Annotated in this window: 50 protein-coding genes (1 of these 50 only partly in view); 24 read left to right on the plus strand and 26 right to left on the minus strand. The window is 65.0% G+C overall.

What is annotated here, in order from left to right:
• The 7 genes from ACWGXF_RS04710 to ACWGXF_RS04740 form a co-directional block, all read right to left on the minus strand.
• On the minus strand, positions 1-239 hold a 239-nt coding region (locus tag ACWGXF_RS04710; protein WP_452101713.1), incomplete at its 3' end, for an aldehyde dehydrogenase family protein.
• A 150-nt stretch (positions 240-389) separates the two neighbouring features.
• Positions 390-1,727: an enolase C-terminal domain-like protein gene (locus ACWGXF_RS04715; RefSeq protein ID WP_012836725.1), complete on the minus strand. Its 1,338-nt coding sequence runs from the start codon at positions 1,725-1,727 to the stop codon at positions 390-392.
• A 37-nt stretch (positions 1,728-1,764) separates the two neighbouring features.
• Positions 1,765-2,730 carry a 2-hydroxyacid dehydrogenase gene (locus ACWGXF_RS04720; protein WP_039049435.1) on the minus strand — a complete coding sequence of 322 codons (966 nt, stop codon included), beginning with the start codon at positions 2,728-2,730 and terminating at the stop codon, positions 1,765-1,767.
• A 107-nt stretch (positions 2,731-2,837) separates the two neighbouring features.
• Positions 2,838-3,797: a Bug family tripartite tricarboxylate transporter substrate binding protein gene (locus ACWGXF_RS04725; RefSeq protein ID WP_003070430.1), complete on the minus strand. Its 960-nt coding sequence runs from the start codon at positions 3,795-3,797 to the stop codon at positions 2,838-2,840.
• A gap of 56 nt (positions 3,798-3,853) precedes the next feature.
• Positions 3,854-4,765: a 5-dehydro-4-deoxyglucarate dehydratase gene (gene kdgD, locus ACWGXF_RS04730; protein ID WP_012836723.1), complete on the minus strand. Its 912-nt coding sequence runs from the start codon at positions 4,763-4,765 to the stop codon at positions 3,854-3,856.
• A gap of 42 nt (positions 4,766-4,807) precedes the next feature.
• Positions 4,808-5,785, minus strand: a complete 978-nt coding sequence (locus tag ACWGXF_RS04735) for a Bug family tripartite tricarboxylate transporter substrate binding protein (RefSeq protein WP_003070432.1) — start codon at positions 5,783-5,785, stop codon at positions 4,808-4,810.
• A gap of 303 nt (positions 5,786-6,088) precedes the next feature.
• On the minus strand, positions 6,089-6,886 hold the full coding sequence (locus tag ACWGXF_RS04740) for a FadR/GntR family transcriptional regulator (protein ID WP_041743873.1): 798 nt from the start codon (positions 6,884-6,886) through the stop codon (positions 6,089-6,091).
• 101 nt (positions 6,887-6,987) lie between these two features.
• On the opposite strand from ACWGXF_RS04740, the gene ACWGXF_RS04745 reads away from it, so the two are divergent.
• The 3 genes from ACWGXF_RS04745 (at position 6,988) to garD (ending at position 11,081) form a co-directional block, all read left to right on the plus strand.
• The gene (locus ACWGXF_RS04745; protein ID WP_256629582.1) at positions 6,988-8,283 is read left to right on the plus strand and encodes a glucarate dehydratase family protein; all 1,296 of its coding nucleotides are present in this window, start codon (positions 6,988-6,990) and stop codon (positions 8,281-8,283) included.
• Positions 8,284-8,333: 50 nt separating this feature from the next.
• The gene (locus ACWGXF_RS04750; RefSeq protein ID WP_012836720.1) at positions 8,334-9,332 is read left to right on the plus strand and encodes a Bug family tripartite tricarboxylate transporter substrate binding protein; all 999 of its coding nucleotides are present in this window, start codon (positions 8,334-8,336) and stop codon (positions 9,330-9,332) included.
• Positions 9,333-9,515: 183 nt separating this feature from the next.
• Positions 9,516-11,081, plus strand: a complete 1,566-nt coding sequence (garD, locus tag ACWGXF_RS04755) for a galactarate dehydratase (protein ID WP_054073312.1) — start codon at positions 9,516-9,518, stop codon at positions 11,079-11,081.
• A gap of 128 nt (positions 11,082-11,209) precedes the next feature.
• Here the strand turns inward: garD and ACWGXF_RS04760 are convergent, their stop codons facing one another.
• A complete protein-coding gene (locus ACWGXF_RS04760; protein WP_087866041.1) occupies positions 11,210-12,748 on the minus strand; it encodes an acetyl-CoA hydrolase/transferase family protein in 1,539 nt (512 codons plus the stop codon).
• Positions 12,749-13,113: 365 nt separating this feature from the next.
• Here ACWGXF_RS04760 and ACWGXF_RS04765 point away from each other — a divergent pair, with 365 nt between their 5' ends.
• Complete coding sequence (locus ACWGXF_RS04765; protein ID WP_202788065.1) at positions 13,114-14,094, plus strand: YihY/virulence factor BrkB family protein; 981 nt, start codon at positions 13,114-13,116, stop codon at positions 14,092-14,094.
• A gap of 105 nt (positions 14,095-14,199) precedes the next feature.
• Here ACWGXF_RS04765 and ACWGXF_RS04770 read toward each other — a convergent pair whose 3' ends face one another.
• Positions 14,200-14,973, minus strand: coding sequence for a ferredoxin--NADP reductase (locus ACWGXF_RS04770; protein ID WP_003059561.1), 774 nt, complete (start codon positions 14,971-14,973; stop codon positions 14,200-14,202).
• Between the two features lie 398 nt (positions 14,974-15,371).
• Between ACWGXF_RS04770 and ACWGXF_RS04775 the strand changes: the two genes are divergently transcribed.
• From ACWGXF_RS04775 to ACWGXF_RS04790, 4 genes are all read left to right on the plus strand, one after another.
• Positions 15,372-16,574, plus strand: coding sequence for an ABC transporter substrate-binding protein (locus ACWGXF_RS04775; protein WP_054073318.1), 1,203 nt, complete (start codon positions 15,372-15,374; stop codon positions 16,572-16,574).
• A 94-nt stretch (positions 16,575-16,668) separates the two neighbouring features.
• Complete coding sequence (locus ACWGXF_RS04780) at positions 16,669-18,594, plus strand: ABC transporter permease (protein ID WP_452101714.1); 1,926 nt, start codon at positions 16,669-16,671, stop codon at positions 18,592-18,594.
• Positions 18,591-19,352 carry an ABC transporter ATP-binding protein gene (locus ACWGXF_RS04785; RefSeq protein WP_202788062.1) on the plus strand — a complete coding sequence of 254 codons (762 nt, stop codon included), beginning with the start codon at positions 18,591-18,593 and terminating at the stop codon, positions 19,350-19,352. Before ACWGXF_RS04780 ends, ACWGXF_RS04785 begins: the two co-directional genes overlap by 4 nt.
• Positions 19,349-20,119: an ABC transporter ATP-binding protein gene (locus ACWGXF_RS04790; protein ID WP_012836713.1), complete on the plus strand. Its 771-nt coding sequence runs from the start codon at positions 19,349-19,351 to the stop codon at positions 20,117-20,119. Before ACWGXF_RS04785 ends, ACWGXF_RS04790 begins: the two co-directional genes overlap by 4 nt.
• A 9-nt stretch (positions 20,120-20,128) precedes the next feature.
• On the opposite strand, the gene ACWGXF_RS04795 is transcribed toward ACWGXF_RS04790, so the two are convergent.
• From ACWGXF_RS04795 to ACWGXF_RS04840, 10 genes are all read right to left on the minus strand, one after another.
• The gene (locus ACWGXF_RS04795; protein ID WP_452101715.1) at positions 20,129-20,686 is read right to left on the minus strand and encodes a YiiX/YebB-like N1pC/P60 family cysteine hydrolase; all 558 of its coding nucleotides are present in this window, start codon (positions 20,684-20,686) and stop codon (positions 20,129-20,131) included.
• Between the two features lie 29 nt (positions 20,687-20,715).
• Entirely contained in the window at positions 20,716-21,144 is a 429-nt protein-coding gene (locus ACWGXF_RS04800; RefSeq protein WP_087866137.1) for a DUF4878 domain-containing protein, read from the minus strand.
• Between the two features lie 82 nt (positions 21,145-21,226).
• Entirely contained in the window at positions 21,227-22,084 is an 858-nt protein-coding gene (locus tag ACWGXF_RS04805) for an SDR family NAD(P)-dependent oxidoreductase (protein ID WP_039049425.1), read from the minus strand.
• Between the two features lie 71 nt (positions 22,085-22,155).
• The gene (locus tag ACWGXF_RS04810; RefSeq protein ID WP_256629570.1) at positions 22,156-23,028 is read right to left on the minus strand and encodes an HpcH/HpaI aldolase/citrate lyase family protein; all 873 of its coding nucleotides are present in this window, start codon (positions 23,026-23,028) and stop codon (positions 22,156-22,158) included.
• 22 nt (positions 23,029-23,050) lie between these two features.
• Positions 23,051-24,049: a tripartite tricarboxylate transporter substrate binding protein BugD gene (locus tag ACWGXF_RS04815; protein ID WP_039049423.1), complete on the minus strand. Its 999-nt coding sequence runs from the start codon at positions 24,047-24,049 to the stop codon at positions 23,051-23,053.
• Positions 24,050-24,140: 91 nt separating this feature from the next.
• On the minus strand, positions 24,141-25,505 hold the full coding sequence (locus tag ACWGXF_RS04820; protein WP_256629567.1) for an MmgE/PrpD family protein: 1,365 nt from the start codon (positions 25,503-25,505) through the stop codon (positions 24,141-24,143).
• Positions 25,506-25,539: 34 nt separating this feature from the next.
• Entirely contained in the window at positions 25,540-26,736 is a 1,197-nt protein-coding gene (locus ACWGXF_RS04825; RefSeq protein WP_054073453.1) for a CaiB/BaiF CoA transferase family protein, read from the minus strand.
• Between the two features lie 164 nt (positions 26,737-26,900).
• The gene (locus ACWGXF_RS04830; RefSeq protein ID WP_452101716.1) at positions 26,901-28,067 is read right to left on the minus strand and encodes an acyl-CoA dehydrogenase family protein; all 1,167 of its coding nucleotides are present in this window, start codon (positions 28,065-28,067) and stop codon (positions 26,901-26,903) included.
• 61 nt (positions 28,068-28,128) lie between these two features.
• On the minus strand, positions 28,129-29,019 hold the full coding sequence (locus ACWGXF_RS04835) for an FAS1-like dehydratase domain-containing protein (protein ID WP_452101717.1): 891 nt from the start codon (positions 29,017-29,019) through the stop codon (positions 28,129-28,131).
• A 22-nt stretch (positions 29,020-29,041) separates the two neighbouring features.
• Entirely contained in the window at positions 29,042-30,055 is a 1,014-nt protein-coding gene (locus ACWGXF_RS04840) for a Bug family tripartite tricarboxylate transporter substrate binding protein (protein ID WP_452101718.1), read from the minus strand.
• A 134-nt stretch (positions 30,056-30,189) separates the two neighbouring features.
• On the opposite strand from ACWGXF_RS04840, the gene ACWGXF_RS04845 reads away from it, so the two are divergent.
• A complete protein-coding gene (locus ACWGXF_RS04845; protein ID WP_012836702.1) occupies positions 30,190-31,119 on the plus strand; it encodes a LysR substrate-binding domain-containing protein in 930 nt (309 codons plus the stop codon).
• On the opposite strand, the gene ACWGXF_RS04850 is transcribed toward ACWGXF_RS04845, so the two are convergent.
• Positions 31,116-31,760, minus strand: a complete 645-nt coding sequence (locus tag ACWGXF_RS04850) for a Crp/Fnr family transcriptional regulator (RefSeq protein WP_240487497.1) — start codon at positions 31,758-31,760, stop codon at positions 31,116-31,118. The two genes, ACWGXF_RS04845 and ACWGXF_RS04850, sit on opposite strands and share 4 nt — an antisense overlap.
• A 191-nt stretch (positions 31,761-31,951) precedes the next feature.
• Here ACWGXF_RS04850 and ACWGXF_RS04855 point away from each other — a divergent pair, with 191 nt between their 5' ends.
• Genes ACWGXF_RS04855 through ACWGXF_RS04870 form a run of 4 tightly spaced genes read left to right on the plus strand, consistent with a single transcriptional unit; the run spans position 31,952 to position 36,917 of the window.
• Positions 31,952-32,890: a BKACE family enzyme gene (locus ACWGXF_RS04855; RefSeq protein WP_054073327.1), complete on the plus strand. Its 939-nt coding sequence runs from the start codon at positions 31,952-31,954 to the stop codon at positions 32,888-32,890.
• A 48-nt stretch (positions 32,891-32,938) separates the two neighbouring features.
• Entirely contained in the window at positions 32,939-34,147 is a 1,209-nt protein-coding gene (locus tag ACWGXF_RS04860; protein ID WP_202788050.1) for an ABC transporter substrate-binding protein, read from the plus strand.
• On the plus strand, positions 34,144-35,091 hold the full coding sequence (locus ACWGXF_RS04865) for a 3-hydroxyacyl-CoA dehydrogenase NAD-binding domain-containing protein (RefSeq protein ID WP_452101719.1): 948 nt from the start codon (positions 34,144-34,146) through the stop codon (positions 35,089-35,091). Before ACWGXF_RS04860 ends, ACWGXF_RS04865 begins: the two co-directional genes overlap by 4 nt.
• 20 nt (positions 35,092-35,111) lie before the next feature.
• Positions 35,112-36,917, plus strand: a complete 1,806-nt coding sequence (locus ACWGXF_RS04870) for a feruloyl-CoA synthase (RefSeq protein WP_452101720.1) — start codon at positions 35,112-35,114, stop codon at positions 36,915-36,917.
• 131 nt (positions 36,918-37,048) lie between these two features.
• On the opposite strand, the gene ACWGXF_RS04875 is transcribed toward ACWGXF_RS04870, so the two are convergent.
• Positions 37,049-38,116: an NAD(P)H-dependent flavin oxidoreductase gene (locus ACWGXF_RS04875; protein ID WP_452101721.1), complete on the minus strand. Its 1,068-nt coding sequence runs from the start codon at positions 38,114-38,116 to the stop codon at positions 37,049-37,051.
• Positions 38,117-38,150: 34 nt separating this feature from the next.
• Positions 38,151-39,329: a YbfB/YjiJ family MFS transporter gene (locus tag ACWGXF_RS04880; RefSeq protein WP_256629546.1), complete on the minus strand. Its 1,179-nt coding sequence runs from the start codon at positions 39,327-39,329 to the stop codon at positions 38,151-38,153.
• Positions 39,330-39,440: 111 nt separating this feature from the next.
• On the opposite strand from ACWGXF_RS04880, the gene ACWGXF_RS04885 reads away from it, so the two are divergent.
• A complete protein-coding gene (locus ACWGXF_RS04885) occupies positions 39,441-40,370 on the plus strand; it encodes a LysR substrate-binding domain-containing protein (protein WP_256629544.1) in 930 nt (309 codons plus the stop codon).
• 13 nt (positions 40,371-40,383) lie between these two features.
• On the opposite strand, the gene ACWGXF_RS04890 is transcribed toward ACWGXF_RS04885, so the two are convergent.
• Complete coding sequence (locus ACWGXF_RS04890; protein WP_256629542.1) at positions 40,384-41,922, minus strand: YifB family Mg chelatase-like AAA ATPase; 1,539 nt, start codon at positions 41,920-41,922, stop codon at positions 40,384-40,386.
• Between the two features lie 84 nt (positions 41,923-42,006).
• A complete protein-coding gene (locus ACWGXF_RS04895) occupies positions 42,007-42,555 on the minus strand; it encodes a MarR family winged helix-turn-helix transcriptional regulator (protein ID WP_039049409.1) in 549 nt (182 codons plus the stop codon).
• Between the two features lie 92 nt (positions 42,556-42,647).
• On the opposite strand from ACWGXF_RS04895, the gene ACWGXF_RS04900 reads away from it, so the two are divergent.
• From ACWGXF_RS04900 to ACWGXF_RS04940, 9 genes are all read left to right on the plus strand, one after another.
• On the plus strand, positions 42,648-43,619 hold the full coding sequence (locus tag ACWGXF_RS04900) for a tripartite tricarboxylate transporter substrate binding protein (RefSeq protein WP_452101722.1): 972 nt from the start codon (positions 42,648-42,650) through the stop codon (positions 43,617-43,619).
• 140 nt (positions 43,620-43,759) lie between these two features.
• Positions 43,760-44,752 (plus strand): Bug family tripartite tricarboxylate transporter substrate binding protein, encoded by a 993-nt coding sequence (locus ACWGXF_RS04905; RefSeq protein WP_034382804.1) that lies wholly within the window; start codon positions 43,760-43,762, stop codon positions 44,750-44,752.
• A 113-nt stretch (positions 44,753-44,865) separates the two neighbouring features.
• Positions 44,866-46,194, plus strand: coding sequence for a sulfatase family protein (locus ACWGXF_RS04910; protein WP_034382803.1), 1,329 nt, complete (start codon positions 44,866-44,868; stop codon positions 46,192-46,194).
• 374 nt (positions 46,195-46,568) lie between these two features.
• Positions 46,569-47,321 carry a TorF family putative porin gene (locus ACWGXF_RS04915; protein ID WP_052088458.1) on the plus strand — a complete coding sequence of 251 codons (753 nt, stop codon included), beginning with the start codon at positions 46,569-46,571 and terminating at the stop codon, positions 47,319-47,321.
• A gap of 17 nt (positions 47,322-47,338) precedes the next feature.
• Positions 47,339-47,677: a P-II family nitrogen regulator gene (gene glnK, locus ACWGXF_RS04920; protein ID WP_003059648.1), complete on the plus strand. Its 339-nt coding sequence runs from the start codon at positions 47,339-47,341 to the stop codon at positions 47,675-47,677.
• 39 nt (positions 47,678-47,716) lie between these two features.
• Positions 47,717-49,069, plus strand: a complete 1,353-nt coding sequence (locus ACWGXF_RS04925) for an ammonium transporter (RefSeq protein ID WP_034351424.1) — start codon at positions 47,717-47,719, stop codon at positions 49,067-49,069.
• A 132-nt stretch (positions 49,070-49,201) separates the two neighbouring features.
• On the plus strand, positions 49,202-50,350 hold the full coding sequence (gene glcE, locus ACWGXF_RS04930; RefSeq protein WP_452101723.1) for a glycolate oxidase subunit GlcE: 1,149 nt from the start codon (positions 49,202-49,204) through the stop codon (positions 50,348-50,350).
• 18 nt (positions 50,351-50,368) lie between these two features.
• Complete coding sequence (gene glcF, locus ACWGXF_RS04935) at positions 50,369-51,622, plus strand: glycolate oxidase subunit GlcF (protein ID WP_012836685.1); 1,254 nt, start codon at positions 50,369-50,371, stop codon at positions 51,620-51,622.
• A 76-nt stretch (positions 51,623-51,698) separates the two neighbouring features.
• Complete coding sequence (locus ACWGXF_RS04940) at positions 51,699-52,451, plus strand: ProQ/FinO family protein (RefSeq protein ID WP_003070502.1); 753 nt, start codon at positions 51,699-51,701, stop codon at positions 52,449-52,451.
• A gap of 56 nt (positions 52,452-52,507) precedes the next feature.
• Here the strand turns inward: ACWGXF_RS04940 and ACWGXF_RS04945 are convergent, their stop codons facing one another.
• Together ACWGXF_RS04945 and ACWGXF_RS04950 are read right to left on the minus strand one after the other, a co-directional pair.
• Complete coding sequence (locus ACWGXF_RS04945; protein ID WP_003070504.1) at positions 52,508-53,938, minus strand: aldehyde dehydrogenase family protein; 1,431 nt, start codon at positions 53,936-53,938, stop codon at positions 52,508-52,510.
• Between the two features lie 96 nt (positions 53,939-54,034).
• Positions 54,035-56,161, minus strand: coding sequence for a PQQ-dependent dehydrogenase, methanol/ethanol family (locus ACWGXF_RS04950; RefSeq protein WP_039049405.1), 2,127 nt, complete (start codon positions 56,159-56,161; stop codon positions 54,035-54,037).
• A gap of 161 nt (positions 56,162-56,322) precedes the next feature.
• Between ACWGXF_RS04950 and ACWGXF_RS04955 the strand changes: the two genes are divergently transcribed.
• Positions 56,323-56,826 carry the 5' portion of a helix-turn-helix domain-containing protein gene (locus tag ACWGXF_RS04955; protein WP_452101756.1) on the plus strand. It continues 648 nt past the right edge of the window, so only the first 504 of its 1,152 coding nucleotides appear in the window; the start codon lies at positions 56,323-56,325; its stop codon lies off the right edge, out of view.

Here is a 56,826-nt window from a genome sequence, read left to right on the forward strand (position 1 = left end):
GCCTTGCGCGCCAGGATCTCCGTGCCTATCTTGTCCAGGGCGTCGGAGCGCGCCTGTATGCCCGAGGTGGACCAGGCCGGGAAGGCTGCAGCAGCGGCAGACACGGCGGCTTGCACATCGGATGCTCCGCCCTGGGCGTACGCGCCGATCACATCGGACAGATCGCTGGGATTGGTGTTGGGGCAATAACTGTCAGCAGCCGTCCACTGGCCGTTGATGAGGTTGTCGTAGCGGGACATGGAGTTCTCCGTAAGAAAAAGAGGAACGCGAAGCAAGCGTCGTGCAAATCAGGGCGCGGCCCAGGCCAGAGACTCCGAGCAAGGGCCGCCCCGCAGCGATGGCGTCGTACCCCTGGGGGGGAAGGCGCGCAGCGCCTCAGGGGGGAGGCATTACCTCACCATGCAAGGCCGTTTGTTGTCGAACTTCCAGCCGGGGATCAGGTGCTGCATGGCAATGGCGTCGTCACGCGCGCCCAGGCCGTGCTCCAGATACAGGGCATTGGCGCGCTTGAGCGCCTCGCGGTCCACGGTCACCCCCAGGCCGGGGGTCTTGGGCACCTCCACAAAACCGCCCTTGATCTGCAGGGGTTGCTGCGTGAGGTACTGGCCGTCCTGCCAGATCCAGTGTGTATCGATGGCCGTGACCTTGCCGGGCACCGCGGCGGCCACATGGGTGAACATGGCCAGCGAGATGTCGAAATGGTTGTTGGAGTGCGAGCCCCAGGTCAGGCCCCAGTCGCGGCAAGTCTGGCCCACGCGCACCGAGCCGGCCATGGTCCAGAAATGGGGGTCGGCCAGCGGGATGTCCACGGACTGCAGCGACAGGGCGTGCACCATCTGGCGCCAGTCGGTGGCGACCATGTTGGTGGCCGTGGGCAGGCCGGTAGCGCGGCGAAATTCAGCCATGACCTCGCGGCCCGAGAAACCGCCTTCGGCGCCGCAGGGGTCTTCGGCATAGGCCAGCACGCCGCGCATGTCGCGCATCAGGCGGATGGCGTCCTTGAGCAGCCAGCCGCCGTTGGGGTCCAGGGTGACGCGTGCCTCGGGGAAACGCTTGGCCAGCGCGGTCACGGCTTCCACTTCCTGCTCGCCGGCCAGCACGCCGCCCTTGAGCTTGAAGTCGTTGAAGCCGTAGCGCGCGTAGGCGGCTTCGGCCTGGCGCACGATGGTCTCGGGCGTCATGGCCGTCATGTGGCGCACCTGGGTCCAGTCGTCCGTGCCCAGCTTGTCTTCGCCGGGCTTGACGTAGTCCAGGCCGGTCTTGTCGCTGGGGCCCACAAAGAACAGGTAGCCCAGCATTTCCACGCGATCGCGCTGCTGGCCTTCGCCCAGCAGTGCGGCCACGGGCACGCCCAGGTGCTGGCCCAGCAGGTCCAGCAGGGCGGATTCGATGGCGGTGACCGCGTGCACGCCGATGCGCAGGTCAAAGGTCTGCAAGCCGCGGCCGCCGGTGTCGCGGCCTTCCAGGGATTTCTGCAGCTCTTGCAGCAGCTGCAGGTGCTGGCCGATGGAGCGGCCGATCAGCACCTGCCTGCCGTCCTCCAGGGCCTGGCGAATACCTTCCCCGCCCGGCACCTCGCCCACCCCGGTACGGCCCGCGCTGTCGTGCACCAGCACGATGTTGCGCGTGAAGTAGGGCGCATGCGCGCCGCTGAGGTTCATGAGCATGCCGTCGCGGCCGGCGACGGGAATGACTTCGATGGCGGTGATGGTCGGGGTAGTGGACATGGGAAGACTCTTCAACAGACTCGGAGGGAAAGGGACATCACTGCGCGGCGGACCAGGGCACCTCGGCCGCTGGGCGGCCCGTGGCGATGAACTGCTGCAGATTCAGCAGAACCAGGTCGGCCATGGCGCGGCGGGTTTCATGGGTGCCGCTGGCGATATGGGGTGCCAGCACCACGTTGTCCAGGGCCAGCAGGGCCGGCAGGGGGCGGGGCTCGTCCTCGAATACGTCGAGGCCCGCACCGGCGATGCGCTTGTTCTCCAGGGCATCGGCCAGGGCGACCTCGTCGACCACGCTGCCGCGGGCCACGTTGACCAGGAAGCCCTGCGGGCCCAGCGCGGCCAGCACTTCGGCATTCACCAGGTGGCGCGTGCCTTCACCGCCGGCGGCGGTGATGACCAGGATGTCGGCCCAGCGCGCCAGCTCCAGCAGCGAGGGCAGGTACTGGTGGGACGAGCCTTCGACGGAGCGGCGGTTGTGGTAGGCCACTTCCATGTCGAAGCCCGAGGCGCGGCGCGCCACGGTGCTGCCGATGCGGCCCATGCCGAAGATGCCCAGGCGCTTGCCGCTGGCGCGGGTGCGGATGCCAAAGCGGCCCCGGCTCCAGTCGCCGCGGCGCACGAAACGGTCGGATTCGCTGAGGCCGCGTGTAGCGTCCAGCAGCAGGGCAAAGGCCAGGTCGGCCACACAGTCGTCGAGCACGCCGGGCGTGTAGCCCACACGCGCGCCGCGGCGCAGCAGGGCATCCTTGTCCAGGGCATCGAAGCCCACGCCGAAGCTGCTCACGAACTTGAGCTTTGGCAGAGCGTCGACCACACGGGCGGGCAGGCCCATGGCGGCCGAGGTGACCAGGTATTCGAACTGCGCTCCATGCTCGGCCAGGAAACGGTCGGGATCGGCTTCCTGAGAAAGGATATGCACGTCATAGGCCTGAGCCAGTTCGGCGTCGAGTTGGGCCAGTGGCATCTGGCCGTATTGAAGAACGCGTGGTCGGATGGTCGCCATGCCTTGAAATCCTTGGAACTTGCGGGGACTGAAAGCCCCGGTGAAAAGGGCCTGCGTGGTGGCTGGCCTGCGGGAAACGGCCTGGGGGCCGTCCCGTTGTTTCTAGCTCAATCTGCGGTGATCTTGCGGGTATGGATCAGTTGCTTCCAGCGCTCGTTCTCCTGTGCCTGAAAGCGCGTGAATTCTTCGGGCGTGTTGCCCACGATTTCCAGCCCTTGTTCCACAAAGCGCTTGCGGATGTCGGGCTGCTGAACGGCTGCGATCGCGGCCTTGGACAATCTGGCCTTCACATCGACCGGCAGGCCCTTGGGAGCGGCCATGCCTTGCCACGAATAGACCTCGGCCCCCTTGACGCCGGACTCGGCCAGTGTGGGCACATCGGGCAGCACGGGCGAACGCTGGGTTCCGGTCACGGCAATGGCGCGCAGCTTGCCGCTACGCAGATGGGACAGCACGGCGTTGACGTTCTGGAACGAGAAATCCACTTGGCCACCCAGCAGATCGGTGATGGCCGGTGCTCCGCCCTTGTAAGGCACATGCACGGCTTCTGTACCCGTTTGCTGCCAGAACAGCTCGGCCGACAAATGGTCCGAGGAGCCATTGCCGGAGCTGGCAAAACTGATCTTGCCGGGATTGGCTTTGAGCGCGGCGATCACCTCGCTCACGCTGCGGGCCTTTTGCGTCGGGCTGGCGACAAGCACATTGGGCGCCTGCACGGGAATGGTGATGTAGTCGAAATCCTTGCCGGCGTCATAGGGCACGTTCTTGACCATATGAGGGGTCACCACGAAAGGGCCCAGCGAAGCCACCAGCAGGGTGTAGCCATCGGCCGCGGCGCGCTTGACGGCTCCCGCACCGATGGTGCCCGTGGCTCCAGGACGGTTTTCCACGACAAAGGGCTTGCCCAGTTGCTCGCCCATGCTCAGGGCCAGGGCACGCGCCACGGTGTCGGTGGAGCCACCGGCCGGGAAGGGCACGATGATGTTGACGGGTTTGTCGGGAAAGCTGCTGGCCGCCTGGGCGGCCAGGGCCAGGGTGGCACCCAGCGTGATCAGTATTTTTTTCATGCCTTGTCTCCTGAAGACGCAGGGCCCGGTTCTTGGCCTGGCCCCTGCATCGGGTCTTATTGCGGGCCGAGCTTGTCGATCAGGACCTTGAGTTCTTCCATCTCGGCAGGCTTGAGGTCGGTCAGGGGAGCGCGCACGGGACCGGCATCGTGGCCGACCAGCTTGGCGCCGGCCTTGATGATGCTCACGCCATAGCCTTCGACACGGTTGCGGATCTTCAGGTAGGGCATGAAGAATTCCTTGAGCAGCTTGTGCTGTGTGGCCTGGTCATCGCTGCGCACGGCCTCGTAGAACTGCATCGCCGTCCTGGGGATGAAATTGAAGACGGCAGAGGAGTAGACGGGCGTACCCAGAGCCTTGTAGGCGGCCGCATAGACCTCGGCCGTGGGCAGTCCGCCCAGATAGGCGAAGCGATCACCCATCTTCATGAAGATGGAGGACATGGTCTCGATATTGCCCAGGCCGTCCTTGAAGCCCACCAGGTTGGGGCAGCGCTCGGCCAGGATGGCCAGGGATTCGGGCGTGAAACGCGAACGGTCGCGGTTGTAGACGATGACGCCGAACTTCACGCTCTTGCAGACCTGCTCCACATGGGCGATCAGGCCTTCCTGGCCGGCTTCGGTCAGGTAATGAGGCATCAGCAGAATGCCGTGGGCGCCCAGTCGTTCGGCCTCCTGGGCATGGGCGATGGCGTTGCGGGTGGGGCCGCCGGCGCCGGCGATGATGGGCACCTTGCCGCGGCAGGTATCCACGGCGGTCTTGATGATCTGGCCGTATTCCTCGCCATACAGCGAGAAGTATTCGCCCGTGCCACCGGCTGCGAACAGGGCACTGGCGCCGTAGGGAGCCAGCCATTCAAGGCGCGCGGCATAGCCCTTGGCATTGAAGTTGCCCTGGGCATCGAAGTCCGTCACGGGGAAGGACAGCAGGCCGGAACTCATCACGTCTTTGAGGTCTTGGGGTGTCATGGTAATCCTTGAAAAGAGGAGAGCAAAAAAAGATCTGGCAGCTCAGTCCAGCTGCAGTTGGGCGGCTTGCACCACGGCGCGCCAGCGCGCGCGCTCGGCGTTGAAGAATTTGTCGGTTTCCGCGGGCGTCATCGTGACGACCTCGGCACCCTGGCCGGTCAGTCGGGAGCGGACCTCGGTGGAGCGGATGGCAGCGAGCAGCACCTGGTTCACACGCTGCACCACGGCTTCAGGCGTCTTGGCGGGCAGCACCACGCCCTGCCAGGTGCCCGAGGCAAAACCCTGTGCGCCCTGCTCCGCCAGCGTCGGCACATCGGCGATCAGCGGCATGCGGGTGTTCTTGGAAATGCCCAGCAGCTTGAGCTTTCCGCTTTGCACATGCGGATAGGTGGCCAGCATGCCGTTCATCAGCACCTGGGTCTGGCCTGCCACCGTGTCCTGGACCGACTGCACACCGCCCTTGTAGGGCACGTACACCCATTTGGCGCCAGTGATGCGGGCCAGCTCCACGCCAGCGAGATGGGGGGCACTGCCCGATGCGGTGACGGCAAAGTTCAGGTCCTGCTTCTTGGACAGCTCCACCAGCTCCTTGAGATTGCTGGCCTGGACGGAGGGATGCACCACCAGCATATGGGGCGAATAGGCCAGCATGGCTGCACCGCGCAGCGCCTTGGAAGGATCGAAGCTGAGCTTGGTATAGATGGAGGGAGAGATGGCCAGCGCGCCGAGATCGCAGAGCAGCCAGGTATAGCCGTCGGCCGGTGCACGGGCGACGAACTCAGCGCCCAGATTGCCATTGGCGCCGGGCTTGTTGTCGATCACCACGGTCTGCTTGAGCTCCTGGGAGATCAGTTGCCCGATGGAGCGCGCAATGATGTCGGAGCTGCCGCCGGGCGGATAGGGAACGACCAGACGGATGGGCTTGCTGGGCCAGGCATCGGCAGCCAGCAATGTGGACGACAGCAAACCGCCGGCCGCCAGGGCCAGCAGAGAGCGCAGAAAGTGCGTGCGTCGGACCATGGTGAAATGTCTCCTTGTTGTGGTCAGTCATCATACAACTAGGTTTTTTTGAACACCAAGAGATTTCTTCTAAGGGTAAGCACGGATCGCTGCCGTCTACCAGGCTTTGGTCTTCGTCATTTTCATCCAAGAAATATGCGTCAAACTCAATCCTCAATATCGCTTGAAGCTATAAATTTGGAAGCATTTCCAAGTGCTCGGCGCAGCGGCACACTGCGGTCGCCGCATGCCGCGGGCGGTCCGCCGCGCTTTGCTGCCGAGTGTCTCTTCCATCTGGCGCCCGCCCAGGCCAGGGTTTCGGAATCAGGACTCTGCGCTCAGGCTCAGACGCTGGGCCAGGCGCAAACGCTCCCGCGAATTGGTCAGATGGATGCGCATGGCGGCACGGGCCGAATCGGCATCCTGGCGCACGATGGCGGCATAGATCTCCTCGTGCTCGCGGTTCACCCGGCGCAGATAGTCGGGATCGCGTGCCGGCGTATGCATGGAGGCGATGCGATTGCGCGGAATCAGCAGCGTTCCGAAATGCTGCAGGATGTCCTGGAAATACCGGTTGCCTGTGGCCTGCGCGATGCTCAGGTGAAAGGCCAGATCATGCTCGACGGTGTCGTGCCCCAGGGCGAAATGATGCTCGAACTCCTGCAGAGCCTCGCTCATGACCTTCAGATGGACTTCGCTGCGGCGCTGGGCAGCCAGACCGGCAGCCTCGGTCTCCAGACTGATGCGCAGCTCCAGCACGGCCAGCACATCGACGGACTCGCTGAGCTCGCGCGCGCTGAGCATGGGGCTTGCGCTCTGACGCGCGGGCAGCACAAACGTGCCTATGCCATGGCGGGTCTCGACCAGCCCCGCCGCCTGCAATTTGGACAAGGCTTCGCGCACCACGGTGCGGCTGACGTCATAGCTGCGCACGAGTTCGGACTCGGTGGGCAGCTTGTCCCCCTCATGCAGCAGGCCCTGGCGGATCTTGTGCTCGAACTCCTCGGACAACAGATTCGCCAGACTGCGGCTGCCCTTGCTGGTTTTGCTGCGCAGCGCGTACCCCTCCGTCAGCGGCAAAGACGGGCTTGATTGGGGTAATTCCGATGTCTGAGTACTCATGAGCCTGATGATAATGGCTTTCAGTTGTACGACAACATACCACAAAGACTCCCTATTTCAACTTCGGCCCGCAGCTCCTGCGCCGCATCAGTCATCTCAAGATGAGCACTTCTCACCAGATCCGCCACATCCGCATCACGCCGATTGCCTTCCGTGATCCGCCGCTGCTCAACGCCGCCGGCATTCACGAGCCCTGGGCACTGCGCTCCATCATCGAGATCGAGACCGCTTCCGGTCTGGTCGGCATCAACGAGAGCTATGGCGACCAACCCATGCTGGATGCCCTGGCCAATGCCGCACCGGCCCTGGTCGGGCTCTCGCCCTGGGCCCTCAATGAAATGGAGGCCCGTGTCGCCGCCCTGGTCACTCCGCCCAGGCTCACGGCCTCGGAATTTCTGGGTCAGCAGGTCTCGCTGGCCCCTGGCACCCATGTCTCCAAGACCGTGGCCAAGGTGGTCAGCGCCTTCGAGGTCGCCATGCTGGACCTGCAGGGCCAGATGGCCCGGGCCCCCATCGTCGACCTGCTGGGCGGAGCCGCACGCGACCGCGTGCCCTACTCGGCCTATCTGTTCTACAAATACGCCGAGCATGTGGGCCAGCCCTATGCACCCGACGCCTGGGGCGAAGCCCTGACGCCGGCCCAGCTCGTGACCCAGGCCCGGCGCATGATCGATCAGTACGGCTTCCAGAGCATCAAGCTCAAGGCCGGCACGCTGCCGCCCGAGCAGGAGGCCGCCGGCATCCTGGCGCTGGCCGAGGCTTTCCCCGGCACACCGCTGCGCATCGACCCCAACGGCAACTGGACCGTGGAAACCAGCCTGAAGATCGTGCAGCAGTTGCGCGGCGTGCTTGAGTACTACGAGGATCCGGCCCCGGGCCTGGACGGCATGGCCGCCGTGGCACGCGAGTGCGATGTGCCACTGGCCACGAATATGGTGGTGACGGACTTTGCCGAGTTCCGCCGCAACGCCGACATGGGCTGCCCCGTGAAGATCGTACTCAGCGATCACCATTACTGGGGCGGCCTGCGCGCCACACAGCGCCTGTCCACGTTGTGCCGCACCTTCGACCTGGGCCTGTCCATGCACAGCAACTCCCATCTGGGCGTGAGCCTGGTGGCCATGACGCATCTGTGCGCCAGCGTGCCCCTGCTGACCTATGCCTGCGACACCCACTATCCGTGGCAGGACGAGGAAGTCGTCGAAGGCGGCCGCCTGCAGTTCGAGCAGGGCAGCCTGCGCGTGCCCACCACGCCCGGCCTGGGCGTGAGCCTGGACCGCGAGGCCCTGGCCCGGCTACACGACAACTATCTGCATTGCGGCATCCGCAACCGCGACGACCTGGGGCAGATGCGCAAGTACGACCCCGCGTTCACCGGCCACCAGCCGCGCTTCTGAACCCGCTTCCACGCCATTCCAACGACAAACCCTTCCCGGAGACAAGCACCATGCAACGCCGCACACTCATCCAACATTCCCTCGCCAGCGCCCTGCTGCTGGGCACGGCCCTGGCCGCCATGCCCGCCGCCGCGCAGGGCAACTGGCCCACGGGCAAGCCCATCACCTATCTGGTGCCGTTCCCCCCCGGCGGCAATACCGACACCCTGGCGCGCGTGATTGCGCAGCCGCTGAGCAAGGCCCTGGGCACGCCCGTGGTCATCGAGAACAAGGGCGGCGCCGGCGGCAGCGTGGGCTCGGCCCTGGCGGCACGCGCCCCGGCCGACGGCTACACCATCCTGGGCGGCACCATCAGCTCGCACGCCATCAATGTCAGCCTGTACTCCAAGCTGGACTATGACCCCGTCAAGTCCTTCACGCCCGTCGCCATGCTCGGCTCCGGCCCTCTGGTGCTGGTAGTGCCTGCCTCCAGTCCCTACAAGACTCTGGCCGACGTGCTGGCTGGCAGCAAGGCCAAGGCCTCGTCGGGCGGCCTGACCTCGGCCTCTCCGGGCAACGGCACCTCCAACCACATGGCGCTGGAACTGCTGGCCTATCAGACCGGCGTGAAGTTCACCCATGTTCCCTACAAGGGCAGCGGTCCCGCCGTGCAGGATGTCATGGGCGGACAGGTGGACATGATGTTCGACACTGCTCTGGTCGTCGGCCCGCACATCCAGTCCGGCAAGCTGCGCCCCATCGCCGTGAGCAGCTCCAAACGTCTGGAATCGCTGCCCGATGTACCGACGATTGCCGAGGCCGGCGAGAAGGGTTTCGACATGGGCTCCTGGCAGGCCGTTTTCGCCCCTGCGGGCACGCCCAAGCCCATCGTGGACCGCCTGCATGCCGAAATCCTGAAGATCGTGGCCACCCCGGAAGTCCAGGCCCGCCTCAAGAACTTCGGCATGCTGCCGTCGAATATGAGCACCGTCGAGCTGGCCGATTATCAGAAGGCCGAGGTGAGCAAGTGGGCCAAGGTGATCAAGTCTGCTGGAATAAAGGCTGAATGACCCCCTGAGGCGCTTCGCGCCTTCCCCGTTGCACGGCGCCCCTTCTCGCTTCGCGGAGGGGGACGACGCCTTCGGCTGGGCGCCCCGCCGCGAGGCGGCTCTTGCTCGGCGCCCCTTGATGGACCATGCCGGTTGCGTGGACCGCGCCAGGCGAGCAGCGAAATAGAAAATTGAGACATTGCCATGAGTACCCCCGCCCCACTTTCCATCACCATGCACCCGGCCGACAATGTGGCCATCGTCGCCAACGACGGCGGCCTGCCCGCAGGCACGGTGCTGCCCTCCGGCCTGGTGCTGGCCGACCAGGTGCCACAGGCGCACAAGGTGGCGCTGGTGGACATTCCCGAGGGCGGCGAGGTGCGCCGCTACAACGTGATCATCGGCTATGCGCTCAAACCCATTGCCGCCGGCAGCTGGGTGCACGAGCGCTTGCTGCAGATGCCCGAGGCACGCTCGCTTGAGGGCCTGCCCATCGCCACCGTCAAGCCGCCCGTGCTGGAGCCGCTGACTGGCTATAGCTTCGAGGGCTACCGCAATGCGGACGGCACGGTGGGCACGCGCAACATCCTGGCCATCACCACCACGGTGCAGTGCGTGGCCGGGGTGCTCGACTTTGCGGTGCGCCGCATCAAGTCCGAGCTGCTGCCCCGATACCCCCATGTTGATGACGTGGTGGGCCTGGAGCACAGCTATGGCTGTGGGGTAGCCATCGATGCCGTGGGAGCCGAGATACCGCAGCGCACGCTGCGCAATATCAGCCGCAACCCGAACTTCGGCGGCGAGGTCATGGTGGTCAGCCTGGGCTGCGAAAAGCTGCAGCCCGAGCGCCTGCTGCCGCCGGGCAGCTTTCCCATCGTCGACGAGCGCGAACCAGCACTCGATGTGGTCTGTCTGCAGGACGAGGCCCATGTGGGCTTTATGTCCATGATCGACTCCATCATGCGCCAGGCCGAGCAGCATCTGCGCCGCCTCGACGCCCGCCGCCGCGAGACCGTGCCCGCCAGTGCCCTGGTGGTGGGCGTGCAATGCGGTGGCAGCGACGCCTTCAGCGGCGTCACGGCCAACCCCGCCGTGGGCTTTTGCACCGACCTGCTGGTGCGCGCGGGCGCCACCGTGATGTTCAGCGAGGTGACCGAGGTGCGCGACGGCATCGACCAGCTCACCTCGCGCGCCGCAAGCCCCGAGGTGGCCGAAGCCATGATCGAGGAAATGGCCTGGTACGACGCCTATCTCGACAAGGGCCGCGTGGACCGCAGCGCCAACACCACGCCGGGCAATAAAAAAGGCGGATTGTCGAACATCGTCGAGAAGGCCATGGGCTCCATCATCAAGAGCGGCACGGCCCCCATCACCGGCGTGCTGTCGCCGGGCCAGCGGCTGGCCGATCGCGACATCAGCCAGGGCCTGGTCTATGCGGCCACGCCAGCCAGCGACTTCATCTGCGGCACGCTGCAGCTGGCGGCGGGAATGAACCTGCATGTCTTCACCACGGGCCGCGGCACGCCTTACGGTCTGGCACAGGTGCCGGTGATCAAGGTGGCCACGCGCAGCGACCTGGCGCGACGCTGGCACGATCTGATGGATATCAACGCCGGACGCATTGCCGACGGCGAGGCCACGATCGAAGACATAGGCTGGGAAATGTTCAGGCTGATGCTCGATGTCGCCAGCGGTCGCAAAAAGACCTGGGCCGAACATTGGCAGTTGCACAACGCGCTGGTGCTGTTCAACCCGGCCCCGGTGACCTGAAGCCGTACGGCGCCCTCACCTCTGAAACGCTTGCCAATCCAGAGTGCTTTGCGAAGCTGCTGCCTGAGCTGCAGACAGAATCGCCGGAAACGCTGCCATGGCAGCGTTTCCGGTTTGCGCATGCGCCCTTAGGCCTGCATGGAGCCCGTCTTCAGATAGCGCTGATGCCAGTCATAAGCCTGGTCGAGCAAATGTGGCGTGTGCTTGCCCGGTGCGTCGCGCAGCGCGCGCTCCAGATACTCGCTCATCGCCGCCTTGTAGTCGGGGTGCACGCATTTCTCGATGATCAGACGCGCGCGCTGCACCGGAGCCAGGCCGCGCAGATCGGCCAGGCCCTGCTCGGTCACGATGACCTGCACGTCGTGCTCGGTGTGATCGACATGGGAGACCATGGGCACGATGCAGCTGATCTTGCCGTCCTTGGCCGTGGATGGCGTCATGAAGATGGACAGATAGGCGTTGCGTGCAAAGTCGCCGCTGCCGCCAATGCCGTTCATGATGGACGAGCCCATGACATGCGTGCTGTTGACGTTGCCGTACATATCGGCCTCGATCAGCGCGTTCATCGAAATCAAACCCATGCGGCGGATCAGCTCCGGGTGGTTCGATATCTCCTGCGGGCGCAGCATGATGCGCTGGCGGTAATAGTCGATATTGGCCAGAAAGCGCTCCATGGCCGCCGGGCTCAGCGCCAGCGAGGTGGTCGATGCGGTATCTAGCTTGCCCGACTCCAGCATGTCCAGCATGCCGTCCTGCAGAACCTCGGTATAGGCGTTCAGGTGGTCGAACGGGCCCTTGTTCAGCCCCGCCAGCACGGCGTTGGCGATATTGCCAACGCCCGACTGCAGAGGCAGCAACTCTGGCGGCAAACGGCCCGCCTTCACCTCGTGCTGCAAAAAGTCGATGATGTTCTCGGCAATGCGCATGGAGCCTTCATCGGGTGCCGTGAATGCCGCCAGCCTGTCGCGCTGGGCAGTGGGCACCACGGCAATCACCTTGCTCGGATCGCAATGCAGATAGGGTTCGCCGATGCGGTCGAACGGATGCTCCATGGGTATGGGCTTGCGCTTTGGCGGCACGGCCGCGCCGTAGTAGATATCGTGCATGCCTTCGAGCTCGGCGGGCTGGGCGCTGTTCACCTCGAGAATGATCTTGTCGGCCTGCTCCAGCCAGGTCTTGTTGTTGCCCACCGAGGTCGACGGAATCAGGCGACCGTCGGGCAGGATGCCCGCCACTTCGATCACCGCCACGTCAAGATGACCGAGGAAGCCGAACCACACATGCTGCGCCACATGGGACAGATGGATGTCCACATACTGCATGCGGCCCTCGTTGATCTCCTTGCGCACTGTTGGGTCCGACTGATAGGGCAGACGGCGTTCGATGCCATGTACCTTGGCCAGTGCGCCATCGAGTTCGGGCGAGGTCGAAGCTCCCGTCCACAGACTGATGCGGAAGTTTCCGCCGTTGGCGTTGCGCTCTTCAATGCGGCGTGCCAGTGCCTGAGGCACAGCCTTGGGTGCACCTGCGGGTGTGAAACCGCTCATGCCCAGTGTCATGCCGGATTGAATCAGGCCGGCGGCCTGGTCCGCCGTCATGATGCGCTCGCGCAAGACAGGGCAAAGCACGCGATCTGCAGGAGAAGCGGTGGAAAAGGAAGTCTGCATGTAATGTGTCTCGTCTTGCCAGCCTTCTTGAAGAGGGATGGTATTTTTTTGTAGTTCAATGGTTGCACTTTGACTGGTGCAAACCCGGATTGAACTACGACACACAGAGAGTCGCCAAGCGTAGTTGACTAGAGAAAACCCCGATGTGCTTTCTTTAAAGAAGCCGACGAAGTTGGATTCATAACTCAAAAAAGTGAGCATTCATCGCTCAACGGATAAAGGATGAAAACTTGAAACTGCTGAAATCGACCACCATGGCAGAGTTGCCAGAATGCAGGCGGAAATTACAAAATATTTGCCTGTACTCACTGCCAGCAGACATAGGCTGACAAAACCACCATGGTTCAGCAACCAGAATTCGACACATGGCTTTTGATACCTCCGGCTGGCAGCACAAGCTGCGACGCCTCGCCCACCCCCTGCAACCGCTGATCGACTCCGTACAGCTCTGGCTGCAGGCCGACGGTCTGCGCATGAGTGCCGCCATGTCGTTTTACGGCATGCTGAGCCTGGCGCCGCTGTTGCTGGCCGTCGTAGGGCTGCTCGGCTGGTGGCTGGATCGCAGCTATGTGGAAAGCACCTTGATCAGCCAGATACAGAGCGTGGTCGGGGAGCGCGCGGCACAGGTCGTCAAGAGCGCTCTGGCCAGCGCCCAGAACGCCAATCAGGGATCGCTCGCGTCCGTGCTCGGTCTGGTGATGATGCTCTCGGGCGCCACCGGTGTATTTGTGGAGCTGCAGGCTTCGCTGGACAAGCTCTGGTCCATGGGCGAAGAGTCTCGCCCGCAGGAAAACAAGCCCTGGTGGAGCATGGCCATCTCACGTCTGTGGGGATTGAGCTATGTCGTGGGCCTGGGCTTTTTGCTGCTGGTGTCCATGGTGCTTTCGACCGCCATCCAGATGATCACCAAATGGGCCAATGACGAGTTGCAGCTTGTGCCGCTGGGCCCGCTGATGGGACTGATCAACGAGGGCCTGTCCTTCGGCATTGCGGTGCTGCTGTTCTGGGGCCTGATGCGCATGGGTACCGGCATCAAACCCGTCACCAGATACCTGCTGCTGGGCTCGCTGACGGGAGCAGCCCTGTTCACCATCGGCAAACAGGCCCTGGCCTGGTATCTGTCCACCGCCGCCGTGGTATCGGCCTATGGCGCAGCCGGCTCGCTGGTGGTCGTGCTGATGTGGTTTTATTTCACCTCGGCCATCCTGCTGTTCTCGGCCGCCACGGCCAAGGCCTGCAGCAAATCCAAGGTCCAGCTGGGCGTCCCGTTTGTCTCACGCAAGCCGTCCAGCGCCACACCCATGGATGTGCAGCGTCTTCCCGAAAATGCAGGGGAGAACATATGAAGCCGCCGAGATCGACTGCCATACCTGGGCTTGCAACCATCTGCGTCATGTCGACAATGTAAAAAGGCCTGCTGATGCAGGCCTTTTGCTCGGGGCGAGGTGGAATCACTTTTCCACAAACGCACGCTCAATGACGAAGTCGCCGGGCGTGGTGGTGTTGCCTTCCTTGAAGCCGCGCTTTTCCAGCAGCTCCTTGAGTTCGGACAGCATGGCGGGGCTGCCGCACAGCATGACGCGATCGGTCTCGGGATTCAGATCGGGCAGACCCAGGTTTTGCGGGAAGGTGCCGTTGTTGATCTGGGCGGAGATACGGCCCTGGTTGCGGAATGGCTCGCGTGTCACCGTGGGGTAGTAGTGCAGCTTGCCCTTGACGATATCGCCAAGGAATTCATGCTCGGGCAATTCCTTCTCGAACAGCTCCTGATAGGCCAGCTCCTGCACCTGACGCACGCCATGCACCACGACCACGTTGTCGAAACGCTCATAGGTCTCGGGGTCGCGCGCCACAGCCAGCCAGGGAGCCAGGCCGGTGCCCGTGCCGATCAGATACAGATTCTTGCCGGGCAGCAGATAGTCGATCAGCAGCGTGCCCGTGGGCTTCTTGCCCACGATGATGGTGTCACCCACCTGGATGTTCTGCAGCTTGGAAGTCAGAGGGCCTTCGGGTACCTTGATGGACAGGAACTCCAGATGCTCTTCGTAATTGGGGCTGGCGATGGAGTAGGCGCGCAGCAGATTCTTGCCATCCACCTTCAGGCCGATCATGGTGAAGTGGCCGTTGGAAAAGCGCAGCGATGTGTCGCGGGTGGTGGTGAAGGAGAAAAGACGGTCGGTCCAGTGGTGGACGGACAGCACGCGTTCTTCAAGAAAAGCACTCATGATTCGTCTGAAATAAAAACTCGAAGCAGAAAACCTGCGCGGCAAATGCTGGGCGGTGGCGGGGCACTGCAGGTCAGGGCTGCTAGCGCGTTGGCTGCCGGTTGCCAAGCGGGACAAGACCTATATTGTCCGGCAATTGCACAGAAACGGGTGAATCACACATGAATGTCTTGAGATCGAATAGTGATAAGCAGAATGAAGCTGTCCGATACCGCGGTATCGACGAAAAACTGCCCCGCCGTTCTTGACTCAGGGAAAACGCTGCTCTAGGATCATTCCCCACGCGCTTTGAACAAGCGCTTTATTTGTCTATATAAATGCTCAGATTGAGCATTAGTGATTGCGGCGACCCTGTGTCTCAGGCCATGGTCGCCCACCTAGCACCAAGGAGAATGACAATGCAGCTGCGCTGGTCCCTGCCCCTGCTGACACTGGCCGCCCTGCCCGCCTGGGCACAGGGCGTGATCAAGATTGGCGAAATCAACAGCTACAAGGCTCAACCCGCGTTTCTGGAGCCCTACAAGAAGGGAATGGAACTGGCGGTTGAACAGGTCAATGCCGCAGGCGGCATTGCCGGCAAGAAGCTGCAGCTCATCGTGCGTGACGACAATGCCACGCCGGGCGATGCCGTGCGTGCCGCAGAAGAGCTCTACACGCGCGAAAAGATCGATGTGCTCACGGGCAGTTTTCTCTCGCATGTGGGCCTGGCACTGACCGATTACGCCAAGCAGAAAAAGCGCTTCTTCCTCGCCTCCGAGCCGCTGACCGACAAGATCGTCTGGGCTGACGGCAATCACTACACCTACCGTCTGCGCGGCTCCACCTATATGCAGACCGCCATGCTGGTGGAGGAAGCGCTCAAGCTCAAGAAGAAGCGCTGGGCCATCGTCTACCCCAACTACGAATACGGCCAATCCGCGGTTGCCACCTTCAAGACGCTGATGAAGGCCAAGCAGCCCGATATCGAGTTTGTGGCCGAGCAGGCACCTGCGCTGGGCAAGATCGACGCCGGCTCCGTCGTGCAGGCGCTTGCTGACGCCAAGCCCGATGCCATCTTCAACGTGCTGTTCGCCACCGACCTGGGCAAATTCGTGCGCGAAGGCAATACACGCGGCCTGTTCAAGGGCCGTGAAGTCGTGGGCCTGCTGACGGCAGAACCCGAATACCTGGATCCGCTCAAGAAGGAAGCGCCTGTCGGCTGGACCGTGACCGGCTACCCCTGGTATTCCATCAACACCCCCGAGCACGCTGCCTTCCTCAAGGCCTATCAGGCCAAGTTCAAGGACTACCCACGTCTGGGCACCATCGTGGGCTACAACGCCATCCAGTCGATTGCTGCGGGCCTGCGCAAGACCAAGGGCGACCCCGACACCGAGAAACTGATTGCGGCCTTCAAGGGCCTGGAAGTCGCCACGCCTTTCGGCCCCATCACCTACCGGGCACAGGACAACCAGTCCACCATGGGCGCCTATATCGGCAAAACCGCCTATGACGAAAAGCTGGGGCGCGGCGTGCTGGTCAACTACCACTATGCCGACGGCAAGAACTACCAGCCCACGGACGAGGAAGTGAAGAAGCTGCGCCCCACTACAGCGAACTGATTTCGCATCGGCGAAAATACCAGGCCACCTGCACTGCAGCAGGTGGCTTTTTCATCTCTGAACACACTATGTCGAGCTTCAGGAGCTACGCAGCATGAGTGCATCCGGCCTGCTGGCCCAGCTGCTCAACGGACTGGCCAGCGCATCGTCGCTGTTTCTGGTTTCGGTCGGGCTGTCGCTGATCTTCGGTGTCACCCGCACCATCAACTTCGCCCATGGCTCGTTCTATATGCTGGGTGCCTTCATCGCCTACAGCAGCGTGGACCTGCTCTCGCCCCATATCGGCTTCTGGCCCGCGCTGCTGCTGGCTCCGCTGGCCTGCGGCGCACTCGGGGCGCTGACCGAGACACTGCTTCTGCGTCGCATCTACAAGGCGCCAGAGCTGTTTCAGCTGCTGGCCACGTTTGCGCTGGTACTGGTCATCAAGGATGCTGCGCTGTGGCTGTGGGGCCCCGAGGAACTGTTCGGCCCGCGTGCCACAGGGCTTGAAGGCTCGGTGGAGATTCTGGGCCGCCAGTTCCCCACTTACGATCTTTTCTTGATAGCTGTCGGCCCTTGCGTCCTCCTGGGCCTGACGCTTTTGTTGACCAGGACCCGCTTTGGCACCCTGGTGCGTGCCGCCACGCAGGACCGCGAAATGGTGGGTGCCCTGGGCGTCAACCAGGCCTGGCTGTTCACCGCCGTCTTCGCACTGGGTACGCTGCTGGCAGGCCTGGGCGGAGCGCTGCAGTTGCCGCGCGAGCCCGCGAGCCTCGAGATGGACATGCTCACCATTGGCGCCGCGTTTGTGGTGGTCGTGGTCGGCGGCATGGGCAGCATACCGGGCGCCTTCATTGCCGCGTTGCTGGTGGCAGAGCTCAAAGCCGTCTGCATCTGGCTGGGCGTGCAGGAGATCGCGGGCTTCGAGCTGTCGTTCTCCAAGCTCACGCTGGTGGTGGAGTTCCTGGTCATGGCCGTGGTGCTGATCTGGCGGCCCTGGGGCCTGCTGGGCAAGCCACAGGCGCTGGCTCGCAACGCGGGCGAGCCTGAACAACCTCTGCGCCGCTCGGGGCGTGGTGCAACGGCCGCCTGGCTGGGTCTGCTGAGCGCGCTGGTGCTGCTGCCGCTGACGACGGGTGTCGCCGAAGGCGGCAGCTATGCCACCGTGCTGCTGGCCGATATCTTTGTCGCCGCGCTGTTTGCGAGCAGTCTGCACTTCATACTCGGGCCTGGCGGCATGCACTCCTTCGGTCACGCGGCCTACTTTGGCCTGGGTGCCTACGGTGCGGCACTGCTGGTGCGTACGCTGGATCTGCCCATGGAAGCGGCGCTGCTGCTCGGCCCCCTGGCCGCCGCTGCGGGCGCCCTGCTCTATGGCTGGTTCTGCGTGCGGCTGTCGGGCGTCTATCTGACCATGCTGACGCTGGCGTTTGCGCAGATCAGCTGGGCCATCGTCTTTCAGTGGGATGACTTCACGGGCGGCAGCAACGGCCTGACCGGCGTCTGGCCCCCCGAATGGGTATCGCAGGGCTCGACGTTCTACTGGCTGGCTCTGGGCATCTGCGCGCTTGGCATCTATCTGCTGCGCCGCCTGCTGTTTTCGCCGCTGGGCTATGCGCTGCGCGCATCGCGCGACTCGGCTCTGCGGGCCGATGCGATCGGCATCGACGTGCGCCGCATTCAGTGGACGGCATTCGTGATCGCCGGGCTGTTTGCCGGTCTGGCCGGAGCGCTGTTTGCCTTCAGCAAGGGCGGCGTTGCGCCCGACGCCATGTCTGTCACCAAGTCGGTGGATGCACTGGTCATGGTGCTGCTGGGCGGCGTGCAGACACTGGCCGGCCCCGTGGTGGGCGCGGCCGCCTTTACCTGGCTGCACGACACCGTGGCACGCAACACCGAATACTGGCGCGCGCTGATGGGGGCGACCATGCTGATTCTGGTGCTGCTGGCACCGCAGGGCATTGCAGGCTATACACAACTGCTGTGGTCGCGCACATGTGGCAAGGTATGCGGCAAGGACAAAGCAGGAGCCAGGACATGAGCCTGCTGCAAGTACAGAACCTCAGCAAGGCCTTTGGCGGCGTGAAGGCCGTGCAGCAGGTCTCATTCAGCCTGCAGGCAGGCGAGCTGCTGGCCCTGATCGGCCCCAACGGCGCCGGCAAGAGCACCACCTTCAATATGGTCGGCGGCCAGCTGCCGCCCGACAGCGGCCAGGTGCTGCTTAACGGCCGTTCCATCACCGGCCTGCCGCCGCGCGCCATCTGGCGCAAGGGCGTGGGACGCACCTTCCAGATTGCACAGACTTTTGCTTCGCTCAGCGTGGTGGAAAACGTGCAGATGGCTTTGCTGTCGGCCGATCGCAGGATCTTCAGCTGGTGGCCGCGTGCCGCCAGCCACCGGCGTGCGGACGCCCTGACCCTGCTGGAACAGGTGGGCATGGCGGCTCAGGCCGATCGCCCCTGCAGCGCTCTGGCCTATGGCGATGTGAAGCGGGTGGAGCTGGCCATGGCGCTGGCCCATGATCCGCTGCTGCTGCTCATGGACGAACCCACGGCCGGCATGGCCCCGGGCGAGCGTGTCGCGCTGATGCAGCTGACGCGCCAGCTGGCGCAGCAGCGCCGCATGGGCGTGCTGTTTACCGAACACAGCATGGACGTGGTCTTCGGTCAGGCCGACCGTGTGGCCGTGCTGGTGCGCGGCCAGCTGCTGGCCGAAGGTAGGCCGCAAGCCATTCGCGACGACGCGCGCGTACAACAGGCCTACCTCGGTACCGGCCTCGTTCTTGAAAAACAGCAATGAATCAAATGCATAGCAACCAGCGCTTGATGGATAAGGGCAAGAGCCCCAAATTGCTTGAAGTTCAGAACCTCGATGCCTGGTATGGCGCGGCCCATATCCTGCATCAGGTATCTCTGGCCGTGGGGCGGGGCGAAGTCGTGGCGCTGATGGGTCGCAATGGCGCTGGCAAGTCCACCACGCTCAAGAGCATTGCCGCCCTGGTGCCGCACCGCGAGGGCAGTATCCGCTTCATGGGAGAGGCGATAGAGAAAAAAGCCTCGCACCAGATCGCGCAGCGCGGCCTGGGCTATGTGCCCGAGGATCGCCGCATCTTCACCGAGCTGACGGTGCTGGAGAACCTCGAGGTCGGCAAGCAAAAGCCTCGCCAATGGCCCGATGGCTCCGCCATGCCGCACTGGACGCCCGAAAAGCTTTTTGCGCTGTTCCCCAACCTGGGCGAGATGCCTGACCGCCTTGGCGGGCGCATGAGCGGTGGCGAGCAGCAGATGCTGAGCGTGGCCCGCACGCTGATGGGCCAGCCCTGTCTGGTACTGCTGGACGAGCCCTCCGAGGGGGTTGCTCCGCTGATCGTCGAGCAGATGGCGCGCACGATTCTGGAGCTGAAGGCACAGGGCATAGGCATCTTGCTCAGCGAGCAGAACCTGCCGTTTGCCGAAGTCGTGGCCGACCGGGCCTATGTGCTGGAAAAAGGCCAGATCGTGCACGCGGCCAGCATGGCCGAGCTGGCGAGCGACAAGGCGGCACGCCAGCAATATCTGGGCGTCTGAAACCCTGGTCTAGCGTAACGACAGCAAGGGCGTCAGCGGGCGCAAACGGGATGAGCGCAGCAGCTTGCCGGGCAGCAGATAGCTCCCCCCGAAAATCGGCAGTTCCACTTCGGTGAAAGCCACCTCTAGATCCACGCCGCTTTGCAGCCAGGCCTGCCAGACCAGCGTGGTGCAATAGACGCCCTGGCCCGAACCCTGCAGCTGAAACGGCTTGCCCTGCTGTGCCATGGCCCAGGCCACGGCCCGCTCACGCGCACCGGGGTCTGCCGTGACCTGATACAGGCGAAAGGCCTGAGCGCGCTGAACGCCCAGGAAAAAGTCCAGCGAATCCAGCACCACGGCATCGGGCTGGCCCTCGCGTTCGGACGGCGTGGCATGCAACACCAGCCACTGACCGGGCCGGCCCACCAGCATGCCCACATGGCTGAAGTCACCGCGGTCCACCGCTTGTACCAGGCGACTGACGTTCTCCGTACCTCGGCGGAAGATCAGATCGCCCGGCGCCGCCTGCGGCGGCAGCTGCGGCGTTGCGAGAGCCAGGCCAGCACAGCAGGCCGAGACCGCCATCACAGCGGCTATTGCCAGCCGCCGAAAAATCACAGCTGCACTTTCCAGACGCCCTGTTCCTGGAACAGATTGATGCGCTCGCGGCGGGTGCTGCCATCGCGATAGTGAACCTGAACCCTGAGCTTGGTGACCTGCTCTTCCTGGGACACAACTCGCTCCAGCACCTCGACCTTGAGCAAACCGCCGCGGGAGTTGATCAGCTTCTGACCGCTGGTCAGTATCCGGCGCAGCTTGCTCTCGAAACCTGCCAGCTCTTGCTTGGAAATATGGCGTGCCGAAATCAAACGCATGCAAGCGTCGAAATCGCCTTCGGCAATCAGTTGGTAAAAGTGCTGGACCAGTTCATCCTGACTTTGTTCAGGGGTGGTCGTGGCACAGGCCGACAGACCCAGAGCCAGAGACAGCGAGAAGGGGAGAAGCAGACATCGGCGGCGGGAAAGGGAGACAGAAGCAGACACGGACCGGGTACAGCAAAAGCAAAGAAGGCCGCAGTGTAGTCGCCACAACGGCCCTGCTCTTGCGTGCAGTCAGTGCACCGACCTATTCGACCACCACCGGGCTGAACTCCGGTGGCGCGCCGAAGTAGGCGCGCGGGGACGGTGGCTGCGCGCCATCGATATCCTGCACGCCATACTCGCTGGCCAGCTCGGCCGTATAGAACACGCCGCCGGAGCGCTTTTCCAGGCAGTCGGCATCGCCATGCAAGGCCAGTACCACCCGACCTATGAATTGCGGCGTTTCGGCGCTGTCGAAGCTGTCGCCGTATTTGTCGGGCTCGGCCGCGCAGACGCGTTCGGAACGTTCGGTCCTGACCAGTCCGGGCCAGAGCGAAACCACACTCACGCCGGCAGGCTTGAAATCGTGGGCCATGTCGAAGCTCATCTTGTCCGTGCCGGCCTTGCCCGCGCCATAAGCCGGCCCATGCATATAGCAGCGGCTGCCTGCCGACGAGATATTGACCACCAGGCCACGCGCCGCGATCAGCAGGCCGGCCGCGCAATGACTGGCCACGTAGGTGGAACGCAGACCCACATCGAGCAGCCCGGTCATCTCCAGCGGCTTCTGCCAGAAGGGGCCGGGAACGGTCAGCGCATCGGGAATCGCAATCGCACAATTGACCAGAATGTCGAGCCGACCATGCTCGCGGCGCACACGCTCGAACAGCGCCGCCACCTGGACATCATCGCCATGGTCACAGGCCACGGCAATGCCGTGGCCGCCGGCTGCCGTCACATCGGCAGCTGTTCTGCCTACCGTGCCGGGCAGCGGCGAGTCGCCCTCCTTCACGCTGCGCCCCGTCACATAGACGGTTGCACCCGACGCACCCAGCGCCAGCGCCACACCCCGGCCCACGCCACGGCTGGCCCCCGTCACCACACATATCAAAGCCTGGTTCATGCTCTTTCCTTTGTGTCTTGAAGCAGCATGAATCTGTAGCAAACTGCGGCGCCCGGCAACGTCTGATAAGACTATGTCTTGCGATGCATGCGCTGCTGTGCCCGGGCGTGACGAGCCAACGTCTGCTGTGCCATGTGGAGCACCGGCGCATCGACCATGCGGCCGTCCAGCACGCAGACACCGCCGCCAGCCTCGGCCAGCGCCTGGCACAGGCGCTGCGCATGGGCCACAGCGGCGGGGTCGGGGTCGAAGACGGCGTGCAGGGGCTGCACCTGGGCCGGGTGAATGCACAGCTTGCCGCCAAAGCCCATGCGCCTGGCGCGCGCCGCGTCCAATGCCAGTCGTTCGGGGTTGCGCGTTTCCACGGTCACGCCGTCCACGACCGCGCCAATGCCGGCGCGGCGCGAGGCCAGGACCAGGGCCATGCGCATGGGCAGCAGCTCTTCCTCCTCCAGCCCGCAGGCCATGCCTGCATCGACCTGGAAGTCCAGATGGCCGAAGGCCAGCCGCACCACCTGAGGAGCGGCAGCCAGGGCAGCCGCAGCGTCCAGTCCGGCCACGCTCTCGATCAGGGGCAGCAAGGCCGCCTGTGCCCCCGCAGCCCGGGCCACCGCATGCAGGGTCTGGGCACGCTCGGCCTTGGAGACCACGACGCCGGCCACGCCCATCTCCACCAGCTGCGCCAGCGCGCGCAGGTCCTCGGCATGCCAGGGTGTGCCTTCGGCGTTGATGCGCACCAGCAGGCGTGCGCGCTGCGTGCCTTCCAGCGCTTCCACGGCCTGGGCCAGCGCCTGGCGCGCGCCCTCCTTGTCGGCCGGTGCCACGGCGTCCTCCCAGTCGGCGATCACCATGTCGGCACCGCTGTCCATGGCCTTTCCAAGGCGTTCGGGTCGCGTGGCAGGAACGAAAAGAAAGGAGGTGGCCTGTCGCGCCAGATCGTGCATGCGTATGTCCTTGAAGAATGGCTTATTCGGCTGAAACGCCGGCGGCCTTGATGACCTTGTTCCAACGCACCACTTCGGCCTGCAGATGGGTGCGCAGGCCTTCGGGCGTGGCCTTCTCAGGCGATACCAGGTCGGAGCTGAGCTCGGCGATGCGCTTTCTGACGTTCTCGTCCTTGATGGCCACGTTCAGTGCCTTGTTGATGGCCATGACCACCTCCTTGGGCGTGCCCTTGGGCGCATACATGCCGTGCCAGACCTTGACGTCAAAGCCCTTGAGGCCCTGCTCGTCCAGCGTCGGGATATTGGGCAGCGACGACAGGCGCTGAGGTGTGGTCACGCCGAAGACCTTGGCGCGCTGACCGTCCTTGATCACGGGCACGGTCTGGGTGGTCTGGTCGCACAGCAGGTCCACCTGACCACCCATGAGGTCGTTCATCGCGGGGCCCGCGCCCTTGTAGGGCACGGTGGTGAGCTTGACGCCCGCCTGGTGCATGAACAGCATGCCGCACAACTGGGACACGGCACCGATGCCGGCATTGGCCAGAGAGACCTTGTCCTGGTTCTTCCTCACGTAGTCCAGCAGCTCGGCGAAGTTGCTGGCCGGGAAGTCCTTGCGCGACAGCAGGGTCATGGGGACGTCCAGCACCTGGCCGATGTACTCGAAGTCCTTGAGCGGGTCATAGGACAGTTTCTTGTACAGCGCCGGCGCCGTGGCCATGCCCATGTGGTGGATGAGGATGGTGTAGCCGTCCGCCTTGGCCTTGGCCACGCGGGCCGGTGCGATGGTGCCGCCCGCTCCCACGGTATTTTCCACCAGCACGCTCTGGCCCAGCACCTGCCCCATGGGGATGGCCAGCAGGCGCGCCACCACGTCGGTAGGTCCGCCCGCACTGTAGGGAACGACAAGCACAACCGGCTTCTCGGGCCAGGAACTGGCTTGGGCGCCGGCGCATGCCGCCAGCGCGCAGGCGGCGGCCGCTGCGTGAACAAGGCGGCGGCGGAAAGGGTTTGTGCTTTGCATGGTTTGTCTCCTGTGCACTTTGGTGGAAGCGGGAGGCGCTCTGTGACGGCGCCTTTCCCTTGGATCCGCCGGCCTGGACCGGCGGGAAAACTCAGTCCAGCAGACGCCGCACGCGCGGCCATTGCGCGACCTGCCACAGCCTTGCCACCGCTGCCTGGGCGTGCTCGGCGGGCACATGGCCGCCGTAGGCGATCAGCCGCAGCGCCTTGGCCGTGATTTCCTCGCGCGACAGCGTGTTGCCGGGGTCGCCCTTGGGCTCGTCGACACGGCCCTTGAGCAAACGGCCATCCGTGGTCTGCACGCTGACCTTGCCTATCCAGCGTTGGGGATAGGCAGCGTCGACCTCGGCATCAAGCTCCATGCTCACCTTGTCGCGCAGCGCCACGGTTTCCTGTGCCAGATAGTCGCGGTCGAACTCCGTCAGCCCCGCATGGCCGTGACGCGCCGCCAGCGCCAGCACGGTGCCCATGGAGAACTTGCTCTGGTGCACGGTGCTCGGCCTGACCACGGGGCCGAGCACATCGATGGCGCCCTGATGCACATGACAGGTGACCTGGGCCAGGTCGGCGGGGGTCAGGTCATGGTCCTGCATGACCTGCAGCAGCGCATCGGCGGCCGGGTGGGTGTGGCGGCATGAGGCATGCCATTTGAACGAGGTCTCGGCCGTGGCCCAGCGTGTGCCCAGCCCGTCGCTGAGCCGTGCCGGGTCGGCATCCGTGGACATGCCTGCCGCCAGTCCCTGCGGCCCCGTGAAGATGTCCTGCGCGCCCGTGAAGCCGTCCTGCGCCAGGAAGGCGGCCGCCAGTCCTGCTGAGGCAGCATGCGCCGTGTGCAGCTGCTTGCTGTCGGCGCCTGTGCGCAGAAACTCCCACAGCCCCGCCGACTGGGTGCCGGCCGAGCCGAAGGCATGCTGCATCTGCTCGGGCGTCAGCTTGAGCAAACGGCCCACGGCGGCAGCCGCCGCCAGCGTGCCGGCCGTGGCCGTAGTGTGGAAGATGCGGTAGTGGCTGCGGCCCAGAAACTCGCCCACCCGGATGCCGACCTCATAGCCGGCCACACAGGCCTGCATAAGCTCGACGCCGCTGGCACCAAGGCTCTGCGCCACCGCCAGCGCGGGCGGGAAGACCACGGCCGCAGGGTGGAACACCGAGCCGTTGTGCACATCGTCCTGCTCGGCCACATGCGAAGCAGCGGCGTTGGCCTGGGCCGCCATCAAAGGTGAACTGGTGGCGGCACTGCCCAGTATCTCGCAGGGGCCCGCGGCCGGGCCCTGGGACAGCGCGAAGCGCGTGATGCTCTGCACGGGGCGCGCGTTCTGGCCTGCGAGAGCGGAGCCGAACCAGTCCACCCACAGATCCTCGGCGCGGCGCTGCACCTGCAGCGGGACATCCTCCCAGCACAGCGTGGCCGCGAACCGGGCCAGCGGATGAATGCTCACTTGGGTCTCGTTCTTCATGGAATCACTCCCGCGCATACGCTGCGCACAGCTTTCACAGAGTTGCTTCTTCGGCGTACAGAGCACGGATGCGCTCGGCCGACCAGCCCAGCTCGGCCAGGATGGCCTCGCTGTGCTCGCCTACGGACGGCACAGCCTCCATGCGGTAGTCAAAGGCGCTGTTGGCACCGGGCGGCAGCAGTGCCTGCACCGGCCCGGCCGGCGTTCCCACGCAGCACCAGCGCTGACGCGCGGCCAGCTGCGGATGGGCCCACAGGCCGGCCATGTCGTTGACTCGCGCATTGGCAATGCCGGCCGCGTCCAGCCGCTGCACGACCTGGGCCGCATTCAGCGCGTTGAACACATCCAGAATCAGCGCTCGCAGCTCCTCGCGGTTGGCGTTGCGCTGCGCATTGCTGTCAAAGCGCGCATCGCTGGCCAGTGCCGGCTGCAGCAGCACCTGCTCGCAAAAAAGCTTCCATTCGCGCTCGTTCTGCAGGCCCAGCATCACCGTGCCGCCGTCGCCCGCCTCGAAGGGGCCATAGGGGTAGATGCTGGCATGCGATGCGCCCGTGCGCGGCGGCGGCGGCGCGCCCTCCCAGGCGTAGTACATGGGGTAACCCATCCACTCGCCCAGCGCCTCCAGCATGGAGACATCGATATGGCTCCCCTCACCCGTGCGGCCGCGCAGCAGCAGGGCCGACAGGATGTTGGTGTAGGCGTACATGCCGGCCGCGATGTCGGCCACCGAGATACCTGCCTTGGACGGCACCTCGGGCGTACCCGTGACCGATAGAAACCCCGCCTCGCTCTGGATCAGCAGGTCGTAGGCCTTCTTGTCGCGGTAGGGACCGTCGGCGCCATAGCCGCTGATGTCGCAGACGATGAGCTTGGGATTGTGGGCCTTCAGCACCTCCCAGGACAGACCCATGCGCGCGGCCGCGCCGGGCGCCAGGTTCTGCACCAGCACGTCGGCGCCTTCGAGCAGTTGCATCAGCGCCTCGAGTGCGTCGGGCCGCTTGAGATCGAGCTCCAGGCTTTGCTTGCTGCGGTTGATCCAGGTGAAGTGCGAGGACTGGCCGTTGACGCGCTGGTCGTAGCCGCGCGCGAAATCGCCATTTCCCGGACGCTCCACCTTGATCACGCGCGCGCCCAGATCGGCTAGCTGGCGGGTGCAGAAAGGCGCAGCCACCGCATGTTCCAGCGAGACCACGGTGATGCCGTCGAGGGGGCGAAGACTATGTTTTTTCATCTTGGAAATCCATTGCACTTTGGCGAAACTCACGACCCGAACAACTGGCGCGCTCAAAGCCAGGGTCAGCAAGCAAGGGCCTGGGCCGGCCGCACCGCCCCGCAGCGGGCTGTCGTCCCCCTTTCAGGGGGAAGGCGCGCAGCGCCTCAGGGGGGTGTCGCACATCAAAACGAGCGGGGCAGCCCGAGGATGTGCTCGGCCACATAGGAATAGATCAGGTTGGTGGAGATCGGCGCCACCTGATAGAGGCGGGTTTCGCGGAACTTGCGCTCCACGTCGTACTCGCAGGCAAAGCCGAAGCCACCGTGGAACTGGATGCAGGCATTGGCGGCCTCCCAGCTGGCCTTGGCCGCAAGATACTTGGCCATATTGGCCTGAGCGCCCATGGACTCTCGCGCGTCGAACAGTTCGCAGGCCTTCCAGCGCATGAGATTGGCGGCCTCGACCTCGATGAAGGCATCGGCGATCGGGAACTGCACGCCCTGGTTCTGACCTATGGGACGGCCGAACACCTGGCGGTCCTTCACGTAGTTCGTCACACGGTCCAGAAACCAGTAGCCGTCGCCTATGCACTCGGCCGCAATCAGTGTGCGTTCGGCGTTCAGCCCGTCGAGGATGTACTTGAAGCCCTTGCCTTCCTCGCCGATCAGGTTCTCCTCGGGAATTTCCAGATCCTCGAAGAACAGCTCGTTGGTCTCGTGGTTGACCATATTGAGGATGGGGCGCACGGTCATGCCCTTCTTCTCGGCCTCGCGCAGATCGACCATGAAGATGGACATGCCCTCACTTTTCTTCTTCACTTCTGCCAGCGGTGTGGTGCGCGCCAGCAAGATCATGAAGTCGCTGTGCTGGATGCGGCTGATCCAGACCTTCTGGCCGTTGATCACATAGCGCCCGTCCTTCTTCACGGCGCTGGTCTTGATCTTGGTGGTGTCCGTGCCCGTGGTGGGCTCTGTGACACCCATGGACTGCAGCCGCCATTCGCCCGAGGCGATGCGCGGCAGGTATTTCTCCTTCTGCGCCTGCGAGCCATGGCGCAGCAGCGTGCCCATGTTATACATCTGGCCGTGGCAGGCGCCCGAGTTGCCGCCGCAGCGGTTGATCTCCTCCATGATGACGCTGGCCTCGGTCAGGCCCAGGCCGCTGCCGCCGTACTCCTGCGGAATCAGCGCGGCCAGCCAGCCTGCGTTCGTGAGCGCGTTGACAAAGGCTTCGGGGTAGACGCGCTGCTCGTCGATCTTGCGGAAATACTCGTCGGGGAACTGCGCACACAGCGCACGGATGGCATCGCGGATCTCATGGTGGTGGTTGGAGCTGGTGTGTTCGATCATTTCAAGCCTTCTGGCGACAAACGCTTGTCCGGCAAGCGCTATCGGCTATGGGTTTCAGTCTTCAAGCCACTGTGACCGTGGCCTGCATGGTCAGAAGCCCTTCGTGGTCCTGCGCCCACAGGTCGATGGTCCTGCCGTCATCGCGCGGCTTTCCGTGCACGCTGAAAGGATGCAGGTCGAAGGTCGGTCGCAAGGCCTTGAAGTCGAACGCGACCACCCTGGCGCCGGGCAGCTGGCGGCGCAGCAGATCGAGCAGCAGCGTGGCAATCAGCGGACCATGCACGATCAGGCCCGGGTAGCCCTCGACCTGGGTCACGTACCGGCGGTCGTAGTGGATGCGGTGACCGTTGAAGGTCAGCGCCGAGTAGCGGAACAGCAGAACGTCATCGGGCACGATGCTGCGCGACCAGGCAGCCTGGCCCGCGAGCGGCGGCTGCTGCGGTGGCGGCACCGGATCGCCGGGCCTTGCAGCGGCCCGGTAGACGATGTCGTGCTCTTCGGTCAGCGCCAGACCGTCCTGGTTCGAGAAACGGTGCTCCACCAGCACGAACAGCAGCTCGCCCGAGCGTCCGGTCTTGTGCTGCACGCTGCGGATGGTGGAGACACGCTGCACCTCCTGCCCCAGGCGCAGCGGATTGTCTGTCTCCCAGCGCAGCCGTCCGCCCGCCCACATGCGGCGCGGCAGCGGCACGGGCGGCAGGAAGCCGCCGCGCCGGGGATGCCCGTCGGGGCCGATCTCGCTCTGGCGCGCATGCGGCAGGAAATACAGCCAGTGCCATAGCGCAGGCACGGCTGAGCCATCCTCAGGCACGGGATCGTCACGATCCAGCGTGGCCGAGAGGGCACGCAGCGGAGCTGCGGTGATGACGTCGGACATGGTCTCGCTGCGCTCCTGCCAAGACTGGAGCTTGGTCAGGGTGGCTGCGTCGATCTGGACAGTGTTCGGGTGCATGGATGGAAGTGCTGGAAGAGATTCAGTTCACCGTGGCGCCGGAGGTCTTCACGATATGCGCCCATTTGGCGATGTCCTGCTTGAGAACGGCAGCCAGCTCGTCAGGCGTGACTTGACGCTCTGGCGTGCCCGCAAGCTCCACGCCCTGAGCCTGCAACTGGGCGCGCATGTCCTTGTCCGCCATGGCCTGCTGCATGCCTTCGCGCAGCCGGCTCATCACCGCAGGCGGCAGGCCGCGCGGCGCGAACAGGGCAATCCACAGCGTGCCGTTGTAGCCGGGCACGAACTCACCCAGCGATGGCACGTCGGGCAGCAAGGGCGAGCGCGCTGCGCTGCTGACCGCCAGTGCCCGCAGCTTGCCCGACTTGATGTACTGCAGCGTGGACGGCAGGCTGCCGAACAGCAGCGGCAGCTGCCCGCCCAGCACATCGTTAAGTGCCGGCGCCACGCCCTTGTAGGGGACATGCTGCAGCTGCACGCCGGCCATCTGGTTAAGCATCTCGCCCAGCAGGTGGTTGAGCGTACCGTTGCCTGCCGATGCATATTGCAACTCGCCGGGCTTGGACCTGGCCAGGGCCAGCAGCTCGGGAACAGTCCGGGCAGGAAATGATGGATGGGCCAGCAGCACATTGGGCACGGAGCCGATCATGCTCACCGGCGTGAAGTCGCCCACGGGATCGAAGCCCGGCGACTTGTAGAGTGCGGGATTGATGGCCTGGCTGCTGCTGATGGTCATCAGCAATGTATGGCCGTCCCTGGCGGCCTTCGCCACGGCCTGGGTACCGATGTTGCCACCCGCACCGGGGCGGTTCTCGACCACCGCGCCCACGGACAGCTTCTCGCCCAGTTTCTGTGCCACGATGCGGCCCACGATGTCATTGGTTCCGCCCGCTGCCTGGGGCACCACCAGCACGATGGGGCGGGCGGGATAGGAGGTCTGCGCCCAGGTCGGCAGGCCCAGGGTCAGCAGGGCGCCGGCGCAGAGGCTGCGGCGCGATACCGATGGAGTGGAGGGCGGGGCTGATCGGACTGGCACGGCGACTGTCTCCTCTTTTGGGGTTGATAGCCCTATGCTCGCTGGCGCCAGCTCTGTGCACAATCTCTGATATTGGAATCAAGCCTTTTGTTTTTCCGAAGCCTTGACTTGATTGGTATAAACCATGAGCCGCCATGCAATTCGATCTCAAGGATTTAAGACTCTTTGTTTTGATAGCACAGACAGGAAGCCTGACAAGGGCGTCCGAACAGTCTCACCTATCGCTTGCAGCCACCAGCGCACGTGTCAAGGCACTGGAGGAGCAGGCCGGCATGCCTTTGCTGATACGAGAGGCTAGAGGGGTAAAGCTGTCGGCACCCGGCGAGGCCTTTTTGCACCATGCGCGCGCCATGCTGCAGCATTCGCAGCAATTGCAAGCCGACCTGCAGGAGTACGGCGCGGGCCTGCGCGGCCATGTGCGCGTATTCGCCAACACCACGGCCGTGACGGAGTTCATGCCCGACATACTTGCGGCCTACCTCACCCAGCACCCGCACATCAGCGTGGACCTGCAGGAGCGCCCCAATGCCGGCATTGCCGCCGACATCCGCGACGGCCGCGCCGACCTGGGCATCGTGGCCGGCGAGGTGGACACGCACGGCCTGCGCGTGCTGCATTTCAGCACCGACCGGCTGGTGCTGGTGACCCCCGACACCGCGCGCTGGGCGGACATGAGCAGCGTGGCCTTTGCCGATGTGCTGCACGAGCGCTTTGTGGGCATGCACCGTGGCAGCACGCTGCAGACCTTTCTGGAGCGGCTGAGCCAGCAACTGGGCACCACGCTGAAGCTGCGCATACAGTTGTCCAGCTTCGACTCGATGTGCCGCATGGTCGCGGCAGGCGTGGGCGTGGCCGTGGTGCCCGAGACCGTGGCCCAGCGCTACCGCGGCCTGCCGCGCGTCTGCCGCGTGCCGCTGACCGACGCCTGGGCAGTGCGCCCCCGCTATATGCTGGTGCGCGAGGAACAGCAGGTATCGGTCCAGCTGCAGGAACTGATGGACGCCATCGCTGCCTACCATGAGCACGGCGAGAGCAACGTGACGCAGAGCGAATCTGGCCGCTAAAACGACGCCGCGGCGAGCACGCGTGATCGCAGCCGCGGCAGGTCGATGACGGTGATGCCGCCGTATTCGATCTCTATCAGGCCCGCCGCCGCCAGGCGCCGCAGCGCTGCGTTGCAGCGCTGGCGCGACAGGCCAGAGAGGTTGGCAATCTCCTCCTGGGACACCCGCAGGCGCGGGTCGCTGCCCGGATGCAGCCAGGGGTGGAACAGGCCCACCAGTGCGCGCGCCACCTGACTGTCGGTATCGAGCAGATGGTGGGCCGCAAAGTTGCCCAGGAACCAGTGCATGCGCTCGTTGATCTGACGCAGCAAAAAGGCTTCGAAGCTGCGCTCGCTGCCGCGCAGCCATTCAAAGACCTCGGCGGGCATCAAGGCCACGCGGCTGTCGCGCAGAGCGATCACGTCCGCCGTGCGCGCCACTCCGCGCAGCACCGTTCCCTCGCCGAACCAGCTGCCCACCGACAAGCCGCCCAGCGTGACAGAGCGGCCGTCGGCGCTGCTCACCGACCATTTGAGCAGCCCTTCGATGGCGCCATACCAGTGCCGAGGCGCATCTCCCATACGGCACAGCGCAGTGCCCGCGGGCAGGTCCACCTCGCGCATCTCCGCACGCACGCGTTCGCGCACGGCAACGTCGAGCACGGGAAACCAGGCCGAGCCGGAGAGCAGTTCGTCGAGGGTGGGACGGGCCGCGGCCGTTGAGCGGTGATGGCGGGCGATGGTGAAGCTCCTTGCGTACTTACCCCGAGGTCAAATGTCATCGCAACGACTGATTCGTGCAGGGGTGAAAAAAATAATAGCTGACGACCCAACCCCACGCATCAGGAGACGCCATGAGCAAGCGCAAAGTGATCGTGACCATTGCCCCCACGGGCGGCATGGCCCACAAATCGCAGAACCCCCATCTCCCTACCCAGCCGGACGAAATCGCCGAGGACGTGGTGCGCTGCTTCAATGCGGGCGCCAGCGTGGCCGCCATCCATGCGCGCCGCCCCGACGACGGCGCCACCTGCAATGCCGACATCTACCGCGACATCAACACCCGCATCCGCGCTGCGGGCTGCGACATCGTGATCAACAACTCCACGGGTGGTGGCGTGCACGGCGACATGGTGCGCGAGCTGCAGGGCGGGCGCTGGGAAATCGCCTGGGAGGAGCGCATCAAGGGCATGGACGCAGGCGCCGAGATGTGCACGCTGGATGCGACCACGCTGAACCTGAGCTTCGGAGGGCGCGAGATCCTCATGGACACGCCGCTGTCCCGAGGCCGCGAGCTGGCCGTAGGCATGAAGGCGCGCGGCATCAAGCCAGAGTGGGAAGTCTTCGCACACACCCATATCCTGCAGGACGTGACGACGCTGATCGAGGAAGACCACGATGCCGCACCGCACTTCATCAACCTGGTGATGAATGTCCACCGCAACTTCCAGAACGCCATGCCGTTCTCGCCGCGCTATCTGCAGCAGATGGTGGACGTTCTGCCCGCCAACAGCATCTTCTGCGTCAGCGGCATCGGCCCCTCGCAGCTGGAGGCCAATGTGGCTGCGCTGCTGCTGGGCGGCCATGCGCGTGTGGGCCTGGAGGACAACCTCTACTACCGCCAGGGCGAACTGGCCACCAATGTGCAGCTGACGGAGCGCATCGTGCGCCTGATCCGCGAGCTCGACATGGAGCCCGCCACACCCGAGGAAGCACGTCAGATCATGGGGCTGCAACGCAGTGGCATGCCGCGACCCGCGTTCGCGCCCGCCGCCATGGCACAGGCTGCCTGAGCCGCGCACGGCGCAGCACAGCTCACAAAACAACGAGGAGACAGCATCATGAACTTCACATACAAGGCCCTGGCGGGCGCCGTGACGCTGGCCGGTGCGGCCACGGCAGCAGCCCAGATTTCGGACGATGTGATACGCATAGGCTTCATCAGCGATATGTCGGGCGTATACCGCGACTACGACGGGCCGGCAGGCGCAGAGGCCATACGCATGGCCATCGCCGACATGGGCGGAGCCATCAACGGCAAGAAGATCGAGCTGGTGGCGGCCGACCACCAGAACAAGGCTGACATCGCCGCAGCCAAGGCGCGTCAATGGTTCGACGTGGAGCGCTTCGACATGCTGATCGGTGGCGTGAACTCGGGCGCGGCCATTGCCATGGCGGGCGTGGCGCGCGATAAGCGCAAGCCCTATTTCGTGGTCGGCTCGGGTGCTTCCAGCCTCACCAACGAGCAGTGTTCGCCCTACACGGTCATGTATGCCTACGACACGGTGGCCATGGCGCGCGGAACGGCCAGCGCCGTGCTCAAGAGCGGCGGCAAGCGCTGGTTCTTCGTGACGGCCGACTATGCCTTCGGCAATGCGCTTCAGGCCGATGCCGCCAAGGTGCTCGAAGCCGGCAGCGGCAACGTGGCCGGTGCGGTCAAGCACCCGCTGGGCGCCAGCGACTTCTCGTCCTTCATGCTGCAGGCTCTGGCGGCCAAGCCCGATGTACTGGCCCTGGCCAACGCAGGCGGCGACACGGTCAACGCCATCAAGTCGGCGGCGGAATTCGGGCTGGCGCAGAAGATGAAGCTCGCGGGCATGATCATCACCATTCAGGACGTACACGCCCTGGGCCTGAAGACGGCACAGGGCATGTATCTGACCGACAGCTGGTACTGGAACCAGAGCCCCGAGGCCAGCGCATGGGCGCGGCGCTTCTTCGACAAGCACAAGCGCATGCCCACCTCCTTTCATGCGGGCGACTACTCCGCCACGCTGCAGTACCTCAAGGCCGTGCAGGCCGCGGGCACGGACGATGGCACCAAGGTGATGGAACAGCTCAGGAAGACCCGTTTCAACGACATGTTCGTCAAGGACGGCTGGCTGCGTGCCGACGGCCTGATGGTGCATGACATGCATCTGATGCAGGTGAAGACGCCAGCCGAATCCAGAGAGCCCTGGGACTACTACAAGGTGGTCGAGACCATCCGTGGCGAGGCCGCCTGGACTACCCGCGCCGAGACACGCTGCGCGCAATGGAAGACATCATGAGCGCGGCCGCAACCGTGATACGGCACGTGGCCGTGGTCGGCACCGGCGTGATCGGTGCCAGCTGGGCAGCGTTCTTCCTGGCGCGCGGCCTGGATGTGACGGCCACCGATCCCGCACCCGGCGCCGAGCAGCGCCTGCGCGAAGCGGTGCAGCGCCACTGGCCGACCATGCAACGCATGGGGCTGGTGGATGGAGCTTCGCCCGAACGCCTGCGCTTCGACGCCGCACTTGAGCGTGCGCTGGACGGCTGCGACTTCGTGCAGGAAAGCGGCCCCGAGCGCGCCGACTTCAAGGCTGACCTCTATGCGCGCATGGACGCGGCCACACCACCCCGGGTACTGCTGGCCAGCAGCAGTTCGGGTCTGCCGGTCAGCGGCATGCAGGCACGCTGCAAGACGCCGCAGCGCGTGGTTCTGGGCCATCCCTTCAATCCGCCCCACCTGATTCCGCTGGTGGAGGTGGGTGGTGGCGATGCCACCTCGCCAGACAGCATCCAGCGCGCCATGGACTTCTACGCAGCACTGGGCAAGCGCCCCATTCATGTGCGGCGCGAGATCGCTGGCCACATCGCCAACCGCCTGCAGGCCGCGCTGTGGCGCGAGGCCTTTCACCTCGTTGACCAGGGGGTGGCCAGCGTCAGCGACATCGACACGGCCATCGCCCACGGCCCCGGCCTGCGCTGGGCGCTGATGGGGCCATTCATGAACCTGCATCTGTCTGGCGGACAGGGCGGCATGCAGCACCTGCTGGAGCACCTGGGCGGCCCCATCGAAAGCTGGTGGCGCGATCTTGGCAATCCAGCCATGACAGAGGCGCTCAAGGACAGTGTGGTGCAGGGCGTGGCAGAGGCGCGCGGCATGCGCCGCGAGGAGGAGCTGGAGCGCACGCGCGACGAGCTGCTGACCGACCTGATACGTGCCAAGGCCCAGGGCTCGCTGTTCTGAGCCTACATGGAGGAGTACCCATGCAAGCCATAGACTTCCTGTCCGACCCGCAGCAGGTCGCCCCGCCGCGCAGCCTGCGCATCGATCTCGACGACGGCAGCTTCGTGCTGCGATCGCCCGTGGCCCTCAAGCCCTATGCACGTTGCGTGGGCGAGTGGCTGGAACGCTGGGCGCGCGAAACCCCCGAGGCGCCGGCCCTGGCCGAGCGCACGCCCGACGGCAGCGGCTGGCGCATGCTGAGCTGGGGCGAGCTGCGCGAGGCCGTGGGACGCACGGCCCAGGGGCTGCTGGACCTGGATCTGCCCCCCGGCCCTGTGGTCATCCTGTCGGACAACGCCATCGATCACGCGGTGCTGATGCTGGCCGCCATGCACGTGGGCCGGGCAGCCTGCTCGCTGTCCAGTGCCTACTCGCGCACGGCGCGCGACTTCGGGCGGCTGCGCCAGATGCTCCAGGTGCTGCAGCCCGCGCTGATCTACGCATCGGACGCGCGCCTGTACGGACCGGCGCTGGCGGCCTGCAAAACCCGCGCGCCCTGCGTCTTCAGCGCACATGCACCGCACTGGCCTGGCGGGCTGGATTTCGAGGCGCTCATGGCCAGACCCGAGACGGCCGCCGTGCGCACTGCATACGAGGCCATCGCGCCCGACACGCATGCCAAATACCTGCTGACCTCGGGCTCCACAGGCACGCCCAAGGTGGTCATCAACACGCACCGCATGCTGTGCGCCAACCAGCAGCAAATGGCGCAGACCTGGCGCTTCCTGGAGCAGGAAAAGCCCGTGCTCGTGGACTGGCTTCCCTGGAGCCACACCTTCGGCGGCAACCACAACCTGCATCTGGTACTGGCGCACGGCGGCACGCTCTACATCGACGAGGGCCGGCCCGCACCGGGTCTGATCGAGAAGACGGTGCGCAATCTGCGCGAAGTCCGCCCCACGCTGTGGTTCAACGTGCCGCGCGGCTTCGACATGGTGCTGCCGCTGATGGAGGCCGACGACGCGCTGGCGGCGGACATGCTCTCGCGCCTTCGCCTGGCCTTCTATGCGGCTGCGGCGCTGGCCCCCTCGACCTGGAAGCGGCTGGAGGCGGTGGCCCAGCGCGTGCGCCCGGGCCGCCCCCTGTGGCTGACCACGTCCTGGGGCTGCACCGAGACCTCGCCCGCGATCACCTCGGCCCACTGGCAGCTTGACAGCGCAGGCTGCATAGGTGCGCCACTGCCCGGGCTGGAGCTCAAGTTCGTACCCAACGGCAACAAGCAGGAAATGCGCGTGAAGGGCGTGTCGGTTTTCCCCGGCTACCGCGACGCACCGCGCGAAACTGCAGCGGCTTTCGACGAGGAAGGTTATTACCGCATCGGCGACGCAGGCTTCGTCGTGGACGAGCAGCGGCCCGAGCGCGGCGTGATCTTCAACGGCCGCGTGGCCGAGGACTTCAAGCTCTCCAGCGGCACCTGGGTCTCGGTGGGAACGCTGCGCGTGGAACTGGTGTCGCGCCTGGCGCCCTGGGTGCAGGACATCGTCATCGCAGGCCACGACCGTGACGAGCTGGGCCTGCTGGTATTTGCCACGCCCGCAGGTGCTGCCGCCCCCGAAACCCTGGCACAGGCACTGCGCCGCGTGATGCACGAGCAGCGCGACGCAGGCGCGGGCAGCTCGCAAAGCCCCAGCTGCGCGCTGGTGCTGGCCGATCCGCCGGACGCAGAGGCCGGAGAGATCACCGACAAAGGTTACGTCAACCAGCGCGCGGTGCTGACGCGGCGTGCCGATGCGGTGCGACGTCTGTTCGCTTCAAAGGATGCATCGGTCATTCGCTGCAATAGCTAAAACCATAGCAGTCATCGCAATTCAGTATTCAAATCTTGGCAAAAACAATCCAGATCTGATGCATTACAAGCGATGACAGCTATCAAATCAGATGATGACTCCTGACTCACCGCATATCCGCTCAAACCCGGTCAGGCGTGCTCCGCCTGCTCCAGCTCCTGCGCCAGTGTGCGCACGAGTTCGGCCGCTGGCATGGCGCGAGCCAGCGGTGCGCCCTGGCCGGCCCAGTGTGCGGCATAGTCGCTGCTGCCTTGCGCGCTGGCTACCTGGTGCAGCGCCTTGCCTGCGTCATACACCATGGGATAGGCGGGCAGCGCTCCCGCATAGTCTCGTCCCAGCTGGTGCAGACGGTTGAACATGCCGCGCGCAGGGCGTCCGGAAATGGCGGCGGTGATGGCCGTGTGCTGCGCGCTGTCGCTTTGCAGCTCGGCGCGGTAGGCCTGGCTGGCTGCGGATTCGGGGCAGAGGATGAAGGCCGTGCCCATCTGCACGGCACAGGCTCCCAACTGCAAAGCGGCAGCAATGCCTGCGCCGTCCATGATGCCGCCTGCGGCGACCACGGGCAGGCGGGACTCGCGCGCCAGCAGCCGCACCAGCGCCAAAGTCCCCATCAGAGTGTCCTGCTCGGGCACGAAAGCGCCGCGATGGCCGCCCGCCTCCATGCCCTGGGCCACGATCACATCCACCCCGGCCTGCTCGATCTGGCGCGCCTCATCGAGACTGGTGGCGCAGGCCAGCGTGGTGATGCCGGCGGCGCGCAAGGCATCGACAAAACTCTGCTCCGGCAGGCCGAAATGAAAGCTCACCACGGCGGGGCGCAGCTCCAGCAGCATGGCCTGCAACCGCTCATTGCCCAGCGCGGACTCGTAGATGCAGCGCAGGCCAGACGGCACGGACGCGCCGTAGCGCTCGAACTCCGGCGCAAGATAGCGCAGCCACTGCGCTTCGCGCTCCGCATCTGCTACCGGCGCACGGTGACAAAAGAGGTTGACGTTGAAGGGGCGGTTGGTCAGCGCACGCGTCTGTTCGATGTGCTGGCGCGCATGCTCGAGGCCGTAGGCGCCTATGCCGATAGAGCCCAGGGCGTATGCATTGCTCACGGCAGCCGCCAGCTGCGGGGTCGAGGTCCCGGCCATCGGGGCCTGAATGATGGGATGCTGCAGACCCAGGCCTGTCATCCACAAAGGTAGTTTGCTCATCGCGCGTCTCCCGGTTGTCACATCTCGATCCTGATCATTGCGCAGTGCGGGCCAGGCGGCTTGAGGCCACCAGCAGCGCCCCCAGGCCCAGCGCTGCGCAGCCCAGCACGAACAGCTGGCGATAGCTGCCGCTGCTGGCGTAGACAAATGCCATCAGATAGCCGGAGCTGGCCTGCAGCAGCGCAAATGCAGCCGTGGCGTAGCCCCACATTTTCTTGTGCTGGCCGGGGCCGATCAGCTGCATCAGATAGCCCGAGGTGATGGCAGCCATGCCAGGCGACAGCGCCCCCACCAGAAAGCCCGACAGCGCATGGCCACCGAAACCGGCCCAGGCCAGCGGCAGGCCGATGGCCACGGCCTTGAGGGCATAGGCGCCCGTGGTCGTACCCCACCAGCCCCAGCGCGTGGCACAGTAGGCCGCACACAGCGGCCCGACCATCGCGCCAAGCCCGAAGAATGCCCATTGCGTCGAGGCATAGGCGCCGCCCAGCTGCAGCTCGCGATCCAGGTAGTCCACCCAGAACACGGTGTGCGGCACAAAGCCGAAGGCGTCGCAGGCATAGGCGACCAGCACCAGAATCACCGCCAGGCTCCACAGCGTTGTGCTGGAGGCTGCGACCGCCGTGGGCTGGATCGCCACCGGTGCATGCAGCGGGATCTGGCGCGCAGCATGCCGGCCGCTGTAAAGCGCCAGCGCAGACAGCGCCGTCAACGCCCACCAGACGGCACTCAGGCTGCTGCGCGCAAACATGGGCACCAGGGTGGCGGCCAGCAAGGCGCCCACGCCAATGCCGCAGAACATCAGCGGGCCCAGCGTGGCACGGCGCTGCGGCGCTGCTGCAGCCATGGCCACCGACGGGCCCAGCACCATCAGCGCGGCACCGGCAATACCCGAGACCAGCCGCCAGACAAAGAACAGGGCCATGGGCTGGGGCAGGCTGCAGCCTGCAAAGCTCAGCATCACGGCCACCCAGCAGATCACCAGCACGCGCAGCGCGCCCATGCGCTCGGCCAGCGGCGCGGCGACCAAAGCCCCGATCAGATAGCCGAGCAGATTGGCGGCGCCCAGATAAGCCACCTGCTCGCCGCTGAACCAGCCCGCATGCACCATCTGCGGCATCAGCGCGGTATAGGCGAAACGGGCCAGGCCGACGCCGCTCAGGGTGGCCATGAAGCCGGTCAACAGCAGGGGAAGTTCTTTGCGTTCGATCACAGCTCGGGTTATGGAGGGGAAATTGGCATCAAGCCTAAACGCTGCGACCCGATCATGTCCAATGATTCAAAATGATGACTTGCATCTCAATTCGAGATATTGGAGCCGCATATGCAACTCAAATCCCTGCGCATGTTCGAAGCCGTCTGCGAAAGCGGCAGCTTTGGTGCCGCAGCCCAGCTTCTGCACACCGTGCAATCCAATGTCACGGCCCATATCAAAAAGCTCGAGGACGAAGCAGGCGTGCAATTGCTGATGCGGGCCAACCCGGTCTTTCCGACTCCGGCCGGACGTACGCTGCTGGAATCTGCGCGGCAGATGCTGCAGTCGCATGACCAAGTGCTGGCCATGCTGCAAGCCCGGCAATTTGCAGCCGGCCAGGTCAAGGGAGCCTTGCGCATAGGCTCGATGGAAACCACGGCCGCACTGCGTCTGCCGCCACTGCTGGCCGAGTTGCGCAGGCAGCATCCGGGTATCGACCTGGAGCTGGACGCCCAGCCCAGCGCCGCATTGCTGATGGAGCTGGCGGCCGGTCGCATCGACTGTGCCTTCATCAACGGTGCCGCACCACAAAACGAGCTGCAATCCTGGCCGGTATTTCGTGAAGAGCTGGTGCTGGTCAGCGGACAGCCGCTGACGCGCTTCCCCACCGCCGCAGAGTTCAGCAGCTCCGTGTTTCTGGCCTTTCGCCAGGGCTGCAGCTACCGCCAGCGGATCGAGCTGCTGATGGCCTCTATGGGTGTGACGGCGATACGCATCATGGAGCTGGGCATGCTGGACACCATCCTCGGCTGCGTGGCTGCCGGCATGGGCTATGCGCTGCTGTCGCGCTCTCTGGTCGAAGCCCAGCAGCAGCGCTTTGGCGTGCACTGGATGACTCTGCCCGGCAGGAGCGGACAGGAGCTGGCCTTTGTCGACACCTGTTTTGTGACCGCTGCCGTACAAGGCTGGTCGCCGGCACTGCATGCATTTGCGCAGGTACTGGGCGTCAATCCGCAGGCCACACGGGCACAGCCCGTGGCGCTGGCTCTTGCCGCCTGAGAGCGGCAGGACATCACGGCTGCATCAGAGCGCGGCGGTACTGCAATGCCTCGGCCAGATGGGTTTGCGTGATGGCATCCGAGTCCGCCAGATCGGCAATGGTTCGCGCCACCTTCAACGCCCGGTGCGTGCCGCGCGCCGACCAGCCAAGGCGCGCTGCAGCCTTGTGGGCAAAGGTCAGCGCCTCGGGCTCCAGCTGCAGATGCGTGTCGAGCTGTGCCCCTTGCAACTGATGATTGGGCAGGCCCTGGCGCTGCAAGGCCTTGTCCCTGGCCGCGCTCACGCGTTGCTGCACGGCAGCGCTGCTCTCCCCTTCGGGCGCTGCCAGCAACTCCTCGGGCGACAGTGCCGCCACCTCCACATGCAGATCGATACGGTCCAACAAGGGACCGCTGATGCGTGCCTGATAGCGGGCCACCTGATCGGGCGAGCAGCGGCAGGCCCTGATGCGCGACCCCCAGAAGCCGCAGGGACAGGGGTTCATGGCTGCCACCAGCTGGAAACGGGCCGGAAACTCCGCCCTCTGCACGGCCCGCACGATGGTGATGCGCCCGGTCTCCAGCGGCTCGCGCAGGGCTTCCAGAGCGCTGCGCGCGAACTCGGGCAGCTCATCCAGGAAAAGCGCACCGCAATGGGCATAGGAGATTTCGCCGGGCCGGGGCGGAGAGCCGCCGCCGACCAAGGCGATGGAACTGGCCGTGTGATGGGGAGCGGCAAACGGCCGCTGACGCCACAGCTGCGGCGTGAAACGACCGCTGAGGCTGGCAATGGCGGCGGCTTCGAGCGCTTCCTCATCGGTCATGCCCGGCAGCAAACCCGCAAAGCGCTGGGCCAGCATGGATTTCCCCGAGCCCGGAGGGCCGATCATCAGCACACCATGCGCGCCGGCAGCTGCAATTTCAAGCGCGCGCTTGGCCTGCATCTGGCCGCGCACCTCGCGCAGATCCAGCGACGGCAAAGAGGCGTCAGCAGGTCTGGAGTGCACCCGCTGCCAGCCCTCCACGCCATCGCCATGCTCCGACAGGGTGCTGTCATGCGCGATGAACTGTCTGACCACATCCAGCAGATGCGCGGCGCCGAAGACTTCGATGGCCGGCACAAAGGCGGCCTCCAGCGCACTGTCTGGCGGCAGCACCAGCCGCACGCGCTGTTGCTGACGCTGCAGGGCCAGCGCAGTAGCCAGGGCGCCGCGTACCGGGCGCAGGGCACCGGTCAGCGACAGCTCTCCTGCAAACTCATAATCGGCGAGCCGCCGTGCATCGATCTGCCCGCTGGCCGCCAGAATGCCCAGCGCTATCGGCAGGTCAAAGCGGCCTGAGTCCTTGGGCAGATCCGCCGGAGCCAGATTGACCGTGATGCGCTGGTTGTTCGGGAACTCCAGCCCTGCATTGACGATGGCTGCGCGCACGCGCTCGCGGGCCTCCTTGACCTCCACATCCGCCAGACCCACCAGGGTGAACGAAGGCAGTCCGTTGGCCAGATGGACCTCCACCGTGACAGCCGGTGCCTGCAAGCCCAGCAGTGCACGACTTTGAACCAGTGCCAGACCCATCACGCTCCTCCCCTTCAAGCCGGACTGTAGGGCCTAGCGTATGCGCGGGCGGCTCAAACAGGCAATAGGGGTGTGCACAGGCCGTCAGCCGGCGGCGTCGTCACGGGCCGGCTGTTTGCCCGCGGCCCGGCCACGGCGGCGCTCGGCCTTGGGAAAGCTGCCCTGCTCCTGCATGAGCGCCGCCCGATTGCGCACGCGCTCGAACACCTGGGACAGCACCTCAAGCTCGGCATCGCTGACGTCGCCGAGCAGCTCCTGGTTGATCGCCTGTATCTGCGGAAACAGCTGGGTGTGCAGCGCCAGCCCGGCGTCCGTCAGCTGCACCATGGCCTGGCGCCCGTCGCCGGCCATGCCCTGCTTGTGCAGCAGTCCCTTGGCAATCAGCGTGGAGATGGTGCGCGAGGTGCGCGTGCGATCGAGCTGCGCCAGCTCTGCGAGCTGGGACGGCTGCATGGCGCCCTTGGTGGCCAGCAGGCCGATCATGCGCCACTCGCGCCGGGTGATGCCGAAGCCGCCCTCGCACAGGCGCACCACCATGGTTCCTGCCGAACTCATCAGGCGGGCCAGATGGTAGAGGAACAGATCGTCCAGCTCGGACGGCTGCCGCCAGGGGTGGCGCTGCGCCTTGGTCATGGGTCTTTGTGGGTTTTCTCTAGGAATGATGGATTAGATCCATTATCGAGTCACTGCTTACAGTGGCTCCAAAGAAAACGACAGGAGACACCATGCCTTGCACCCGTATCGCCCGCCGCACTCTGGCCGGGCTGGCGGCCGCCGCGCTTCTGACGGCATCCCATGCTGCCGACAACTGGCCCGCCAAGCCCATACGCATCATCGTTCCCACGCCGCCAGCCGGCCCTTCCGACATCGCCGTGCGCCCGCTGGCGGCGGCCGTGCAAAAGGCGCTAGGTCAAGCCGTGATCGTGGAAAACCGGGCCGGTGCCAATGGCAATATCGGTGCGGCCGAGGTCGCCCGAGCCCCGGCCGACGGCTACACCTGGCTGTGGGCCATGGACCCGGTGCTCACCGTCAACAAGCATATCTACAAGAACATCGGCTACTCCAGCGATGCCATCGTGGTGCTCAACGCCGCCGCCAGGTTTTCGCAGACCCTGATCTGCAACCCCGGCCTCGGCTTCAAGTCCGTCAAGGACATGCTGGAGGCCGCCAAATCGCGCGAGCTGACCTATGCCACGGGTGGCGCGGGCTCGCCCGGTCATCTGGTCATGGAGTCCCTGCTGTCCAGCACCGGCGTGAAAATGGTGCACGTGCCCTACAAGGGGCCGGCACCGGCCATGCAGGACCTCATGGGCGGCCAGGTGAACTGCGGCTTCCTGGCGGCACCCACGGTGCTGCCACAGATACAGAGCGGTCGCGTCACCGCCCTGGCCACCTCGGGCCGCACGCGCTCGCCGCTGCTGCCGACATTGCCCACGATTGCCGAGTCGGGCTACCCCGATTTCGACGGCACTTACTGGCTGTTGCTCGCCGCCCCCAAGGGCGTTCCTGCCGAGATCCAGAAGCGCTTTCTCGCAGCCATGGATGCCGCCATCCGCTCGCCGCAGCAGCAGGAGCTGGTCAAGGCCGTGGATATCGAAATGGTGGGCAGCAGCCCCGAGCAGGCCCAGGCCAGGGTGCACGAGATCTCCGACAAATGGGAAGCGCTGACCCGCAAGATCAATCTGAAACCCGATTGATGCCTCGGGCACGGGCGCCGGCCATCTGAGCATTTCAGGCCGGTGCCGGAGCCCACCTACACTGCCCGGTTTCCAATCATTAATGGTGTGAATTCGCGAGCCGGTACCGGCGCGGACCACAGACCAGGAGAGACATGACGATGCAAAGAAGAATCTTCGGCAAGCTCGCGGCGGGGCTCGGCCTGAGCGCAGGCTTGCTGGGCGGCGGCGCGCTGCAGGCCCAGGAGAGCCATGCCCTGTTTCCCAGCAAGACACCGCTGCGCATGGTGGTCGGCTATCCGCCCGGCGGTGCCACCGACCGCGTGGCACGCATCGTGGCCGACCGGCTGCAGGCCCGCCTCGGCAGTCCGGTGATCGTGGAAAACAAGCCCGGCGCGGGCGGCCGCCTGTCGGCCCAGTACGTGAAGAACGCGCCCGCATCTCAGCCCGCCGTGCTGCTGGCCAATCCCGCCGTGATGGTGGTCGCGCCGCTGGTGTTCCCGGACTCCGGCTACGAGCCGGAAAAGGACTTCCGCCCCATCAGCGAGGTCAACCGCTACGAGTTCGGTCTGGCCGTGGCCAGCGCCGTGCCCGTGAAGGAGCTGCCGCATCTGCTGGCCTGGCTCAAGGCCAATCCGCAGCAGGCCAATTTCGGTGTGCCGGCCACGGGCAGCCTGCCGCACTTTTTTGCGCTGATGCTGGGCGAGACCGCCAAGGTGCCCGTCGAGGTCGTGGGCTACAAGGGCTCGGGTCCGCTGCTCACCGACCTGATGGGCGGGCAGGTCCCCATCGCCGTGGACACTTTCGACACCCAGATCGCCCAGCACGAAGCAGGCAAACTGCGCGTGCTGGCCACCTCGGGCGAGCGCCGCAGCACCATGGCACCCGGCATTCCCACGCTCAAGGAGCTGGGCGTGAACCTGGTCGGCACGGGCTGGAACACCTTGTTCGCGCCGCAGAGCATGGCGCCGGCCACGGTGCAGCGCCTGTCCCAACTGGTGCAGGAGGTGATGAAGGAAGCCGACACGCAGCACAAGTTCGCCGCCTCCAACCTGGTGCCCGTGGTCAGCAGCGCGCAGGACACGGAAAAAATGCTCAAGGCCTACCGCGCTCAATGGGCGCCGGTGGTGCAGCGCTCGGGCTTCAAGCCATAATATTTGAGGAGCATCTATCGCTTTCCACCAAACATTTTCAGCATCAAATCTATCCAGAATCCTTGCATAACAAGAGATAGAAGCTCCTGTTTTTGAATGTTCCCCGATCTCCCATGACCGACTCCCGCCCCAATCTGATCTTCATCCTGGCCGATGACCTCGGCTATGCCGACCTGGGCTGCACCGGTGCGCGCGATGCGCACAACAACGCCACCGACGTCTCGCCGCGCCTGGACGCCATGGCCGCCCAGGGCCTGCGCTTCACGCGCGGCTACTCCAACTCCTCGGTGTGCTCGCCCACGCGCTTTGCGCTGGCCACGGGCCGCTGGCAGTACCGCCTGCGCGGTGCGGCCGAGGAACCCATCGCCAGCGTGCATGGCGACAAGGTGCTGGGCCTGCCGCCCGATCACCCCACGGTGGCCTCGCTGCTGCGCGATGCCGGCTACGCCACGGCCCTGGTCGGCAAATGGCATCTGGGCTACCCCCCGCATTTCGGCCCGCGCCTGTCGGGCTACGAGGAGTTCTACGGCTTTCATGCCGGCGGCGCCGACTACTTCGCCCACTGCGACCCGCGCGGGCGCCCCGACTTCTGGACCAACGAGGAGCCGCACACCGAAGACGGCTACCTCACCGATCTGCTGAGCCGCCGCGCGGTGGACTTCGTCAAGCGCCAGAGCGCCGAGCAGCCCTTCTACCTCTCGCTGCACTACAGCGCCCCGCACTGGCCCTGGCTGACGCGCGAGGACCGCGCCGAATCCGAGCGCCTGCAAGGCATGGGCAAGCATATCGACGGCGGCTCCATCGACACCTACCAGCGCATGATCCATCACATGGACGAAGGCATAGGCTGGCTGCTGGACGCGCTGGAGGAGAACGGCCTGAGCGAGAACACGCTCATCGTCTTCACCAGCGACAACGGCGGCGAGCGCTTCTCCAATACCTGGCCTTTCGTGGGCCAGAAGATGGACCTGCTTGAAGGCGGCATCCGCGTGCCTTTGCTGGCACGCTGGCCGGCGCGCATGACGGCCGGCGCCGTCTGCGACACGCCCAGCCTGACCATGGACTGGTCGGCCACCTTCCTGGCTGCAGCGGGCGTGGACGCGCATGCCGACTATCCGCTGGACGGCATCAGCCTGCTGCCCCTGATGCAGGATCAAAGCTGGATGCCCGAACGCGACCTGGCCTGGCGCATGAAGCACCGCGAGCAAAAGGCCTTGATACGCGGCGACTGGAAATATCTGCAGATCGAGGGCATCGAATACCTGTTCAACATCGCCAGCGACCCGCGCGAGCGCGCCAATCTGCGTGATCGCGAGCCCCGGAAACTGGCCGAGCTGCGCAGCGCCTGGGAGCACTGGAATCAGGAGCTGCCGCCGATTCCCGAGGAAGCCAAGGTCTCGCTGGTGTTCACCAAGGCAGACCTGCCGCAGGCCAGCTTCTGAGCTGAGCGCTGCCTGCAAGCCCATCGCACAGGCGATGGGCTTTTTTGTGTCCGCGCTCAAGCAAAGAGCACGCACTCACTTTCAAATCACCTGTTTGGTGCAAAAAACCGGATAAAAACCGGGCCATGGCGGTGCATTGCAAAAACGCACCATCCTGGTGCATTCGGTTCAGGCCGCAAACCGGGTGGCGAAAGTTGCGCTCAGTGATTGTGAAAACTCGTAGCTTTTTGTACCGGGCAGCTATGGCCCGCTGCCTGTTCTGGGGCCTTGGACAACGAACCGTGCCGCAGCCGCCGCAGAGACTGGCACGGTCTGTGCTTTGAGAGTTCATCCGAGATTTTTGCCACGAAATTTTCAAACCGGAGGAACCCTGAATGCCTAGTCCCGCTGCAAGCCGTTTCAAGACTTTCGCCAAGACTGCCGCCCTGGCCTGCGCCGTTGTCGCCCCCATGTGGGCCCATGCCCAGCTCTCCGCCAACGTTGCCCTGACCACCAACTACAAGTTCCGTGGTCAGGATCAGGACGCCAGCCGCAGCAAGGCCGTCAAGCCCGCGCTGCAAGGCGGTTTTGACTACACGTTCGGCGACAGCGGCTTCTACGTCGGCAACTGGAACTCCTCCGTGGACTGGCTGCCCGGCAACTCGCTGGAAACCGACTTCTACGGCGGCTACAAGTTCAAGGCCGCCGATGTGGACTGGGATGTGGGCATGCTGACCTATGTGTACTCGGGCAACGCCAACGGCAACACCACCGAGATCTACGGCTCCGGCACCTACGGCCCGTTCACGGCCAAGTACTCGCACACGGTGTCCAAGGACTACTTCGGCTGGGCCGGCGCCAAGGCGGGCTCGGGTCTCAAGGGCCGCAACACCGGTTATCTGCAGTTCTCCTACAGCCAGGAAGTGATGCCCAAGGTGACACTGAAAGCATCAGTTGGTTACACCCATTTCTCCAGCGACATCAAGGACCTGGGCGTTCCCAACTATGTGGACTACAGCGTCGGTGGTGCCTATGACCTGGGCGACGGCTTCTCTGCAGGTGCAGCGGTGACTGGCGCCAACAAGAAGGCCTACTTCGGCGATGTGAACAAGGCGCGTCTGATTCTGACGCTCTCCAAGACTTTCTAATTTTTCAGGAGCCCGTCATGAAAATGGTGATCGCCATCATCAAACCCTTCAAGCTCGACGAAGTGCGTGAAGCTCTTTCCCAAATCGGTGTTCAAGGCATCACCGTGACCGAAGTCAAGGGCTTTGGCCGTCAGAAGGGCCACACCGAGCTGTACCGCGGTGCCGAGTATGTGGTGGACTTTCTGCCCAAGCTGAAGATCGAGGCCGCGATTGCCGACGATCTGGTCGATGCCGCCATCGACGCCATCGAGGGCGCAGCCCGTACCGGCAAGATCGGCGACGGCAAGATTTTTGTGCAGGCGCTGGAGCAGTCGATCCGTATCCGTACAGGAGAAACCGGCGACGCGGCCCTGTAAAGGCCCAGTCTCTCTGGAACCGTTTTGAGAAAGATTGCCATGATCAAGAAACTATTGAGCGCAGGCCTGGGACTGGGCCTGCTGGCTGCCGGCGCCACCGGCTTTGCCCAGGAAGCTGCAACGGCTGCCGCCGCCGCAGCGCCTGTGGCCGAAGCCGCAGCCGAGGCCGTGCCCACCCTGAGCGCCGGCGACACCGCCTGGATGCTGACCTCGACCATGCTGGTGATCCTGATGGTCATCCCCGGCCTGGCGCTGTTCTACGGCGGCCTGGTGCGCAGCAAGAACATGCTGTCCGTGCTGGCTCAGGTCTTCGTGATCTTTTCGCTGATCACCGTGCTGTGGGCCATCTACGGCTACTCGCTGGCCTTTGGAGGCGAGGGCAAGTTCTTCGCGGGCTTCGACAAGCTGTTCCTCATGGGCATCACGCCTGACACGCTGTCGTCCATGCTCAAGACCATCCCCGAATATGTATTCGTGGCCTTCCAGTCCACCTTCGCCGCCATCACCGTGGCGCTGATCGTGGGAGCGTTTGCCGAGCGCATCAAGTTCGCGGCCGTGATCGTGTTCTCCGTGCTGTGGTTCACCTTCAGCTACATCCCCATGGCCCACATGGTGTGGGGCGGCGGTCTGCTGGGTGCAGACGGCGCGCTGGACTTCGCGGGCGGCACCGTGGTGCACATCAACGCCGCCGTGGCCGGTCTGGTGGGTGCCTACATGCTGGGCAAGCGCATCGGCTTCGGCAAGGAAGCCCTGCCCCCTCACAGCCTGACGCTGACCATGGTGGGCGCTTCGCTGCTGTGGGTGGGCTGGTTCGGCTTCAACGCCGGCTCTGCCGGTGCCGCCAATGGCGCTGCCGGCCTGGCCTTCATCAACACCATCCTCGCGACCGGCGCTGCCGCCATCTCCTGGATCGTGGCCGAAGCGCTGCTGCGCGGCAAGGCCTCCATGCTGGGCGCTGCCTCGGGTGCCGTGGCCGGTCTGGTGACCATCACCCCCGCCGCCGGTTTTGTCGGCCCCATGGGCTCCATCGTCATGGGCATCATCGCCGGCCCTCTGTGCTTCTGGGGCGTGTCCGGCCTCAAGCGCCTGCTCAAGGTTGACGACGTCTGCGACGTGTTCGGCGTCCACGGCGTCGGCGGTATCCTGGGTGCCATCCTGACCGGCGTGTTCTGCGCCAAGGGCCTGGGCGGTATCGAGCCCGAGGGCTACAACATGGCCCATCAGCTGTGGGTGCAGGTCGAGAGCGTGCTGGTGACCATCGTCTGGTCCGGCGTGGTCTCCTTCTTGGCCTACAAGATTGCCGATCTGACCGTGGGTCTGCGTGTCTCGGAAGAGTCCGAACGCCAGGGCCTGGACATCACTTCTCACGGTGAGGTGGCCTACACCCGTTAAGCGGCAGGCTCTTCGCAAGTTCAGTTTCATTACGTTGCCCCGCAGTGCGAACTGCGGGGCTTTTTTATTCACGCCTGCTTTTCAAAAAAATCAAAGACCAGGCCTTCCTGCCCAAGGGGCGCCCCGGCTACCATGCAGGCCATGGATTCAGCCACCAGCCAAATCAATCAGCTCGGCGAGCGCATTCGCGCCGCTGCCAGTGACAAAACCCCGCTGCGCATCTGCGGCGGCGGCAGCAAGGACTTCTACGGCCTGCGTCTGCAGGGCGAGCCGCTGTCCACGCGCGCGCTCAGCGGTATCGTCAGCTACGAGCCCAGCGAGCTGGTGGTGACCGTTCGCGCCGGCACGCCGCTGGCCGAGCTGGAGGCAACATTGGCCAGCCAGGGCCAGTGCCTGGCCTTCGAGCCGCCGCACTTCGGCGCCGCCAGCACCGTGGGCGGCATGGTCGCCGCAGGCCTGTCGGGCCCGTCTCGTGCCAGCGTTGGCGCAGTACGCGACTTCGTGCTGGGCCTGGAGATGATCAACGGCCAGGGCGAGTTGCTGCGCTACGGCGGCCAGGTCATGAAGAATGTGGCCGGCTATGACGTCTCGCGCCTGATGACGGGCAGCTGGGGCACGCTGGGCCTGATCACCGAGATCAGCCTCAAGGTCCTGCCCGTGGCTCCGGCCGAGGCCACGTTGCGCTTTGATAGCTGCAGCCAGGAGCAGGCTCTGGACTGGCTCAATCACTGGGGCGGCCAGCCTCTGCCGCTCAATGCCAGCAACTGGCTGGAAGAAGACGGAAAGGGCACGCTGTATCTGCGACTGCGCGGCGCCCGTGCCGCCGTTCAGGCCGCCACGCTGCGCCTGGGCGGCGAGCGGCTGGACAGCGACGCCGTCGCCGCCGACTGGAGCGCCAGCCGCGATCTGAGCCTGCCCTGGTTCCAGCAGCGCGCTGCCGGTCATTGCCTGTGGCGTCTGTCCGTTCCTGCGACCACGGCGCCGCTGCCATTGCCGCAAGGTGCAGCAGGCCCGTTCATCGACTGGCATGGAGCTCAGCGCTGGGTGCAGGCCCCGCGTTCGGCCGCCGCAGCCTTGCAGCAACTCGCGCAGGCAGCCGGCGGGTCCGCTTCTCTTTTCAGAGCCGAGGACGCCAATCAGACAAGCGCCAACAGCGATCTTGATGTTCATGCGCAGGCCAGCCCGGCCGGCCGCACATCGGCACAGCTGCATGCCCGGCTCAAGCAGGCATTCGACCCCGCCGGCATTCTCAATGTGGGCCGTCTCTCGGCGCATTGGTAAGAACAAGGACAGCACCCCATGCAAACCAATCTCGCGCCCGAATACCGTGCCACGCCAGAAGGCCAGGAAGCCGAAGCCATCTTGCGCAAATGCGTGCATTGCGGCTTTTGCACCGCCACCTGCCCCACCTACCAGACCCTGGGCGACGAGCTGGACGGCCCGCGCGGCCGCATCTATCTGATCAAGCAGGTGCTGGAAGGGCAAACACCCACGCGGGCCACGCAACTGCACCTGGACCGCTGCCTGACCTGCCGCAACTGCGAATCCACCTGCCCCAGCGGCGTGCAGTACGGCCATCTGGTCGATATCGGCCGCAAGATCGTCGATGAACAGGTCGAGCGCCCGACGGGCGAGAAGCTGCAGCGCTGGCTGCTCAAGGAGGGCATGAATTCCCCGCTGTTCGCCCCCGCGCTGAAGCTGGGCCGCGCCGTCAAAGGTCTGTTGCCGGAGTCATTAGGCGAAAAAATTCCGGCCGCCCAGGAGGCCGGAGCCTGGCCCTCACGGGAACATGCGCGCAAGGTGCTGCTGCTGGCAGGCTGCGTGCAGCCGGCCATGATGCCCCGCATCAACTACGCCACGGCCCGCGTGCTGGATGCCGTAGGAGTGCAGACCGTGATTGCCGACAAGGCCGGCTGCTGCGGCGCGGTGAAATTCCACCTCAACGACCAGGACGGCGGCAAGGCCCAGATGCGCGCCAATATCGACGCATGGTGGCCGCTGGTGGAGCGCGGCGAGGTCGAGGCGATCGTGATGAACGCCTCGGGCTGTGGCGTCACCGTCAAGGAGTACGGCCATCTGCTGCGGCTGGAGCCGCAATACGCCGACAAGGCCGCGCGCATCAGCGCCTTGACCCGCGACCTCAGCGAACTGCTGCCCGACATGCTGCCCGAGCTGGTGGACAAGCTCAAGGACCGCATCACGGTGCCCCGGGCTCCCGTGGCCTACCACCCGCCCTGCACGCTGCAGCATGGGCAGAAGCTGCGCGGCGGCGTGGAAGCGGGCCTGCGCGAGCTGGGGTTCGATCTGCGCGTGGCGCGCACCGAATCCCATCTGTGCTGCGGCTCTGCAGGTACCTACTCGGTGCTGCAGCCTGAAATCTCGCACCAGCTGCGTGACCGCAAGATCGCCGCACTGGACGAGCCGTTCGCCCCAGAAAAGCCCGCAGCGATTCTCTCGGCCAATATGGGCTGCATCGTCCATCTGCAAAACGGCACCGAGGTCCCGGTCATGCATTGGGTGGAGCTGCTGGATCAGGCCCTGGCCGCCGGCTGACACCCCCGCATGCCACTGCAGTTTGCAATGCTGGCATGATTGGGAGTTTTGTTTTCCCAGGCCCACGGGCTTTGCCATGACTGAAATCGTGTCTGAATCACAAGAGCAGAAAGCCTCGCAAGCGGCGTCGCAGCACAGCGTGCAGGACTCGCAGCCCGGCTCACGCTCGCGCCGAGGCGGCCGTGGCCGCCAGAACCCGGCTCCCGCAGCCAAAGCCGCCCCGCAGGCTGCACGTCCGCAACACCCCTTGCTGGAGCAGCTGGCACAGTGGCACCCGGCCCTGTTCGGCGAACAGTTGCTGCCCTTCAAGCGCGGCATTTTTGAAGACCTGCTGGCCGCCCACCCGGAGCTGGACAAGGACGCGCTCAAGAGCGCGCTGCAGCAGCACACCCGCTCCGGTCGCTATCTGGCGGCCATGGCCAGCGGTCAGCAGCGCCATGACCTGAGCGGTCAGCCCGTGGAAGCCACTCTGCCCGAGCATGTTCACCACGCGCTGATCGAAGTCTTCCGCCGCCGCCAGCAGCGCACGCAGGAAGACCTGACGCCCAAGCTGCGCAACCGCATCGTCATCGCCTACGAAGCCTCCGGTCTCACGCGCGAGGAATACGCCGAGCGCGTGCAGGGCCGTGACGAAAAGACCAACGCCCTGGTAGTAGATGCCCTGGCCGAGGCCGATGCCCGCGCCGCCAAGGACGAGGCGCTGCTGCGCTCCTTCCAGCTCAGCGGCCAGACTTCGGAGCAAGAGTTCGCCGAGATGTACGGCATGAATCCGCGCCAGGTCGTACAGCAGCTGGAACGCGCGCGTCGCCGTCAGCAGAATATTCAGTAAAAAATAGCTGCTGGCGCCCATCAGACAGGCACCAGCAGCTATTGATTTTGAATAGATCAGGCCGCGCCGTAGCCCATGACTGCCTTGGTTTCGAGGAAATCGCGGAAACCGTGCTCGCCCCATTCACGGCCATTGCCTGACTGCTTGTAGCCGCCGAACGGCGCATTGAAGTCAGGCCCCGCGCCGTTGAGGTGGACCATGCCTGTGCGCAGGCGCGCGGCCACGCGGCGCGCACGCTCCAGGCTGCCCGATTGCACATAGCCCGAAAGGCCGTACACCGTGTCGTTGGCCATGCGGATGGCGTCTTCCTCGTCATCGTAGGGAATCATCACCAGCACGGGACCGAAGATTTCCTCGCGCGCAATGCTCATGTCATTGCTCACGTCGGCAAACACCGTGGGTTTGACAAAGTAGCCCTGGACCAGCCCTTCGGGGCGGCCTGTGCCGCCCGCCACCAGGGTCGCCCCCTCTTCAATGCCCTTGCGGATCAGGGCCTGGATCTTGCCCCATTGCGCCTCGCTGACCACGGGGCCCATGTGCATGCCCTCGGCCAGCGCATCGGCCACGGTCGCTGCGCCGGCGACGCTACGGGCGATCTCCACGGCCTGCCCATGCAGGGCGCGCGGCACGAACATGCGCGTGGGTGCGTTGCAGCTCTGGCCCGAATTCATCAGCACCGCCTGCACGCCCTGGGTCACGGCCTTCTGCAGGTTGGCGTCATCCAGCACGATGTTGGCAGACTTGCCGCCCAGTTCCTGGGCCACACGCTTGACGCTGTCGGCCGCGGCCTTGGCCACGGCAATGCCCGCGCGCGTGGAGCCCGTGAAGGTCATCATGTCTATGCCGGGGTGGGAGGACATGGCCTCGCCCACACCGGGGCCGTCGCCGTTGACGAGGTTGAAGACGCCGGCCGGCACGCCCGCCTCGTGCAGCACCTCGGCCACGAGCAGGGCATTGAGCGGGGCGACCTCCGAGGGCTTGAGCACCATGGTGCAGCCGGCGGCCAGGGCCGGGGCGACCTTGCACATGATCTGGTTGATGGGCCAGTTCCAGGGCGTGATCATGCCGACCACGCCCACGGGCTCATGGACGACGGCCGTGCTGCCCTGCACATGCTCGAAGGCGAAGTTCTTGAGGACCTCGATGGTGGAGCTCAGATGGGCCACGCCCATGGCGGCCTGCGCTGCCTTGGACAGCCACAGCGGCGCCCCCATCTCCTGCGAGATGGTCTGCACAAAGTCGCCGTAGCGGCTCTGGTAGACCTCCAGCACCTTGGCCAGCAGGGCCAGGCGCTCTTCGCGGCTGGTGCGCGAGTAGCTCTCGAAGGCGCGACGCGCGGCGGCCACGGCCTTGTCCACGTCGGCGGCCGAGCCCATGCTGATGCGGGCAATGGCTTGCTCGTTGGAGGGATTGATGACCTCCAGGCTGCGCGGGCTGACCGGATTCACCCATTGGCCGTCGATATAGAACTGCAGATGGTCTTGCATGAGGCTATTTCCTTGGTATCGAGTCAAAAGAAGAGGTTTGCGATCTGGGCCCGCCGGTGCGTGGCTCGGGCGCACCGGCGTGGTGAAGTGCAGGCTTCAGGGCTTGGGCCGGATGGCGTCCGCCGTACCCTGGATGAAGGCCTTGATGGACTCCACGTCATCGCCCGACAGCTTGCCCGTGAAGTCCGGCATGCCGCGCGCCATGGCCGGGCCCTTGAAGACGAAGCTGGGCAGGTTCTCGATATAGCTCGCGTCCATATAGCCCAGGTTGGGAATATTGCCACCGCGGTCCACGCCAGGCACGCCATGACAGAACACGCAGTTGGCCACGTACAGCATGGTGCCGGCCTCGACCTTGGCGGGGTCGTATTTCACGCCCTGCAGCAACTGGCCTGTGCGCTGGGCCACGAATTCCGGCATCCTGGCCTTGCCGCCCACGACGAAGGTATAGACCGTGCCCGGCCCCTGGCGCTCGGTGGCGCGCGCAGCCAGGCCGTAGACACCGCCCCAGCCCACGGCCACCGAGACATACTGCTTGCCGTCCACCATATAGGTGCTGGGCGCGGCCACCACACCGGTGCCCGTGGGCGTTTCCCACAGCTTTTCGCCACTGGTCGCGTTATAGGCCACAAGGCGGCCATCGGCCGTGCCCTGGAACACCACATTGCCTGCCGTGGTCAGCGTGCCGCCGTTCCAGGGCGAGACATGCTCCACGCTCCAGGCAGCCTTTTGCGCAACCGGGTCCCAGGCCAGCAGGCGGCCAAAAGGCTTGCTCTTGGGCGGCTCGGCATTGAAGAACTTGGCCGTGTTCCAGCCCGTTCCCGACTGGGGCTTGCCCGGTCCGGCCTGGTTGAACTCCCACTTCTTGTCGTCCATCAGATTGACGGGCACGTTCTGCGCAGGCAGATACACCAGGCCAGTCTGGGGGTTGAAGGACATGGGGTGCCAGTTGTGCGCGCCATAAGGGCCGGGAACCGCGTCATGGGGCTTGCTGCCGTCGCGTGCCGCGGCAATGTTCATGGGCTTGCCGTTCTTGTCGTAGCCGCTGGCCCAGTTCACAGGCACGAAGTTCTTGGCCGAAATGAACTTGCCGTTGGTGCGGTCGAGCACGAAGAAGAAGCCGTTCTTGGGCGCATGCAATATGACCTTGCGCGGCTTGCCGGCGATCTTGATGTCGGCCAGGATCATGGGCTGGGTGGAGGTGTAGTCCCAGTTGTCGCCCGGCGTTTCCTGGTAGTGCCACTTGTATTTGCCGGTGTCGGGATCCAGAGCCACGATGGAAGCCAGATACAGGTTGTCGCCGCCCTTGGGGCTGCGCACCTTGTGCGACCAGGGCGAGCCGTTGCCCGTGCCCACGTACATGGTGTTGAGCTCGGCATCGAAGGTCATGCTGTCCCACATGGTGCCGCCGCCGCCGGCCTCCCACCATTTGCCGCTGGGATCCCAGGTCCTGGCGGCGCGTTTCATGGATTCGTCCTCAAAGGGTTTGGACGGATCGCCGGGCACGCTGAACCAGCGCCATTTCTGCTCGCCGGTCTCGGCGTCATAGGCCGTGATGTAGCCGCGCACGCCATATTCGGCGCCGCCGTTGCCGATGATGACCTTGCCCTTGAACACGCGCGGCGCACCCGTGATGGTCAGCGACCCCTTTTGCCCCTCGAAGGTATTTTTCTGCCAGACCTCCTTGCCGGTGGCGGCATCGAGCGCGATCAGGCGGCCATCCCAGGCACCCACAAAGACCTTGCCCTTCCACAGTGCCACGCCACGGTTGACGACGTCGCAGCACCCCTTGAAGCCGGTGCTGCGGTCGACCTGCGGGTCATAGGTCCAGATCCTGTTGCCGGTACGAGTGTCGATGGCGTGCACAACGCTCCACGAGGCACTGACGTACATGATGCCGTCCACGACCACAGGCGTGGCCTCCACGCCGCGCGTGGATTCGAGGTTGTACGACCAGGCCAGGCCCAGGTCCTTGACGTTGGCGGCATTGATCTGATCGAGGCGGCTGTAGCGGGTCTCGGCATAGTCCACGCCGATGGTGGGCCAGTCGGGCGTCTTGGCGGCATTGGCGCGGATGAAAGCGCCATCGACTCGCTGCACGGCGGCCGCGGCCTGCGCCGCGGGGTCGGCTTGCGCGAGGGCCGCTGCGCTGCCCAGGCAGGCGGCCAGCGTCCAGGCCATGCGACCGGGCCGTCCATGAGAGTTGTCGATCAGCCGTTTCATCGAGGTCTCCTGTTGTGATTGCTATGCCGCAAAGCATGGTGTATCGCCTGTTTTTCTTCATGATCGGGATTTCCCCAGGCTAGAACTGTTCCATTGCGGAACACATTGACCGCTCCTGCGGACAGCCTGGACATGACATGAACGTTGATGAGCCACGCGCGATGGACGCGCTACAGCAGTGCTTCTCGAGCACCGGGGCAGAGCGGGCCTTGCAGGCTCGCCGCCAGTTCTTCGAGGCCGGCATACGCCCCTCGGGACTGGTCAGCGAGGCGGTCATCCAGTCCTGGCTACGCAGCCAGCGCCAGCACTGCAATGGACGGCGGCTGGCTCTGGCTCCGGTCAGCCCCAGCCGGCTGCATGCCACGCAGGAGCGCTGCCGCGGCCTGCTGCAGGCATTGCAGCACGAGCTGCCGACCCTGGAGCAGGCGTTAGCGGGCACCGGCACGCGCGTGATGCTGACGGACGACAAGGGCATCGTGCTCCATGTCTCCCCGGCATCCATGCGGCCCCGTGACGAGCGGGTCGGCCTGAACATGTCCGAGCAGGCCATGGGCACGAACGCACCGGGCATCGTCGCCGCCACCGGCCAGGCCTGCACCGTCACCAACGGCGAGCACTATTTCGACGAGCTGCACGCCTTCCGCTGCGCAGCAGCACCCATACGC

Source organism: Comamonas sp. HJ-2, assembly GCF_053615495.1.

What these genes read in the sequence shown, in the direction of transcription:
- ACWGXF_RS04855 (WP_054073327.1), top strand. Translation starts at nt 31,952, where the DNA reads ATGAGCAAGCGCAAAGTGATCGTGACCATTGCCCCCACGGGCGGCATG.
- ACWGXF_RS04735 (WP_003070432.1), bottom strand. Translation starts at nt 5,785, where the DNA reads ATGGTCCGACGCACGCACTTTCTGCGCTCTCTGCTGGCCCTGGCGGCC.
- ACWGXF_RS04890 (WP_256629542.1), bottom strand. Translation starts at nt 41,922, where the DNA reads ATGGGTCTGGCACTGGTTCAAAGTCGTGCACTGCTGGGCTTGCAGGCA.
- ACWGXF_RS04900 (WP_452101722.1), top strand. Translation starts at nt 42,648, where the DNA reads ATGCCTTGCACCCGTATCGCCCGCCGCACTCTGGCCGGGCTGGCGGCC.
- ACWGXF_RS04940 (WP_003070502.1), top strand. Translation starts at nt 51,699, where the DNA reads ATGACTGAAATCGTGTCTGAATCACAAGAGCAGAAAGCCTCGCAAGCG.
- ACWGXF_RS04805 (WP_039049425.1), bottom strand. Translation starts at nt 22,084, where the DNA reads ATGAACCAGGCTTTGATATGTGTGGTGACGGGGGCCAGCCGTGGCGTG.
- ACWGXF_RS04945 (WP_003070504.1), bottom strand. Translation starts at nt 53,938, where the DNA reads ATGCAAGACCATCTGCAGTTCTATATCGACGGCCAATGGGTGAATCCG.
- ACWGXF_RS04775 (WP_054073318.1), top strand. Translation starts at nt 15,372, where the DNA reads ATGCAGCTGCGCTGGTCCCTGCCCCTGCTGACACTGGCCGCCCTGCCC.
- ACWGXF_RS04950 (WP_039049405.1), bottom strand. Translation starts at nt 56,161, where the DNA reads ATGAAACGGCTGATCGACAACTCTCATGGACGGCCCGGTCGCATGGCC.
- ACWGXF_RS04715 (WP_012836725.1), bottom strand. Translation starts at nt 1,727, where the DNA reads ATGTCCACTACCCCGACCATCACCGCCATCGAAGTCATTCCCGTCGCC.
- ACWGXF_RS04835 (WP_452101717.1), bottom strand. Translation starts at nt 29,019, where the DNA reads ATGCACCCGAACACTGTCCAGATCGACGCAGCCACCCTGACCAAGCTC.
- ACWGXF_RS04910 (WP_034382803.1), top strand. Translation starts at nt 44,866, where the DNA reads ATGACCGACTCCCGCCCCAATCTGATCTTCATCCTGGCCGATGACCTC.
- ACWGXF_RS04860 (WP_202788050.1), top strand. Translation starts at nt 32,939, where the DNA reads ATGAACTTCACATACAAGGCCCTGGCGGGCGCCGTGACGCTGGCCGGT.
- kdgD (WP_012836723.1), bottom strand. Translation starts at nt 4,765, where the DNA reads ATGACACCCCAAGACCTCAAAGACGTGATGAGTTCCGGCCTGCTGTCC.
- ACWGXF_RS04895 (WP_039049409.1), bottom strand. Translation starts at nt 42,555, where the DNA reads ATGACCAAGGCGCAGCGCCACCCCTGGCGGCAGCCGTCCGAGCTGGAC.
- garD (WP_054073312.1), top strand. Translation starts at nt 9,516, where the DNA reads ATGAGTACCCCCGCCCCACTTTCCATCACCATGCACCCGGCCGACAAT.
- ACWGXF_RS04815 (WP_039049423.1), bottom strand. Translation starts at nt 24,049, where the DNA reads ATGCAAAGCACAAACCCTTTCCGCCGCCGCCTTGTTCACGCAGCGGCC.
- ACWGXF_RS04750 (WP_012836720.1), top strand. Translation starts at nt 8,334, where the DNA reads ATGCAACGCCGCACACTCATCCAACATTCCCTCGCCAGCGCCCTGCTG.
- ACWGXF_RS04875 (WP_452101721.1), bottom strand. Translation starts at nt 38,116, where the DNA reads ATGAGCAAACTACCTTTGTGGATGACAGGCCTGGGTCTGCAGCATCCC.
- ACWGXF_RS04760 (WP_087866041.1), bottom strand. Translation starts at nt 12,748, where the DNA reads ATGCAGACTTCCTTTTCCACCGCTTCTCCTGCAGATCGCGTGCTTTGC.
- ACWGXF_RS04795 (WP_452101715.1), bottom strand. Translation starts at nt 20,686, where the DNA reads ATGGCGGTCTCGGCCTGCTGTGCTGGCCTGGCTCTCGCAACGCCGCAG.
- ACWGXF_RS04885 (WP_256629544.1), top strand. Translation starts at nt 39,441, where the DNA reads ATGCAACTCAAATCCCTGCGCATGTTCGAAGCCGTCTGCGAAAGCGGC.
- ACWGXF_RS04745 (WP_256629582.1), top strand. Translation starts at nt 6,988, where the DNA reads ATGAGCACTTCTCACCAGATCCGCCACATCCGCATCACGCCGATTGCC.
- ACWGXF_RS04725 (WP_003070430.1), bottom strand. Translation starts at nt 3,797, where the DNA reads ATGAAAAAAATACTGATCACGCTGGGTGCCACCCTGGCCCTGGCCGCC.
- ACWGXF_RS04870 (WP_452101720.1), top strand. Translation starts at nt 35,112, where the DNA reads ATGCAAGCCATAGACTTCCTGTCCGACCCGCAGCAGGTCGCCCCGCCG.
- ACWGXF_RS04785 (WP_202788062.1), top strand. Translation starts at nt 18,591, where the DNA reads ATGAGCCTGCTGCAAGTACAGAACCTCAGCAAGGCCTTTGGCGGCGTG.
- ACWGXF_RS04925 (WP_034351424.1), top strand. Translation starts at nt 47,717, where the DNA reads ATGATCAAGAAACTATTGAGCGCAGGCCTGGGACTGGGCCTGCTGGCT.
- ACWGXF_RS04865 (WP_452101719.1), top strand. Translation starts at nt 34,144, where the DNA reads ATGAGCGCGGCCGCAACCGTGATACGGCACGTGGCCGTGGTCGGCACC.
- ACWGXF_RS04740 (WP_041743873.1), bottom strand. Translation starts at nt 6,886, where the DNA reads ATGAGTACTCAGACATCGGAATTACCCCAATCAAGCCCGTCTTTGCCG.
- ACWGXF_RS04780 (WP_452101714.1), top strand. Translation starts at nt 16,669, where the DNA reads ATGAGTGCATCCGGCCTGCTGGCCCAGCTGCTCAACGGACTGGCCAGC.
- ACWGXF_RS04765 (WP_202788065.1), top strand. Translation starts at nt 13,114, where the DNA reads ATGGCTTTTGATACCTCCGGCTGGCAGCACAAGCTGCGACGCCTCGCC.
- glcE (WP_452101723.1), top strand. Translation starts at nt 49,202, where the DNA reads ATGCAGGCCATGGATTCAGCCACCAGCCAAATCAATCAGCTCGGCGAG.
- ACWGXF_RS04905 (WP_034382804.1), top strand. Translation starts at nt 43,760, where the DNA reads ATGCAAAGAAGAATCTTCGGCAAGCTCGCGGCGGGGCTCGGCCTGAGC.
- ACWGXF_RS04830 (WP_452101716.1), bottom strand. Translation starts at nt 28,067, where the DNA reads ATGATCGAACACACCAGCTCCAACCACCACCATGAGATCCGCGATGCC.
- glnK (WP_003059648.1), top strand. Translation starts at nt 47,339, where the DNA reads ATGAAAATGGTGATCGCCATCATCAAACCCTTCAAGCTCGACGAAGTG.
- ACWGXF_RS04915 (WP_052088458.1), top strand. Translation starts at nt 46,569, where the DNA reads ATGCCTAGTCCCGCTGCAAGCCGTTTCAAGACTTTCGCCAAGACTGCC.
- ACWGXF_RS04845 (WP_012836702.1), top strand. Translation starts at nt 30,190, where the DNA reads ATGCAATTCGATCTCAAGGATTTAAGACTCTTTGTTTTGATAGCACAG.
- glcF (WP_012836685.1), top strand. Translation starts at nt 50,369, where the DNA reads ATGCAAACCAATCTCGCGCCCGAATACCGTGCCACGCCAGAAGGCCAG.
- ACWGXF_RS04790 (WP_012836713.1), top strand. Translation starts at nt 19,349, where the DNA reads ATGAATCAAATGCATAGCAACCAGCGCTTGATGGATAAGGGCAAGAGC.
- ACWGXF_RS04820 (WP_256629567.1), bottom strand. Translation starts at nt 25,505, where the DNA reads ATGAAGAACGAGACCCAAGTGAGCATTCATCCGCTGGCCCGGTTCGCG.
- ACWGXF_RS04825 (WP_054073453.1), bottom strand. Translation starts at nt 26,736, where the DNA reads ATGAAAAAACATAGTCTTCGCCCCCTCGACGGCATCACCGTGGTCTCG.
- ACWGXF_RS04720 (WP_039049435.1), bottom strand. Translation starts at nt 2,730, where the DNA reads ATGGCGACCATCCGACCACGCGTTCTTCAATACGGCCAGATGCCACTG.
- ACWGXF_RS04770 (WP_003059561.1), bottom strand. Translation starts at nt 14,973, where the DNA reads ATGAGTGCTTTTCTTGAAGAACGCGTGCTGTCCGTCCACCACTGGACC.
- ACWGXF_RS04810 (WP_256629570.1), bottom strand. Translation starts at nt 23,028, where the DNA reads ATGCACGATCTGGCGCGACAGGCCACCTCCTTTCTTTTCGTTCCTGCC.